Genomic DNA, 57671 nt, shown 5'->3' on the forward strand with positions numbered 1-57671 from the left:
ACTACGTGGTACTAAGCGTGAAGACGTCCAACGTGGTCAAGTACTCGCTAAGCCAGGTTCAATCACCCCGCATACCAAGTTTGACGCTGAAGTATACGTGTTAAGCAAAGAAGAGGGTGGTCGTCACACACCATTCCTAAACGGCTATCGTCCACAGTTCTACTTCCGTACCACTGACGTAACTGGCGCAATCCAATTACAAGACGGAACAGAGATGGTTATGCCTGGTGATAACGTTGAGATGGGCGTAGAGCTTATCCACCCAATCGCTATGGACAAAGGTCTTCGCTTCGCAATTCGTGAAGGCGGCCGTACGGTAGGCGCTGGTGTTGTTGCTAACGTATTGAACTAAGATTTAACCTATCAGAGTCATCTGAGACAGTTGATCAGTTCGTGAAAAGCCATCCTTGAGAAAGGGTGGCTTTTTTTTGGATTTATACGACTATTCTTTATAATGGTGATAGCGTTTAAAATTAGATACGGCATCAGTTCTATCTTCTATTGTAATATGGCGCTTGCCTTGTTATATTAACGCAGCTTTGTACGAAGTCTCTTGGATGAAAGGCACACTTCTTCATCAAATAAAACTGACTAAAATGTACAATTTTACCGCTAAAGGCTTGCATTCTATGCTGAATATTGTATAATGCTGTCCTTTACACCCATAGGCGATTGGCTCAATTGGTAGAGCATCGGTCTCCAAAACCGAGGGTTGTAGGTTCGAGTCCTACATCGCCTGCCATCTTCTTATCACATCTTTGTTGTCTCCCACCATCTCCGAAGCGAGTTCTTTATGAGCAATAATCAAGATAACCTCGAGACTAAGTTATCTGATGCCAAGGCGGGTACTGGTGGAATGCTGTCTAAAGGTCAGCACATCTCAGCAGGTAATCAAACAACTGCTGTTGAAGTGGCCAAGACTGGCTCAGCAAAAGATGTGGTTTTGTGGCTAGTTGCCGCAGTAGTATTAATTGGCGCGACGTTAGTTAACCAATATTTACCTGGCTATTGGCAGCCTGCCAATGATGTCTGGGTACGTATCGGTCTTATTGTCGCCCTTATCGTATTGGCATTAGTATGCTTGGCATTAACGCATCAAGGCCGCGCTTTTAAAATATTATTAAAAGACGCCGCCGTTGAGCTACGCCGAGTGACGTGGCCGGGCAAAGACGAAACCTTTCAATACACATGGCAAACCATTGTCATGATTGCGATTGTTGGGTTTTTTGTTTGGTTGCTAGATAACTTCTTTAATTGGTTCGTTGGGATATTTATTGGTTAAATAGTCTAGGATTTGGCGCATATCGTGCATTACGAATAGCGAGTATCTTGATTGTTTAACTCAAATTTTATTTATAACGACTTACTTACAATGATCAGGAGCGTGATATGCGTTGGTATATTGTCCAAGCGTTTTCAGGATATGAAAAACAAGTACAACGTTCATTAACTGATCGTATCAATCGTAGTGACTTTGCTGAGTCATTCGGTGATGTATTGGTGCCTACGGAAGAAGTCGTCGAAATGAAAGACGGCAAAAAGCGTAAGAGCGAGCGTAAGTTTTTTCCAGGATATGTATTGATCCAAATGGAGATGAACGACAATACTTGGCACATCGTAAAAGACTGTCCACGTATTATGGGTTTCATTGGTGGTACACCTGAGACGCCAGCGCCTATTACGCAAGTAGAAGCCGATCGCATTCTAAACCGTTTGAATCAGACTGAAACTGACCCACGTCCTAAGACGCTATTTGAGCCGGGCGAAGAGTTGTTGGTTATCGATGGTCCATTTACTGACTTTAAAGGGTTGGTTGAAAAGGTGGATTATGAGAAGTCTAAATTGCATTTAACAGTAAACGTATTTAATCGACCGACTCAGGTTGAGCTTGAGTTTAGTAAAGTTGAAAAATTAGACTAAACCTGCAAAAAATTTATCAACCGGGGAGCTGTTAGTCAATAAGGGTTATACCGTATTGATTTGGCGCTATTACCCATAAAGGAGAGTATCTCATGGCTAAGAAGATTGATGGTTACATCAAACTGCAAGTGCCTGCAGGCAAAGCAAACCCTTCACCACCGATTGGTCCAGCATTGGGTCAAAAAGGCGTGAACATCATGGCGTTCTGTAAAGAATTTAACGCTGCGACCTCAAATCAAGAGCCGGGTCTACCGATTCCTACTGAGATCACTGTATACAGCGATAAGTCTTTTACCTTCATCATGAAGTCACCACCAGCGGCATACTTACTACGTAAGGCTGCTGGTATCGCTAAAGGTTCTGGTACACCAAACACCGCTAAAGTCGGTAAAGTGGACCGTGCTCAGTTAGAAGACATCGTTAAGACTAAAGACGCAGATTTAACGGCTGCTGATCTTGATGCTGCTGTTCGTACCATCGCTGGTACTGCACGTTCAATGGGTATTACCGTGGAGGGTGTGTAAATGAGTAAACTTACTAAGCGTCAAAAATTAATCGCTGAGCGTGTAGAAAACGAAAAGTTATACACTCTTGAAGAAGCGGTTCAAATCCTAAACGATTTGCCAGCTCTTAAATTCAAAGAGTCTATCGACATCGCAGTAAACTTGGGCGTTGACCCACGTAAATCTGACCAAGTCGTTCGTGGCGCTACCAACCTACCTGCTGGTACTGGTAAAACCAAACGCGTTGCGGTATTTGCTCAAGGTGCTGCTGCTGAAGCCGCTAAAGAAGCGGGTGCTGACATCGTTGGTATGGATGATTTAGCGGATCAAATCAAAGCCGGTAACATGGACTTTGACGTGGTCATCGCGGCTCCTGATGCGATGCGTGTCGTCGGTCAGTTAGGTACTATCCTAGGCCCACGTGGTCTAATGCCTAACCCAAAAGTTGGTACGGTAACGCCTAACGTTGCTGAAGCTGTGGCTAATGCGAAAGCGGGTCAAGCACAGTATCGTGTTGATAAAGCGGGTATTATCCATACCACTATCGGTCAAGTTGGCTTTACTGCTGAGCAAGTTATAGAAAACGCTCAAGCATTGCTATCTGATCTAAAACGCGCTAAGCCTGCTACGTCTAAAGGTACTTTCATTAAGAAAATCACCTTGTCTAGCACCATGGGCCCAGGTATCACGATTGATCCTGTTCCATATCGTGTTGCTAAATAATTTTACTGCATAAAAAATTACTCATGATTCAACAGTTTTGAAGCATGAACACACTATTTTAAAGAATTAGGTCAGCGTAGCAAACGCTATGCTGTCTAAGACCGTAGGTAGAAAGCGGTTTCGCGTTATTAGTTTTAATCTTCGGATTATTAATAATAGCAACGAGCTGCTTTTGTTAATCGACGACAGATGAAAATCTCAGTTGTCCTACGCAGACGGTGACCCACCCAGTTGTTGATAAGAGCCGATAGGGCAACCTATCACTTGATGTCATTCTGATAACGGTGCCGTAATCAGTCGTTATGAGTGAATTCTTTATAGAATTTATAAATAACGTGTCGTATCAAGTCAATCTTAGTATGAATTAGATTGATAAGATTAAAGGAGTCAACTTATGGCATTAACGCTAGAGCAAAAACAACAAGTTGTGGCTGAAGTGTCTGAAGTTGCTGCTAATGCTTACTCAGCAGTAGCTGCCGAGTATCACGGAATTGGCGTTGCTAAGCTTACTAAGCTGCGCGAACAAGCTCGTGATAAAGGTGTTGTTTTGAAAGTGGTAAAAAATACCCTTGCAAAACGCGCTTTTGAAGGCACTAAGTTTGAGAGCATGTCAGACCGTATGACTGGTCCACTACTTTTGGCTTTCTCTATGGAAGATTTGGGATCTGCAGCACGAGTCGTTTTCGACTTTAGCAAAGATAACAAAGCTTTAGAGACCAAATTAGTATCAGTCGGTGGTGAAGTTTATGGTCCAGAAGAGCTAGAGCGCGTATCGAAGCTACCAACTCGCGACGAAGCAATCTCTATCTTGATGGCTACTATGAATGCACCAGTGACCAAGCTTGTCCAGACTATGAACGCTGTTCCTGGCAAGTTCGTTCGCACTGTAGCGGCAATCAAAGACGCAAAAGAAGCTGCTTAATTGCTTGTTTTAACGTAACTTTAACATCGCTAATTTTGGTTGAATTTTATTGCTACATTCGGCAATCAATCAAAGCGATATTAGAATCAATTAATTTTTATCAGATAACGGAGAGTTCTCATGGCACTATCTAAAGATGACGTGTTAAATGCAATCGCTGAAATGTCAGTAATGGATATCGTTGAATTAATCAGCGACATGGAAGAAAAATTCGGCGTAACAGCTGCTGTTGCTGCTGCACCTGCTGCTGCTGGCCCTGCTGCTGCTGCTGCTGAAGAAAAAGACGAATTTGACGTAGTTCTTGCTAGCTTTGGCGAGAAGAAAGTTGGCGTAATTAAAGCCGTACGTGAAGCAACTGGTCTTGGCCTAAAAGAAGCGAAAGATTTGGTTGAAAGCGCTCCAGCTCCAATCAAAGAAGGCGCATCTAAAGCTGAAGCTGAAGAGTTGAAAAAGAAACTTGAAGAAGCTGGTGCAACTGTTGAACTAAAATAAGCTGAGCTTATCTTAGTGTTGTACAAAAAAAGCTGGTAATGCCTTGCATTGCCAGCTTTTTTTTATTATAATTCGTAGCTTGACCTTTTGTGTCTGCCAACAGTCGTATGCAACATCACGGTGGATACCCATCAAAAGGACAGACGATAGCTATGCAAATAAACACAGTGCAAGCACACATACCAGTTTTTGAAATCAGTTAATATCAGCTAAACGTCCATAGATGTTTGGCATTTTTTTGTGTCTGCATGCTTTCCCATTAACACTATAGTTTATACTGATTCTAAAAGTTATAGCTACCCCAATTATTAATCCTGAAAAGCTGTTGATCTTAGGTTGTCCATTTAGCATGGTTTTACTGTCAGTAGGTAGGCTCATAGACGGTAGATATTAGCGACGATATTGATTTTGATAGCAAGTGGTTTAGCATGACTCGAATAGAAGTTATTTCTTCTCAAGAATATTGGTAAATTTGGCCTTTTAGGCAATTGAATATAGATTGGCTGATATTGAAATTGTCGGTCTAAGCCATCATATAGAGTGGCTTAGATACCGATTATAAGATTAGAGCAACTTGTGAGATTAAAGGCAGTTATAAGATTGAATACAGTGTCATAGTGACGCACATACCACTGTATCACCTGTACCAATGGATAAACAGTCACTAGCTGAGTATTAACACCCGTTTTATATTATCGTTTACGTTGTCAAGTTTGCATAATATTAATATTAAATAGTATTGATGCACGCTGGCCACGCTTTCAATTTGTTTCCACGTTTACTGTAAGGACTCTCGATGGCATATTCTTATACTGAAAAAAAGCGTATTCGCAAAAGTTTTGCTGAATTGCCCACTGTGATGGACATTCCCTATTTGCTGTCTATTCAAGTAGATTCCTACGAGCAATTTTTGCAAGAGCATAAAAAGCCAAAAGCTCGTGAGAATAGTGGCTTGCAAGCTGCGTATTCCTCTATTTTCCCAATTGAGAGTCACTCTGGTAACGCAGAGCTACAATTCGTTGAATATTACTTAGGTACACCTGAGTTTGACGAGCGTGAGTGTATCCTGCGTGGCTCAACGTTTGCAGCGCCTATGCGTGTCAAAATCCGTCTGATTATTAAAGATAAAGACAGCAAAGACAAAGACAGCAAAGCGGCAATCAAAGATATCCGTGAGCAAAGCGTCTATATGGGCGAGATGCCTTTGATGACCCAAAATGGTACCTTTATTATTAATGGTACTGAGCGAGTTATCGTGTCTCAGCTGCATCGCTCTCCTGGCGTTTTCTTTGATCATGATAAAGGTAAGTCACATTCAAGCGGTAAAGTGCTATATAACGCCCGTATTATCCCTTACCGTGGTTCATGGCTTGACTTTGAATTCGATGCCAAAGATCTAGTCTTTGCTCGTATTGACCGTCGTCGTAAGCTATTAGCGTCTATTATTCTTCGTGCATTGGGTTTGAGTACCTCTGAAATCTTAGATTTGTTCTTTGATAAAGTAGCCGTTTATAAGGGCGAAGAGCAGTTTGAGATTGATCTGGTTGCTGACCGCTTACGTGGTGAGATGGCACAGTTCGACATCGTATCACCTGAAGGTGAGGTTATTGTAGAGCAAGGCAAGCGTATCAACGCCCGCCGTATCCGTCAGCTTGAAGAAGCGGGTATGACTAAAATCTCTATCCCTGATGAGTACTTATATGAGCGTATCTTGGCCGAAGACATCGTCGTTAACGATGAAGTTATTGCCAAAGCCAATACGTTAATTGACCATGAATTATTGGTTAAATTAAGCGCGTTTGAAGCCAGTGAGTCTATCAAAGAGTTCAGCATTCTGTTCACCAATGATATCGATCAAGGCAGTTATATTGCCGATACGCTACGTGCAGATAGCACCTCAAGCCGTGAAGAAGCATTGATTGAGATTTATAAAGTCATGCGTCCAGGTGAGCCACCAACGGTTGAGACCGCTGAGAAGCTATTTGATAGTATGTTCTTTAACGCTGATCGTTATGATTTATCTAATGTCGGTCGTATGAAGTTCAACCGCCGTCTTGGTCTTGATTTTGTAGATACCGATGATGCTGATATTCAGCGTGAACGTAGCGTATTAACCAATGCCGATATCGTTAACGTCCTAAAAGAATTGATTGAAATTCGTAATGGTCGCGGCGAAGTCGATGATATTGACCATCTAGGTAACCGCCGTATTCGTTCAGTAGGCGAAATGGCAGAAAACCAATTCCGTGTTGGTTTAGTACGTGTTGAGCGTGCGGTCAAAGAGCGTTTAAGCTCGGCGGAATCTGATAACTTGTCGCCACAAGATTTGATTAACTCAAAGCCAGTAGCGGCTGCGGTAAAAGAATTCTTTGGTTCAAGTCAGTTGTCACAGTTTATGGATCAGAATAACCCGTTGTCAGAAGTGACCCATAAACGTCGCGTATCTGCATTAGGGCCCGGTGGTCTGACCCGTGAACGTGCAGGCTTTGAAGTACGTGACGTACATGATACCCATTATGGCCGTGTATGTCCGATTGAGACTCCTGAAGGTCCAAACATTGGTTTGATTAACTCATTAGCGACCTTTGCAAAGACCAACAGCTTTGGCTTCTTAGAAACGCCTTATCGCCGTGTGGTTGATGGTAAAGTAACGGACGTTATTGAGTATCTATCAGCGATTGAAGAAGTAGGTACGGTCATTGCACAGGCTGATTCACCAGTAACCGCAGAAGGCGCATTATCTGATGAAATGGTCAGTGTGCGTAGCTACGGTGAATTCGTCCGCATGCCGCCAGAAAAAGTGACGCATATGGATGTGTCGCCAAGTCAGGTCGTATCGGTCGCAGCAGGTTTGATTCCGTTCCTAGAGCATGATGATGCTAACCGTGCCTTGATGGGTTCGAACATGCAGCGTCAGGCTGTTCCTACGCTACGTGCTGATAAACCGCTAGTGGGTACTGGTATGGAGCGTCACGTTGCTCGTGACTCAGGTGTTTGTGTCATCGCTAAGCGTGGCGGTGTGATCGAAGACGTTGATGCCTCACGTGTCGTTGTTCGTGTGAATGAAGATGAGATGATCGCTGGCGAAGCCGGTATTGATATCTATAACCTCGTTAAATACACGCGCTCAAACCAAAACACGTGTATCAACCAACGCGTCATCGTCAACCAAGGTGATGCTATTGCTGTAGGTGATATCTTAGCTGATGGTCCTTCTACGGATCTTGGTGAGCTTGCATTGGGTCAGAACATTCGCATCGCATTTATGCCGTGGAATGGTTACAACTTCGAAGATTCGATCTTGTTATCTGAAAAAGTGGTAAAAGAAGATCGTTTCACCACGATTCATATTCAAGAATTGACGTGTGTGGCACGTGATACCAAGCTTGGCACAGAAGAGATCACTGCGGATATTCCAAACGTCGGTGAAGCGGCGCTATCAAGTCTTGATGAAGCTGGTATCGTTTATATCGGTGCTGAAGTGGACGCTGGTGATATTTTAGTTGGTAAAGTCACGCCAAAAGGTGAGACGCAACTGACGCCAGAAGAGAAATTACTACGGGCTATCTTTGGTGAAAAAGCGGCTGATGTGAAAGACACCTCATTGCGTGTTCCAACATCAAGCAAAGGTACGGTCATCGACGTACAGGTCTTTACCCGTGATGGCGTCGAAAAAGATGCGCGCGCAAGAGCGATTGAAAAATCGCAGCTTGATAGCTATCGTAAAGATTTAAAAGAAGAGCTACGCATTTTTGAAGAAGCAGCACGTGGTCGTATTGGTAATCTATTAGATGGCCAAAAAGTCAGTGGTGGTTCGGGTCTAAAAGCCGGTACGGTTATGGCATTGGCTGATATGAAAGATATGAGCCTTGAGACCTTGCTTGATATCCAGCCGGTTGAAGAAGAAATCTCTGAGCGTCTCACGCAGATTGCCGATTACTTAGTCGATAAGCAAAAAGATATCGATGTTAAATTTGCTGAGAAAAAACGCAAATTGACCGCTGGTGACGACTTGCAACATGGCGTACAAAAAATCGTTAAGGTATATCTAGCGGTTAAGCGTCGTATTCAGCCTGGTGATAAGATGGCTGGTCGTCATGGTAACAAAGGTGTTGTATCGCGCATTATGCCGGTTGAAGACATGCCTTATGACGAGCATGGCAACACAGTTGACATCGTACTGAACCCACTTGGTGTTCCATCGCGTATGAACATCGGTCAGGTGCTAGAGACGCATTTGGGTATGGCGGCGAAAGGTTTGGGTGAGAAGATTGATGGCATGCTGAAAGCACAAGCTGCGATGAAAGACTTACGTGAATTCTTAGACCAAATTTATAACAAAGTGGGCGGCGAGCAAGTCGATCTTGATAGCTTGTCTGACGACGATATCATGGCATTGGCAGACAACTTGCGTGGCGGTGTACCGATGGGCACAGCAGTATTTGATGGTGCGCATGAGCATCAAGTCAAAGACTTGCTAGAGCTTGCTGGTCTAGCTAGAAACGGTCAGCAGACATTGTATGATGGTCGTACCGGTCAGAAGTTTGATCGTCAAGTAACGGTCGGTTATATGTATATGCTGAAACTTAACCATTTGGTTGATGACAAAATGCATGCACGTTCTACCGGTTCTTACTCACTAGTAACGCAGCAGCCACTCGGTGGTAAAGCACAGTTTGGTGGTCAGCGCTTCGGTGAGATGGAAGTTTGGGCACTAGAAGCATATGGCGCGACTTATACCTTGCAAGAAATGCTAACGGTGAAGTCGGATGACGTTGAAGGCCGTACCCGTATGTACAAAAACATCGTCGATGGTGAGCAATATATGGATCCAGGTATGCCTGAATCGTTTAACGTCTTGACCAAAGAAATCAAATCACTGGGTATCAATATTGAGTTAAAGCAAACCCATTAAGCACGGCTGACTGAAGCTACCTTTAACATAGCTTTAGTTAATTATTATTCTTAGTGGTCAATCTAGAAGCAGTACGCGGATAGCTGCTGCTTTTAGTGATTTGTCTCAACCCTATTCATTGCCTTCATTCATCTTATTTGCGTCAATAGCACGCCATCAGATGATTATAAAGATAACGGAGAAGCAACTTGAAAGATTTACTCGATATCATGCAAAGCCCTACCGGCAACGGTAATCAAGAGTTTGATAGCATCCAAATTACGTTGGCCTCACCTGATGTGATCAAGTCATGGTCGCATGGTGAAGTGAAAAAGCCTGAAACCATTAACTATCGTACATTTAAACCTGAGCGTGATGGTCTTTTTTGTGCCAAAATCTTTGGCCCAGTAAAAGACTTTGAATGTCTATGTGGTAAGTACAAACGCCGTAAATTCCAAGGCGTTATCTGTGAAAAATGTGGCGTTGAAGTCACGACCGCCAAAGTTCGTCGCGATCGCATGGGTCATATCGACCTAGCCAGTCCTGTGGCGCATATTTGGTTCTTAAAATCATTACCAAGCCGCATCGGTCTATTGTTAGACATGACGCTGCGTGACATTGAGCGTGTGCTTTATTTTGAAAGCTATATTGTCACAGAACCTGGTCTGACTTCTCTAGAGAAGTATCAATTGCTTGATGATGAAGATTATTACAGAGCACTTGAAGAGTTTGGTGATGAGTTCACAGCCAAAATGGGTGCAGAAGCCGTTCAAGACCTATTAAAAGACATCGATTTAGATTTAGAAATCGATGAGCTGCGTGAAGCGATTCCGCAAACAGGTTCTGAAACTAAGCTTAAAAAGATGTCTAAGCGTCTTAAGCTATTAGAAGCATTCCGTGATTCTAATAACAAGCCTGAGTGGATGGTAATGAATATCTTACCAGTCTTACCACCAGACTTGCGCCCGCTAGTACCACTAGAAGGCGGCCGTTTTGCGACATCAGATCTAAACGATTTATATCGCCGCGTCATCAACCGTAATAACCGTCTTAAGCGTCTATTAGAGCTAAGCGCCCCTGATATCATCGTGCGTAACGAAAAACGTATGTTGCAAGAATCAGTCGATGCGCTACTCGATAATGGTCGTCGCGGTCGTGCGATTACCGGTAGTAATAAGCGTCCATTGAAATCTTTGGCAGATATGATCAAAGGTAAGCAAGGTCGTTTCCGTCAAAACTTATTGGGTAAGCGTGTCGATTATTCTGGCCGTTCGGTCATCGTTGTCGGCCCTACGCTACGTCTACATCAGTGTGGTCTACCGAAGAAGATGGCACTTGAGCTATTCAAGCCATTTACTTATAACAAGCTATTGTCTCATGGTTTGGCAACGACGATTAAAGCTGCTAAAAAGATGGTTGAGCGTGAAGAACCGCAAGTGTGGGATATGTTGGCCATGGTTATCCGTGAGCATCCAGTGCTCTTGAACCGTGCACCAACGCTTCACCGTTTGGGTCTACAAGCGTTCGAGCCAGTACTAATCGAAGGTAAAGCCATCCAGCTGCATCCACTCGTTTGTACCGCATTCAACGCCGATTTCGATGGTGACCAAATGGCAGTTCACGTGCCATTGACGCTAGAAGCTCAGCTTGAGTCACGTGCTTTGATGATGTCGACCAACAACATCTTGTCGCCTGCGAACGGTGATCCAATCATCGTACCGTCACAGGATGTGGTACTTGGTTTGTATTATATTAGCCGTTCATCAGTAAATGCCAAAGGCGAAGGCATGATTTTTGCCACTGTCAATGAAGCATTGCGCGCGATTGGCTCAAACGATTTACATGTGAACGCCAAAATTAAAGTTCGTGTGACTGAAACGCATTTTGATGAAGAAGGCAACGAGACCAAAGAGATCAGTATCAAAGACACGGTTGCTGGCCGTTTGCTTATCTGGAACATCATGCCTAAAGGTATGACGTTTGATGAGTGTAACCAAGAGATGACGAAGAAAAACATCTCTAAATTGATCAACTCTTGCTATCGTAAAGTAGGTGTTAAAGACAGTGTTATGTTTGCTGACCAATTGATGTATCTAGGTTTTGCGCAAGCAACGCTATCTGGTGTGTCTATCGGTTTGGATGACATGGTTATTCCGCCAAGCAAAAAGCAAATTATCGAAGTTGCTGAAGGCGAAGTGCGCGAGATTGAAGATCAGTTCGAGCAAGGTTTTGTGACCGCTGGTGAGCGTTATAACAAAGTGGTCGACATCTGGTCACGTACCAATGACAAAGTCGCGAAAGCGATGATGGATAACTTGGCAACGGATAAAGTGATCAACGCCCAAGGTGAAGAAGAAGAGCAGAAGTCATTTAACTCTATCTTTATCATGTCAGATTCTGGTGCTCGTGGTAGTGCGGCGCAGATTCGTCAGTTGGCTGGTATGCGTGGTCTGATGGCAAAACCAGATGGCTCAATTATTGAGACCCCGATTAAAGCCAACTTCCGTGAAGGTTTGACCGTACTTCAGTACTTTATCTCTACGCATGGTGCGCGTAAAGGTCTAGCAGATACCGCATTGAAAACCGCTAACTCGGGTTACCTGACTCGTCGTTTGGTTGATGTGGCACAAGATTTGGTCATTACCAGTGATGACTGTGGTACTGAGCAAGGCTTGCTCATGAAGCCACATATTCAAGGTGGTGAGATCATCGAGAAACTCGGTGAGCTAGTACTTGGTCGTGTGACGGCTCGTGATGTGACGTATAACGATGATGCCGATAAGGTATTAATTCCAGCGGGTACGTTGATCGATGAGCATTGGGTCAATGTGCTTGACGAAAACGCAATCGATGATATCTGGGTACGCTCAGTTATTACCTGTGATATCGAACATGGCGTTTGTTCACAGTGTTATGGTCGTGACCTTGCCCGTGGTCATAAAGTCAATATCGGCGAGTCTGTCGGTGTTATGGCGGCGCAGTCTATCGGTGAGCCTGGTACTCAGTTAACCATGCGTACGTTCCACGTGGGCGGGGCAGCAAGCTCAGCATCAGTGGACAACAGCATCTCTGTACGTAATGCTGGTCAAGCGCATTTCGAAAACATGAAAACGGTTCAGCATACAGACGGTCACCTAGTTATCGTATCGCGTTCTGCTGAAATTGCGTTGACCGATGAACTTGGTCGTGAGCGTGAGCGTTATAAAGTTCCTTATGGTTCAAGCGTTCTTGTCAAACACGAAGATCAGGTCGAAGGTGGTCAAACCATCGCTAAATGGGATCCGCACACGCATCCAATTATCACTGAATTCGCAGGTACTGCACGCTTCAGCGATATCACTGATGGTATGACGGCGACTGTGAAGGTTGATGATGCGACGGGTATGAGCTCATTTGAGATTCTAGCCACTCGTGACCGTTCAAGCTCAGCCAAAGACTTACGTCCAGCGATTATCTTGAACACTGACGAAGGTAAAGAAGTGGTTTACTTCTTACCTGCTGAAACCATCATTCGCGTGAGCGACGGTGAAAAAGTAGCAGCGGGATCGATTCTAGGCCGTGTACCGCAAGCGTCTTCAGGTACTAAAGACATTACCGGTGGTCTACCACGTGTTGCTGACTTGTTCGAAGCACGGCGTCCAAAAGACCATGCGATTATGGCTGAAATGAGTGGTGTGGTTAGCTTCGGTAAAGAAACCAAAGGTAAAAACCGCTTCATTATCACCAATGAAGATGGTGAGGTTCATGAAGAGCTGATCCCGAAATGGCGTCAAATTAACGTCTTCGAAAACGAAACAGTTGCTCGTGGTGAAGTTATCGCTGATGGTCCACAAAACCCGCACGATATCTTACGTCTGAAAGGTCAAACGGCGCTTGCTGATTATATCGTAAACGAAGTACAGGACGTTTATCGCTTGCAGGGTGTAAAAATTAACGATAAGCACATCGAAGTTATTATTCGTCAGATGCTACGTAAAGTTGAAATTACTGATGGCGGCGACTCAAGTCACTTCAAAGGTGATCAGGTCGAGTACGCTGATATCAAAGCATTGAATGCTAAACTAGAAGCGGAAGATAAATTCCCAGTACAGTTTGAGCGTCAATTACTGGGTATCACTAAAGCCAGCTTGGCAACGGAAAGCTTTATCTCAGCAGCATCATTCCAGGAGACTACTCGTGTCCTAACAGCTGCTGCCGTCACTGGTAAAGTCGATGAGTTACGTGGTCTGAAAGAAAACGTTGTTGTTGGTCGTTTGATACCTGCTGGTACCGGTCTTGCTTATCATAAAGCACGCAAAGAGAAAGCAGATCAGAAGCTACAAGACAAAGACTTAAATGCAGCGTTTGACATGACAGCAAGCACTGATAGTAAAGACTTTGCTAGCTTTGACGAAGCCTTTGCTCAAGAGCTAAATCAAGACAACTAAGGGTCTGCCGTTAACTTTTGAATAAAAATAAAAAAGCCAGCCCAGTCGCTGGCTTTTTTATGCGTTGAAATATAGAAACATCAGAGAAAAGCAAATACTTGAAAGTCATATAATGAAAATAAATTTTTTCAGAAATATGTCTTAGAAAATAGTAAACTGGAAAAATAGCGTATTCTTTGTAAATACTGACCCTCTAACACAAGGATAATTAAAGCATGGCAGGTAAAACGCGCGTTGCCAAATATCAAGCAGATCGAACCAACCAAAAGCTGTATTTTTGTCGTCTATCTTGCCAAGCGGCAGGAAGTACCAACGATAAGCAGTTATACCAAGCACACTGTGAGACTGCTATTTTTCATTTATACGGCAGTTTTTTAGCCTTTATCCAAGAGCTTGGTCATTTTTATAGCCTAAATATGACTGCCCCAACCTTGGCAGATATCGAGCAAGCGCTGAGCGAACGTACCCAAGTGTCGCCTGAAATTCAACGCTTGCAGCAGTTACAACAACATGGCTTTTTGGCCAATGTAGAGCGGGCTTACCAACGTTGCCTGTATGCCGTATTACCCGATAATTCGACAGCTGAAAATGTTAATACGGTTGAGATAGAACCAAAAGATCTTATCGTCAATGTCGTTACTTTATCGAACCAATGGTTACCAGATGAGGCAACCATACGTGAATGGCGCCAACAGTTTCTTGAGCTGATTGAGCAGTTGCGTGCTGGTATGGTTGAGTTTTAGCAAGGTAGGACTTAACTGATTTTATAAGCAAAGTTTTAAAAGAACAGCTTTGAGAGCATGGTTTTAAAATAAAAAAAGACTGGCTCAGTGATTGCTGAACCAGCCTTTTAACGTTAAATAGCCATTATCATGACAAAGGTTTTACTCTGGCATGGGCGGCATACGCTCCACAGGAGTGACCGACAGCGGGTTTTGTGGCACGCTATCATTGTTACTATTATTTGGTTTTGCCACGGGCGCACGCTCTGCTTCTTCAACCGGCTCAGGTTCTGGTGCCTTACGTTGCTGCGCTTTGGTCTTGACAGGTTTGTTGGCTGAAGTACTGACATCAGTATCCTCGTCTTCGCTAGCAATAGTGCCATCATCCGTCATTTCTATAATTTGTTGTTTTTGCTTTTTAGATTTGGCACGGTTATTAACGGAGACCCATTGATTGGGTACACCTTTAAGCTGGGCTCTCATAAAGTCCATCCACACAGGTAATGCTGCCACACCACCATACTCACGGCGACCAAGGGTCGATGGTTGATCAAAACCCATCCATACGACGGTCGCGTTGGTCGGATGGAATCCGGCAAACCAAGCATCTTTCGCATCGTTAGTCGTACCGGTCTTACCACCGATATCGTTGCGTCCTAAGGCTTTTGCCCGAACGGCTGTACCGCGTTGTACCACATCACGTAAGATATCAGCCATATCATAAGCCACTCTTGGCTTTAAAATACGTGGTGCTTGCGTTGCCATAACGTACTGCACAACAGGCGCTTTTAAGCGATCTGAAGCTGGACTTGCATCATAAACATTTAAATCAAGCGCCTTTTCATCTTTTACCGTATTGTCACTATTTTCTGCATTTAGCTCAGCAGCTGATCCATTCTCTGATGCTTTGTCTTTAGTGTTAGCCTTTTCCTGTTTTTTAGCAGCAAGCGCTTCATTCTCTTTTTCTATTTTTGCCTGATAATCTTCAAGCAGCTTTTTATTAGCATCTTCCAGTTGTTCGTTAAAGCATAAAGCACAAGCTTGCTGCGGATTGGCTTGGAATAATAGCTTGTTGTCATAATTATAGATTTGTTCGATAAAGTAAGGCTGAATGCGATGACCGCCATTAGCGAAGGTAGAGTAGGCGGTTGCCATTTGTAATGGTGTTGCTTGTCCTGCACCCAATGCCAGCGATAAGGTCGTCGGTAGCTTTTCTTTATCAAGACCAAATTCATCTAATAGGTTACGGGCGTCAGAGATACCAATCGCCTGTAATAAGCGAATGGATACCAAGTTGCGTGATAGATATAAGCCACGGCGTAAGGTGATGTCACCTAAGAAACGTTGATCGGAGTTTTTAGGTTTCCAATCGCCTACTTGAATGGGTCGATCCGAGACAATGCTGTCTGGACGGTAGCCTTTTTCTAAAGCAGTGGTATAGACCAGCGGCTTAATCGTTGAGCCCGGTTGACGCCACCCTTGCAGAGCGCGGTTGAATTTACTGTGGTTAAAGTCAAAACCACCGACCAAGGCATTAACTGCACCCGTTTCAGGATTTAACGAAACCAAACTGCCTTGCACCTTAGGTACTTGCGCCAGTTGCCAATTACCATTAGTTGTCGGTATCAGACGAACGATGTCATTTTTATTAACAATTTGTCCGGCGTTACTCGGATAATAACCAATACGATTGGCTGAAAAATATTTGCGTGCCCAGCTCATGCCTGACCAGTTAACGGTCACGCTTTCACCTGATGGCATGGTTGCCTCGAAACTACGCGAATTAACCTTGGTAACTTTGGCAGGGGACATGTTGCTGTAACGACGGAAATTCTCAAGTGGCTCATCATTGGCTTCCGCACCGCGCCAGCCATGACGATGATCATAAGCTACTAGACCTGTCAGCACGGCAGCTTCTGCATCGGTCTGGGCTTTGCTATCAACAGTAAGACGCACACGCCAGCCACCATTCATGACTTGCTCACCATAACGCTCAACCAAGGTAGAGCGAGTCATTTCTGCCAGATACGGCATATTAACGTCTAGCTTTTCTTGGTATAAATTGATAGCTACCGGTGAGCTTACCGCTTCATCGTGTTGCGCTTTGCTGATATAGCCAAGCTCAAGCATACGACCAATGATCCAATTACGGCGAGTAAGAGCGCGGCTAGGATTAGCAACTGGATTGTATTTAGAGGGGGCTTTTGGCAGACCTGCTAACATGGCCATCTCAGCGATAGAGAGATGCTCTAAAGATTTACTGTAATATTTTTTGGCAGCGGCGCGGATACCATAAGCACCTTCGCCGAGATAAATTTTATTGACATAAAGAGTCAAAATATCGTTTTTGCTGAGCTCGTCTTCAATTTTGCGAGCTAAAAACAGTTCCGTCAGTTTGCGATTTAAGGTACGCTCTGGGCTCAGAAAGTAGTTTTTGGCAACCTGCATAGTAATGGTAGAGCCACCAGTTTGGCTGTCATCATCAGTCACCACTTCGGTGACCGCGCGACCAAGACCTTTAATACTAATACCACTGTGCTGAAAGAATGCCGCGTCTTCTGCTGCTAAAAAAGCATGAGTAAGATCTTCAGGGATTTCATCAAAAGTAACCGGTAGCGAGAGACGGTTACCATACTGACCGATTAATTTGTCATCACTACTATAGATCTGTAAGGGCATCTCTAAATTGGCAGTTTTGATTTCTTGAATACTAGGTAGGGTGGGCGATAAATACATCGCCATACCATAGAAGCCAATAGGCACGGCCAGCGCTAAAATAAGCGCTAACGCTAAGCAGGCAATGAAAAGCCCCACCAAAAAGTGAATGAGACGAACGGTAGCATTTTTTTTGGTCATAATCAGACTTATCAATTAAAATTCGCAACAGATAGACTATTATACCTTGAACAAAATAGGTAGGTCATAATAAATGTGTAAGCTACCCTTAATAACTTATTTAAATGCTTGAATCTATCTGGTAAGTAAAGTATTGTACTAAATTATTACAAATAACTATCAGATTGTACATTTAATATAAGGTATAGAGTTTGTGAGGCTATTTACTTCCAAAAGTCGACATTTGATTGGCATAGATATCTGTGCCACTTCAGTCAAATTGGTCGACATACAGCGCCAACAAGGGATATTTCATCTGAAATCCTATGGTATTGAAAGACTACCGGAAGGCGTAGTCGTCGACAAACTCATTGTAGATACTGAGGCAGTGGGTAACATTATAGCTGGTTTGGCGAGACGCTGTCAGGTAGCTGGCAGCGACGCCGCTGCCGCCGTCTCAGGCTCAGCAGTAATTACCAAAATCATTGATATGGATATGGTGCTAAACGATGTCGAGCGCGAAGCACAAATTCGTTTGGATGCGGATCAATATGTGCCTTATCCATTAGAAGATGTCAATTTGGACTTTGAAGTCTTGGGCCCGTCTTTGATCAATGATGAGATGGTGCAAGTACTGCTTGCGGCCTCACGCTCGGAAAATGTTGACCAAAGAGTAGATGCTTTGACCTTTGGTGGCCTGCAAACCAAGGTAATGGATATTGAAACCCATGCTATCGAACGCGCTTTTGGCCTAATGGCGGATAACCTACCAAACATGCCAGAATTGGTCGCTTTGGTCGACATCGGTCATAATCAAACCACTTTATATATTGCTAAGAATGGTGAGTTTATCTATAGTCGCGAGCAATTGTTTGGGGGCTCTCAACTCACAGAGGCGATACAAAATCGCTATGGACTATCAGCTGAAGAAGCAAATATCAGCAAACGTGAACGTACCTTGCCAGATGACTATTATCCTGATGTGTTGACTCCTTTTATAGAAAATACCATCCAACAAATCACCCGCTCCCTACAGTTTTACTTTTCCTCGAGCCAATACAGCAGTATTGATCATATCGTGCTCGCCGGTGGTAGTAGCTCTATTGCCGGTCTTGCTGGTATGGCGCAACAAAAACTGGGTGTGACGGTCAGTATCGCCAATCCATTTACCAATATGACCATTGCGCCGCACATTGATAATGAGCAGTTGGTCATTGATGCACCGAGTTTAATGGCCGCGTGCGGTCTTGCGTTAAGGAGCTTCGACTAATGGCTCGTATTAATCTATTGCCCTGGCGGCAAGAAGAGCGCGAACGTCGTAACAAAGAATTTCTTACCCTAGTAGTGGCGGTAACTTTACTCGCCTTGTTAGCAGCGTTCGCTTCGTGGAGCTATTTTAATAATGAGCTTGATGAACAACGCAATGCCAATGCCCTGATTGAGCAAGAGAACGCCCGCTTAGACAAAGCGTTGACTGAAATTGATAGCCTAGAGCAACGCCGCGAAGATATCATATCGCGTATGCAGGTGATTCAAGATTTGCAAGGTAGACGTCCCGTCCCTGTACGCCTGTGGGATGATTTGGCCAAAGCCATTCCTCCTGCGCTTTATCTAAATAATCTAAAACGTGAAGGTGACACCCTTACCTTGACAGGTCTTGCGGACAATCCAAATGTCGTATCAAGTTTGATTCGTAATCTTGATAGCAGCAAATGGATGGGCAATTCAGCGGTCAGTAATATTCAGCAAAATATCAGCGCTTATGCACCAGCACCTGCGCTCAATGAAACGGTTACGACTGGTGAACAGCCACGCCCTGTTTATCCTGAAGACAGTTATGTGCAGTTTGTCGTAACGACCAAGGTACAATCAGAGACGGCGGTACCTGCAGATGCTAATGCAACTACTGGGCTTGGAGGTGAGTTATGAAACTTAGCCGTAAAAAAAGCCTAATTAAAACCAAAAAGACGGCTGTCAATCCTAAAAAACAGTTTGACTTGAATGAGTTTCGCCGCAGTTTTGAGTCTTTAGATTCTGAAAACTATGGCAGTTGGCCCCTTCCAGTAAAAATAACAGTCATTGGGTTTATTGTTGCGTTGATAGCAGCGCTAGCATGGGCGCTACCGATTAGCAGTAAAATTGATGAGATTACTGCGGCTGAAAGTCAGCAGCAAACCTTGCTTGATAGCTACCGTGAAAAAGAATCACGGGCACGTCATTTAAAGGCTTATCAAGCCCAGGTTATCCAGATGGAAACGGAGTTCAATACCTTACTTGACCAATTACCAAAAGATACTCGCGTGTCAGAGCTGGTAGAGGGTATCAATATGACGGGTGTTGGCAGTAATATACGCTTCCAAGATATTTCTGTAGAGCCTGAGATTGAAAATGAGTTCTTTATTGAGCAGCCTATTCGTATTGCAGCGTTAGGGGACTATCATCAGTTTGGTAGCTTTCTGAGTGGACTTGCTGCTTTACCACGCATTATTACTATGCACGATTTTGAAGTCAGTAATCCACAACCTACTTTGGATGTGTTACCAGAGCTGAATTTGGTATTACAAACCAAAACGTATCGCTCAAAAGAAGCAGCACCTGAAGGTGAAGAAGCCGTCGCTACTGATGCTGCAGGAGGCAACTAATGACTATTCAAAAACTGCCCATGCTACTGATTTTAAGCACTGCTATTTTATCAATGACAGGTTGTACTGATCGTATTGGTATGGCAGAGCAGGCGATGAACGATATTCGCAATCAGCCCGCTCAGCCTATTGAGCCACCACCAAAAGCTGAACTGGTAGAAGATTTTGTCTATAGCGCTGGTACGCAGCGTAGCCCGTTTTTGCCGCCAAGCTTAGTCAATGTACAAGGTCCTAGTACCTCTATCGATGGCGTACGTCCTGATATCACTAGAGTTAAAGAACCGCTTGAGCAATATGAGCTATCACAGCTGACTTTTCGTGGCGTCGTAATTTCACCTGAAGGTCAGCAATATGCACTCGTGCAACGTCCTGATGGTTCAGTGGCTAGTGTGAGAGTAGGTGATTATCTTGGATTAAATGACGGCCGTATTGTTGAAATCACGCCGACCCAGATTAATTTGATTGAAATTGTGCCAGACAGTCGCGCCGGGTTTATTGAAAAGCCCCAATCGTTGGTCTCCCCTATAAGTTAAGTCGGCAGATTTTTTGAGGAATAAATAATGACAGTACGCAATAACAAGATAATGATGATGAGCAACCGCGTTTCTTCTGCTTTTGCCATCCCTGCATTGGTAATCAGCATGGTAGCAATTAATAGTAGCGCCCATGCCGCCCAGCGCATCAACAATGTCTCTGTAGTACAGACGGCACCAGCAGTGACACAAATGCGTTTAGGATTTGTAGGCTTGCCAGTATTACCTGCTGCTTATCAGCTTGATGATCCTAGCCGCTTGGTATTAGATTTTGAGCAAGTGCAAAACGGGCTAGCCAGTCGCTTTAACGAATATAATATTGGCATGGTTAATGATGTTACTACGTTAAGCAGCGACAGTACCACGCGTCTGATTGTTGGGCTTAAACAAGCAGGAAACTATACAACGGCGATTGACGGCAATGATCTACTATTGACTCTTACCGATCCCAGTCGTCCAGTCATAACTAATGACCCGATCCAAGATGTGCTTAATGACAACAATGCCATTACTACGACTGCAATAGTCACACCAATTGTAGAAACCAATAGCGTAGCTGTTGCCCCAGTTAGAACAATTGCAACCAGTACGGCCGTTATCCATAAGCAAGCGCCGACAGATACGATGGTCGTGCGAGTTAATCCACTATTGAATCCACAGCTTGCTGCTTCCCAAGTGAGCAAGCAATATAGCTATGACGGCTTAACGGCTGTGAATTTTTCGGCAGGAAATAACGGCGGTGGTAATGTCAGTATTGCGCTTGCCAATGAAGCGATTCCGGTTGATGTACAGCGCCAAGGTAACAAGTTGGTCATACGCTTGACTGGCAGCACGGTGCCTAGAAATTTATTACGTCGCTTGAATATTAATAGTGGTCTCGTCAGTAGCATTGACACCAAAAATCAAGGTCAAAATGGCGTTATTACCATTAATATGACTGAGGACTATGAGTATCAGGCTTATCAGTCGGGTAACCAGTTAAACGTTAGCATTAGCAAACCTGAGCTGCTAAGAGAACCAACCCTAGAAGAGAGAGTCTATAGTGGCGAAGCATTATCTATGGAATTCCAAGACGTGGAAATTCGTAGCGTCTTAGATATTTTAGCGCAGTTTACCGATATGAATATCGTCGCTAGTGATTCAGTGGCAGGCAATATCACTTTGCGCCTAATCAACGTACCTTGGGATCAAGCGCTTGATATTATTCTAAAAAGTAAAAATCTGGGCAAACGTGAGAATGGTAGGGTGATCTTAGTCGCGCCTGCTACGGAACTTGCTGAACAAGAAGCGCGTGAGCTTGAAGCGCAGCAAGCGGTTGAATCTTATGCACCACTCCGCACCGAATATATTCGCTTAAGCTACGCAAAAGCGCAAGATGTGTTAACCCTTATCTCGAAAGGTCGTGGCTCATCTGGTGGCAGCAATACTGGCAACGCCAATTCCAGTGCCAATAATACCTTATTATCTAATCGTGGAACGGTCACGGTTGACGAACGTACTAATACTCTGATTATCAAAGATGTGGCGGATAGTATCGAAAATATCCATAAGCTTATCAGCAAAATTGATATACCGGTTCGTCAAGTGATGATTGAAGCGCGTATCGTTAGTGCGACTGATAGCTTTAGTAAAGAGATTGGTGTTCGTTGGGGCATCCTATCGAATGGCGCGGCGAATAACCGTAGCCTACTGGTCGGTGGTAGTAATCAGACTTTGGCAGATTTGAAGGATTTTGATATTGAAACGACGACAGTTAACGGTCAAACGGTTTCCTATCCTTCTTACGATATCAGCCGTCCTGATAACTTAAACGTTGACTTAGGCGTTGCCAATCCAGCGGGTAGTATCGCTTTTGGTTTGCTGAGTATGTCCGATGTGATGCTAGATCTTGAGTTGTCAGCCTTGCAAGCCGACAACCGTGGTGAGGTCATTTCAACACCGAAGATTTTGACAGCGGACAAGCAAACGGCCAAGGTATCATCGGGTACGCAGATTCCTTATCAAGAAGCATCGGCCAGTGGCGCAACCACGACCAGCTTTAAAGAAGCGGCACTAAGCTTAGAAGCGACACCGAACATTACGCCCGATGGTAAAATTGGTTTGCAACTGGTCATTACCAATGGCACGCCAACGATTATTAATAATCAGGTAGCGATCGCTGAAGATTCAATCTCGACTAACGTTATCGTTGAAGATGGTCAAACCATCGTACTAGGCGGTGTCTTTAAAAATCGTACTAGTAATGAGGTGTCTAAAGTGCCTTTCTTAGGAGACTTGCCTTATGTTGGCCGAGCTTTCCGTAAGGATGTACGTAATAACTCTAAAGAAGAGCTACTGATATTTGTCACGCCAAAGCTGATCAACGATGGTGTAAGCCGTTTAAATTAATAATCTTACTATCAATTATCAATCGAAAAAAGCAAGCCTTGGTGCTTGCTTTTTTTATGGATAAATTTAGGTTGATTTGACCATAGCAAGACACTGTCAATCGTATTTTTTGAATTTGGTACAACAATAATCATGGCTCATTACTAGCCAGAATATCAATGACGTTGTATCATACCTAATTTAGCTGAGTGAGTACTATGATGGAGGAATTACCGTCGGTGTTTTTAGTGGGACCGATGGGAGCGGGGAAGACCACCATTGGTCGATTGCTTGCCAAACAATTGGGGCGGACGTTTGTAGATAGTGATTGGTATATCGAGTCGCAAACCGGCGCTGATATTGCTTGGATATTCGCTAAAGAAGGCGAAGCGGGCTTTCGTGAGCGTGAGACACGTGCCATCGATGAGCTGAGCCAACAACAGCAGATAGTATTGGCAACGGGTGGTGGTGCCGTTATGTCTGCTGAAAACCGCGAGTTTTTAAAGCAGCGCGGTATCGTGGTTTATCTTAATGCGCCAGTCGATGTACAAATGGCACGCACCGCGAAAGATAAGTCGCGACCTTTACTACAACAGCCCAACCCTAGAAAAATCTTGCAAGATTTATACAGCACCCGCGACCCATTATATCGGCAAGTGGCTCATATCATCATGCCTACCGGTCATACTTATCCTCGTCATATGGTCAGTCAATTATTACAGCAACTCGAATCGTTCTATTGCACGCCTTCTATAACGCCAGAATCTAAAGAAGATTGATGGCAAAAAATAATAGAACATAAATATAATGATACTCAGTCAACTAACGTTCCCTCATTAAAAATGCTCAAGGAGACTTTCATGGCAACGCCACTGTTTCATGATGGCTTAACCGTACACACGCACAGTCATGATTATCCTATTGTCATTACTGAACAAAGTAGCACTGAGCAAAACAGCACTGAGCAAAGCGCTATGGCTCAGCAAATCATGCCCTATATTACTGGTCGGCAAGTATTAATTGTCACCAACGAGACGATTGCACCGCTTTACTTGGCAGCGCTAGAGGCACCATTGGCAAAGCAGTTCATCGTGAAGGTATGTATACTCCCAGATGGCGAACAATATAAGAATCAGACGAGCATTAACCAGATTTATGATGCGCTCATGGCCGAGCATTTCAATCGGGATGTGACATTGATTGCTCTCGGCGGCGGTGTCATTGGTGATATGACTGGGTTTGCAGCAGCCAGTTTTATGCGCGGTGTCAACTTTATCCAAATTCCAACCACACTATTATCACAAGTGGATTCAAGCGTTGGCGGCAAAACAGGCATCAATCACGCACAAGGCAAAAACATGATCGGGGCTTTTTGGCAGCCGCAAATGGTGCTTGCTGAGATGAGTACATTAAAAACCTTGCCAGCGCGTGAGCTATCAGCAGGTCTTGCAGAGGTCATTAAATACGCACTTATTATGGATGCGGAATTTTTAACGTGGCTTGAGCACAATTTACCAGCGATGATGGCGTTAGATTTGGCAGTACTTGGCGAGGCGGTCAAACGCTGCTGTCAATACAAAGCCGATGTCGTGGCGCAAGATGAAAGAGAGTCGGGTGTACGGGCGCTATTAAATTTCGGTCATACTTTTGGTCATGTGATCGAAACCCACGAAGGCTATGGTAATTGGCTGCATGGTGAGGCGGTTGCCGTTGGTATGGTACAAGCAGCCGAGCTGTCTCAAAAAATTGGCTGGTTAACGAGCGAAGACGTGGCTCGTATTAAACGCGTTTTGACATTGGCCAATTTACCTATCACTCCACCTGCTATTGATGTTCAGACGGCTTTAGACTTGATGGGGCATGATAAAAAAGTGAAACACGGACAAATCCGCCTTATTTTGTTAAAATCACTGGGTGACGCGGTATTAACCAATGATTTCGATGCTGAGCTTCTTACTGACGTATTGTCACAGCACAGCTCATCAGAACGTCAAATTTAGTGATATCACTAAACCCTTGCAAGCGAACCATTGCAATGGAGCTGTTAGTCACTACTGTATTGGCATGAGCACAGGTTTAAAGCGTTTAACTCTATTTCACCAAGGACATCCTCATGGCAGCATCTAGCTCGTCGACTCGTAACGCTGGCCAATCATATCGCCGTCAAGCACTGATTTGGTTGTTGGTGACCCTGTTGCTAGGCGTCGTCACCGCTTTGGTTTGGATGTTTAGTCAAACGCCAGCGATGGGTGCCAAGATTGAAAATGCGCCGATATCTGCGCCGCAAACAACGAGCACCGAACTTGAGCAGCCATTGGCCATTGAATCATTGCATGAGCTGGATACGGACGTGCAGCCGATCAATTTTGATGCGACCGTTCGTGATTTGCGCAGTTATCCTGATGAGTTTAAAGACAAGCGTTATCTGCTGGCTAACAAAGGCAAATGGACTGTACAGGTCATGAATGTTGCGGAAAACGAGGTGATCGTCAGTTATTTAGAAGGTCGGGAAGACCGTGCGAAATTTTCCTACTTTCGCTACCTTGATGACAACAATCAAGTCCGTTATATGCTGACTTATGGTTTGATGAGCAGCCCGCAAGAGGCCGTTGGTGCTGCCAAATTGATTGACTTTAGGCTGCCGGCCAATGTGCGTGTCTTACCTGAAGAGATCAATCGCTACGTCAGTATCATCGACAATTATGAGCGCCCTGATCCGGTGAAAGACTTGAGTGCGAGACGCACGCGCTCTGTAAATTTGCGCCCGACCAAACGTGAAGTGCCAGTCCGTCAGAAAGTGCAAGCTAATGATAGTGATGGTGCTAATGAGCAAGCAGCAAGCAATAATACCAGTCGTAGTGGTCAAGAAGCGGCTAACAATAGTAATGATGAAAGCATTCGTCAATCGGTCGATACCTCTGCGACCCTATCGGTCAATGAAGAGCGTACCGTCGGCAATGAAGAGCAAACACTGACCGCTCCGAGCGCTAAAAACGATGATACTCGTAAGCCTGAGCAAGCTGCCAAAAAACCTACAATTGATAATAGCACGCTAAAAAAACCGCCGGTTGTACCAACGCCTAAGCCGCCAAGTTCGACTAATAGTACAAATAATGGCTCGAATGCCGCTAATAAAAACAGCAATAGTAGTGCGCCTAAAGCCAATAATGACAGTATAAAAGAGCTGATCGAAGAAAAAAGCAATTAATTTTTGGTTAGTGCTATGCCCTAAAAAAACCTCACTAAAACGTTTGTTTAGTGAGGTTTTTTTATGTTTGTCTATCTGCTCATTTACATACTTGCCTATTTTGTTAGACAACTAACCAAGATAGAGGTTAAAAGAACTTCGTCAAAGCAGCTTTAAAAACCCTCGTATCCTATAGCTGTAAAAGCCATTGCAGTGAGTTATTGACTGTTTATTAGCAACTCATAATATAAGCTCTTACAAAATCTGGCTGATGAATCGACAGAAAAGACTAGATTTTTTGTCCGTCATTAACTAAGATGACTATGGGCAACGCTCTGTATAGTTATCGTAAATAACGATTTAACGCACAGTCATTTAGTTACGTACTATTAGTGATAACATAGTTGCGTACTAAGCGATTGTTGTCTCAAGCGCAGCGATTTGCCATCGACAGTAAGCTTATTGCAAATCGCAAAATCCCTCTTATTGTCACTGCTATTAGGGTCATTAAGGCGCTTGAATATAGAGCGTCTGATATTCAAAATTAGTCAAATGTCATATTTTCGCATGCTCAACTAGCCGTCGACTAAGCCGCGCTAGTAGGATATAACGCCAAACGTTAAGGCACGTGCTGACGAGTGAGTAACTGGTATACGGGATATTATTTTATCCAGTTGCCATGGGCGGTTACTGACTATTTATTGGTGCATTTTGTTATAACACCGTTTGTCTGTTATCAGACTATCAAGCGACTGTGAGAGTCAGGGGGTTATCTCACGCTCACAACATAACTATCTACTGAGCTGCACGTCATTTATTAATTCGGATATACGAATATTTACCTACCAGCCCGTTCTGCCTGCGGTCACCAGTTTATGTTCCGCATTGGATATATAAGCTGCCCGTTTACTTAAAAGGACAAGCTATGTCAATGATTTCTTCCCATACGCATTTGGCCACGCCGGATGACTTTTCTGATAACTGTGGCTTTGGTTTGATTGCTCATATTGAGGGACAAGCCAGTCATGATTTGGTAAAAACGGCTATTCATAGTCTCAGCTGTATGACCCATCGCGGTGGTGTTGCTGCTGACGGCAAGACGGGTGATGGTTGTGGCTTGCTACTGGCAACGCCGACCGCTTTTTTTAAAGACATTGCTAGCGAGCAACAGTTAACAGTGACGGATAACTTTGCTGTGGGTATGGTGTTCGTCAATTTAGATGAGACCAAAGCACAGCACAGCCAGCAGGTACTCGCCGAAGAGATTATCGCTGAAGGCTTAGAGGTTGCTGGCTGGCGTGATGTGCCACTTGATTTGAGTATCGTTGGTGAGATTGGTCGTGAAACCTTGCCAGACTTTAAGCAAGTGTTTGTCAATGCGCCTGATAATTTAGATGCGGATGATTTTAACCGTAAGCTGTTTGTCGCGCGTAAAAAAGCAGAGCAACGTCTGGTCGATGACGAGCTGTTTTATGTTTGTTCGCTGAACTGTCAGACTATTATTTATAAAGGTCTGGTGATGCCATCAGATCTACCAGCGTTTTTTCTAGATCTCCAAGATCAACGTTTGGCATCCCATATTGTGGTATTTCATCAACGTTTTTCAACCAATACGCTACCACGCTGGCCATTGGCACAGCCGTTTCGCTATCTTGCGCACAATGGCGAATTAAACACCATTACCGGTAACCGTAACTGGTCTGAGGCACGCACACCAAAATTAAAATCTGCTAAATTACCCAATCTGAATGAGCTAACACCGCTGGTTAATAGCACGGGCTCTGATTCGTCAAGCTTAGACAACATGCTTGAAGTGCTTATGTCTGGTGGCATGAATCTGTTCCATGCGATGTCTATTCTAGTGCCACCAGCATGGCAAAATGTCGATAGCATGGATATGGACTTGCGGGCGTTTTACGAGTTTTACTCGCAGCATATGGAAGCATGGGATGGCCCAGCAGGTCTTGTGATTCAAGATGGACGCTATGCTGTCTGTATGCTTGACCGTAATGGTCTACGCCCCTCACGTTGGGTGACGACTAAAAATGGCTATATCACTGTGGCGTCAGAAGTAGGCGTTTGGGACTATGCGCCAAAGGATGTACTGGCAAAAGGTCGGGTAGGACCAGGTCAGATGCTAGTCATTGATACTTTAACTGGTCAAATCTTAGATACCAAAGCGATTGCGACCTTATTGAAAAAAGCCCATCCCTATCGTAAATGGTTACGCGAAGAAGCCACTCGTATCCGCGATGATGAGCGCTTAGAAGAAGAGTTGGCAGCACAAGCTTGCCGCGGTGATAAGCTAAAAGCGCTGCAAAAAATGTATCACATTACCAATGAAGAGCGCACAGAAATCATTCGGCCTAATGCCGAAAATGCGCAAGAGCCAGTCGGTTCGATGGGTGATGATACGCCCATGGCAGTACTGTCACAGCAGATTCGCCATGTCGGGGACTTTTTCCGTCAGCAGTTTGCTCAGGTGACCAATCCACCGATTGATCCACTGCGTGAGTCGATCGTCATGTCGCTACAGACTTGCTTGGGCGCTGAAACCAATGTGTTTGCGCCATCTGCGCGAGATGCACACCGTATTATCTTATCGTCGCCTGTATTGTCCGCTAGCAAAATGCAGCAGCTTGAAACTTTGGATGATCCAGCGTTTAAGGTTGCCCGTATTGACCTAAACTATGATCGCACCCTAGAGCTATCAGCGGCCATCACTGCTATCTGTGAGCAAGTGGCCAGCAGCATTCGGGCAGGGCAGACGTTGATTGTGTTGTCTGATAAAGACATCGATGCGGAAAAAGTACCGGCCAATGCCATTATGGTAACGGGTGCGGTGCATCATTACCTCATTGGTCAAGGTATTCGTACTGATGCCAATTTAATCATTGAGACGGGTCTCGCGCGCGATTCGCATCAAATAGCAGTATTGATTGGCTTTGGCGCGACCTGTGTTTATCCATATTTGGCTTATGATGTCATTGATGATTTGGTTGCAACCGGTGAGCTATTGGGCGATCCGATTCAAGCGCGGGTTAATTTCCGTAAGGGCTTAGATAAAGGTTTGCTAAAAATCTTATCAAAAATGGGTATTTCTACCATTGTCTCTTATCGCGGTGCACAGTTATTTGAAGCCGTTGGTCTCTCTGAAGAAGTCGTGAGCTTGTGTTTTAAAGGCGTACAAAGCCGTATTAAAGGCGCTACCTTTGCAGACTTGGCTGCTGATCAAGCACAGCTAGCCGCCAATGCCTTTAAACGTCGTGCGCCACTGGATCAAGGTGGTTTATTGAAGTTTGTCTTTAATAAAGAATATCATGCCTTTAATCCAGATGTGATTAATAGCCTGCATACCGCTGTACGTACGGGTGATTATGACAATTATCGTCATTATGCCGATTTGGTCAATAGTCGTCCGGTTGCCACCTTGCGTGACTTATTGCAGTTGAAGACGGACAACCCGATCGATGTTAATGAAGTCGAAGATATCTCCAAAATTTTAACCCGTTTTGATTCGGCTGGTATGTCGTTAGGGGCGTTGTCTCCTGAAGCTCATGAAGCCATCGCGATGGCAATGAACACCATTGGTGGGCGCTCAAATTCTGGTGAGGGCGGCGAAGATCCTGTACGTTATGGTACCTTACGTAACTCAAAAATTAAGCAAGTCGCCTCGGGTCGTTTTGGTGTGACCCCAGCGTATTTACGCTCAGCAGAAGTCATGCAGATTAAAGTCGCGCAGGGCGCCAAGCCGGGTGAAGGTGGTCAGTTGCCGGGCGGTAAGGTCAATGCTTTGATTGCTCGTCTGCGCTATTCTGTGCCGGGGGTAACGCTCATATCACCGCCGCCGCATCATGATATTTATTCTATCGAAGATTTGGCACAGCTCATTTTTGACTTAAAACAAGTCAATCCAGACGCCTTGGTTTCGGTCAAGTTGGTCTCACGTCCGGGCGTTGGTACTATTGCTACTGGTGTGGCAAAAGCTTATGCCGACTTGATCACGATCTCAGGTTATGATGGCGGTACGGCAGCGTCACCGTTGTCCTCTATTCACCATGCTGGCTCGCCGTGGGAGTTGGGTCTTGCGGAGACGCATCAGTCATTACGCGTCAATGGCTTGCGAGACAAAGTACGTATCCAAACCGATGGTGGTCTAAAAACTGGTCTTGATGTGGTTAAAGCCGCTATCCTTGGTGCCGAAAGCTTTGGCTTTGGTACGACGCCGATGATTGCCGTTGGTTGTAAATATTTACGTATTTGCCATCTCAATAACTGTCCGACGGGCGTTGCCACCCAAAAAGCCCAACTGCGTGATGAGCATTTCATTGGCGAAGCAGAAATGCTGATTAACTTCTTTAAGTTTGTCGCCACCGAAACGCGCGAATGGCTCGCTGCATTGGGTGTGCGTAGCATGGAGGAGTTGGTCGGACGTACAGACTTGCTTGATGTGCTAGAGGGTAATACCGATAAGCAGCGTCATTTAGATTTGTCGCCGCTGTTATTTAGCCATCCAGCCAGCAGTGGCAAAGCGCAGACTTGTCAGGTAGAACGTAATGAGCCGTTTGATAAAGGCTTGCTTGCGGAGCAAATGATTAGCGATATGCTGCTCAATATTCGTCAAGGTAATGGCGGCGATTATAGCTATTACGTCGGTAATTGTGATCGTTCCATTGGCGCACGTATCTCAGGTGAGATTGCGCAAGTATGGGGCAATCTGGGCATGAATGAGAAGCCAATCAAACTGCATCTGACGGGTACTGCTGGGCAGAGTTTGGGCGTCTGGAATGCTGGTGGCTTACATATTGAGCTAGAAGGCGATGCCAATGACTATGTGGGCAAAGGCATGGCAGGTGGCGAGATTGTCATTTATCCACCCAAAGACTCTAGCTTTACCGCGCAAGATACTGCCATTATCGGCAATACCTGTCTATATGGCGCAACCGGTGGTAAGTTGTACGCAGCGGGCACAGCAGGCGAGCGCTTCGGGGTGCGCAACTCTGGCGCGCATGCGGTCATCGAAGGCACGGGTGATCATTGCTGTGAGTATATGACGGGCGGCATCATGACTATTCTTGGTCGTACTGGTCTTAACTTCGGCGCGGGTATGACGGGCGGCTTCGCTTATGTGCTCGATATGGAAGGGGACTTCTTTGATCGTTGTAATCATGAATTGATTGACTTAAACCGTATCTCAAGCGAGCAGACGGAAGGTCATCGTATTCACTTACAACAAGTGCTTGAGACTCATGTGGATAAAACTGGTAGCGCGTGGGGTCAGACTATTTTGGCTGACTTTGAGCATTACGTGCGCAAGTTTTACTTGGTGAAGCCAAAAGCGGCGAACATTGCAAGTTTGCTTAAGACCACGATGGCTGACCCACAGTAGCTCAGTCAGTAATAGGTTTACGAGCATCTTAACTCATAGGTTTTGAGCAGGTAAATGACAGCCCTTATCCGTAAATTTGCCTCATTGAGGCTGCAGATATTGGCTGTTATCACCCACTATAAAAGAGATAACACCATGGCAAAACGCTTAGAAAATAGTTTTCAGTTTTTAGATGTGCCTCGGCTTGAGCCGACTAAAAAAGACATCGCGACGCGCTCAACGGAGTTTGTCGAGATTTATAAACCATTCGAGAGTGAGCCAGTGGCACAGCAGTCACATCGCTGTCTTGAGTGTGGTAATCCGTACTGCGAGTGGAAGTGTCCTGTACACAACTACATTCCTAACTGGCTCAAATTGGCCGCCGAAGGGCAGATATTCCAAGCTGCTGAGTTGTGCCACCGTACCAATACTTTGCCTGAGGTTTGCGGCCGTGTCTGTCCCCAAGATCGCCTATGTGAAGGGGCCTGTACCCTGAACGATGGCTTTGGCGCGGTCACTATTGGTAATGTTGAGAAGTATATTAACGATACCGCCTTTGCGCTTGGCTGGCGACCTGATATGTCTGACGTGGTTTGGACGGACAAAAAAGTCGCTATCATTGGCGCAGGACCTGCAGGTTTGGGCTGTGCAGATATCTTGGTGAGAAATGGCGTTAAACCAGTTGTCTTTGACAAACGTCCTGAAATCGGCGGCTTATTAACCTTTGGTATTCCAGAGTTTAAGATGGAAAAAGACGTCATGCGCAATCGCCGGGTCATCTTTGAAGACATGGGTATCGAGTTTCGTCTAGAGACAGAAATCGGTACCGACGTTAGTATCGATGAGCTATTAGGCGAGTACGATGCGGTGTTTATGGGTATGGGCACTTACACTTATATGCGTGGCGGCTTCGCTGGCGAGGAGTTAGACGGTGTCTATGATGCGCTAGATTACCTGATTGCCAACGTGAACCGTTGTAACGATTGGGAAAAAAATCCCGAAGAGTATATCGATTTTAAAGGCAAAAGAGTGGTGGTGCTCGGTGGCGGTGATACAGCAATGGATTGCAATCGCACCAGTATCCGCCAAGGCGCTGAGCAAGTCGTCTGCGCTTATCGCCGTGATGAAGAAAATATGCCAGGCTCGCGCCGCGAAGTAGTCAATGCCCGCGAGGAAGGTGTTGAGTTCTTATTTAACCGTCAGCCAACCGAAATCATTGGCTTAAATGGTAAGGTCAAAGGCGTAAAAGTCGTGACGACCCATTTAGGTGCGCCTGATAATCGTGGTCGTCAGCGTCCAGAGCCAATTGTAAATTCTGAAGAGATTATCCCTTGTGATGCAGTGATTATGGCCTTTGGCTTCCGTCCTAGTCCTGCCGATTGGTTCGAGTCACAGCAAGTGGCGATGGACAGCTCTGGTCGTGTTTTGGCTCTCGAAAAGCAAACCTTTAAATTCCAAACCAAAAACCCCAAAATCTTCGCTGGTGGCGATATGGTACGTGGTTCTGATTTGGTCGTAACCGCCATTTGGGAAGGGCGTGAAGCCGCTGAAGGTATTTTGGACTTCTTAGAGGTTTAATGGGTTTGATTTACATCCAGTGACTGATTGCCTTGCTTTGTTCTCAAACGTCTTTTACCTTTTAACAGGCAAAAGACGTTTTTTTTGATAGCTGGTTATGCTGCTAATGTCTAAGTAACGCTTAGTCTTTTACGTCTAATGCCATTCACGAAAATTAGAGTAGCAAGAAAAATCGATATCAGCAGTACATGATGGTTCGATATTATTTCTCACTGACTACATATTCTTCAATTAATAAGAGTACCTGTGCGTGAAACCAAAAATCTGGCAACGATTTACTGCACCATTTATTGAACCTTATGCGCGCTATCAGCACGCTGATATCTTGCATGCCATACGTATAGGTGCAGCCATCGTACTTGCGCTGTTAGCCAATCAAATAAGCCGTTTTCCACACGGAGAATGGACGACGATCACCGTCTTTATTATTTTAGGATTGCTACAGTATCAAGGCGCTATTTATACCAAGGCCAAAGAGCGAGTACTGGGCACAGTTTTAGGTATTGTCGTGGCATTTGCGATCTTATGGTTCAATAAAGGGACGGGTGCTTGGTTAGGGGTAGAATACTTGCTGATTGGAATCAGCAGTGGGGTTATTGGTTATTTTTCGGTCAGGCGGCTAGGCTATACCGGATTACTGACTGGCATTACTATGCTAATGATCGTCTCTAATTTAAATCAAATTAACATAGCGCAAGATGGCGTCTATCGCGCACTCAATATTTTAATTGGTACGGGTATTGCGGTCATAGTGACAGTGGTCTTGCCCCTTAAATCTACCTTGATGTGGCGCTTTTTATTGGCAAATAACTTGGAGGCCTGTAGCACTATTTATGCTGGTGTCGGGCATCATATCGATGCTGAAATAGTGGCTCCTAAATCGATTGTTTATACTAAGATGATAAGCTCAGCTAGCCCAAATGATCCCAAGAATAGTGCTACTACAGATATGCCTGTCAATAAAACGTTGATAAGATCGCTGCAGCAAATAAACAAGCGATTACTCGCAGTACGGCCCCATATAGCAGCGACTGCCAGTGAGTCTGGCATTGATAAAGAAACCATAGAAACGATTCAGCGTACCCACCGCAATATCATCGGTACCATCGATTTATTGCTCAGTGCGGCGCCGCGCTTGGCGAATATCGATATCGATGATGAAAACCATACGCTACTGATTCACTATCAGCACGAGTTGACACAAGCCATGCAGCATATCGCAGCAGTACTACGCAGTCCAAGCGATCAAACCTTTCGACCGATTACGCGTATTGCGCTATCAGAATATCCTAGCGTACAGACTGCAACGTTTGAGTGGCAGGGCTATTTTTGGCTGACGCAAACGTTGCAAACCCAACTGCGACAGCTAAGTGATCTGCTACAAGTGACCAAACCGCAGTGGTATGCTGCTTCTGGTCTGCGCTATCAAAGGCGCGAGCAGCGTAGAATGAAAGAGCAGGGTGGCGAGTCAGACTTACACTTGTAAGTAACAGAGATACTGACACCCACTTGCAACTACTGGTCAGCGCCTCTTAGTGTTATCAATAGCCAAATGCTATCTTCTTCGGATGTTTTTTTGTCGTTATGTGCTAGCATGTTTTGACCTTTGACGTCTTTTATCTTTTAATAGGTAAAAGGCGTTATTTTTTGACCATCGCTTTATTCGTGGTTAAGCCAGTAGCTAGGATTTAACCACCTTTTTATTCCTTTATTATAAGAGATACCCTGCGTGAAACCGACTTTTTGGCAACGATTTACGGCACCGTTTGTAGAGCCTTATGCCCGCTACCAGCATGCGGATATTTTGCATGCCATACGTTTGGGTGTGGCCGTACTTATTGCACTGTTGTTAAATGAGTTTACGCACTTGCCACATGGCGAGTGGACGACCATTACCGTGTTTGTAATTTTGGGTTTGTTGCAATATCAGGGCGCGATTTATACCAAGGCTAAAGAGCGGATATTGGGTACTTTGCTTGGAGTGTTGGTCGGGCTTAGCTTCTTATGGTTGATTAAAGATATCGGTGGTTGGCTGTGGTTGTATTATGGGCTGATTGGCATTATCAGTGGCATCATCGGTTATGTGGCAGTCAAGCAATTGGGTTATATTGGGCTGCTAACAGGCATTACCATGCTGATGATTGTATCGAGTCCTGACCACAGCAGTATTGCCCAAGATGGCTTATATCGCGCGTTTAATATTTTGCTTGGCGCAGGGGTGGCGGTCGCAGCAACATTAATTTTACCGCTGAAGTCGACGTTGATGTGGCGGTTTTTGTTGGCCAGCAATCTCGAGACGTGCAGCAATTTGTATGCAGGGGTGGGCAATCATATTGATGCCGATGTGCTGGTACCCAAGCCGTTTAAATATAGTAAGGCGACCAGTTCAGCCAGTATTATTTATCCATCGAGCAGTTCTATACCGGATACGCCTGTCAATAAAGCCTTGGTGAAAGCGCTACAAAAGATTAATAAGCGCTTGCTTGCCGTGCGTCCCCATATCGCAGCGACTGCCAGTGAATCGGGCATTGAAAAGGAAACGTTAGAAACCATTCAGCGTACCCATCGTAATATTATCGGTACCATTGATTTGCTGTTAAGTGCCGCACCGCGCTTGGCAAATATCGAGATTGACGATGAAAATCATATTTTGCTTATCCATTATCAGCACGAATTGACGCAGGCGATGCAGCATATGGCTGCGGTATTACGTAGCCCAAACGATGAGGTATTTCGCCCCATTACTCGCATTTCCGTATCAGATTATCCAAGTGTGCAAAACTTAGGGTTTGAGTGGCAGGGCTATTTCTGGCTGACCCAAACTTTACAAGTGCAATTACAGCGATTGAGTGATTTATTACAAAAGACCAAGCCGCAGTGGTTTGCTGCCTCAGGTCTGCGTTATCAGCGCCGTGAACAGCGCCGTATTGAGCATAAAGGCAGCGAGACAGATTTACATTTATGAAGAAAACAAATAAAAACGCTGACTCTCACAAGTCAGCGTTTTTATTTAAACAATATTTTAGGGTGTGTTTTTCTATTCTTCTATATTAACGACCCGTTTTTAGCTTATCCCAATACTGTTGGTACACTTGCAGGGCTTCATCACCGACGTCTTCTTGGAATTCAGCTTTGGCCAATACCTCTTTGCTAGGATAAATCGTTGGGTTATTACGCACGCTTTCCTCCATCAGCTCACGCGCTGCCAAGTTCGGCGAGGCATAACCAATCTCTTCACTGACAATCTTGGCGTTCTCAGGACGCAGTAGGTAGTCGATAAATTTGTGCGCGGCATCCACCTGTTTGGCGTTCTTCGGAATGACAAAGTTGTCCATCCAGAGTATCGCGCCCTCGCTTGGGTACTTATAGACCAAGCTGGTCAAGCCTTCGTCATTGGCCATGACGGCTTCGCCATTCCACGTCATACCGAGTGACGTTTCGCCTTCGATATAAGGCATGCGTGTCGCATCTGAGTTAAAGGTTTTGACGTTTGGCATCAAGGTAGTGAGCTTGTCATAAGCGGCTTTGATCTCGTCAGGATTGCTGCTGTTACCCGAATAGCCAAGGGTGAGGAGCGCCATACCAAACACTTCGCGTACATCATTGGTCAGCATCACTTGACCTTTATACTCAGGTTTCCACAGATCGTTCCAGCTATTGACCGTCGCAGGATCGACCGAATCGCCATTGATGGCCAAACCAGTGCTGCCCCACATATAAGGAATTGAGTATTTGTTCTCAGGGTCAACCTTGGTATTGGTAAATGAGGTATCGAGGTTTTTAAAGTTACTCAGTTTAGATTTATCAAGCTCTTGCAATAGCCCTTCTTTGGCCATTTTTTCGACATAATACGTCGATGGAATCGCTAAGTCATACTGACTAGAATCATCGAGTAGTTTGAGCTTGGCGTACATGGCTTCGTTAGAGTCAAAGGTGGTGTAATTGACCGAAATGCCCGTCTCTTCTTCAAAGCCATCCAAAATCTCTTGCGGCATGTACTCTGACCAGTTATACAGATTTAGCGTCTCATTGCTAGCAGTAGCGTTGCCATCAGCGGCATTGTCAGCGTTGCTACAGCTGGCCAGTGCTAGGCCGACTGCCATGGCTAATAAGGCTTTTGGTACTAAACGACCGTTACGCGCCGCTGTGTTGGCAGTGGCATGGGGCGATGATAAATGAGTCAAAATATCTCTCCTAGATAAAGGTAAGGCAAATCGATAAAAATAAATAAAGGCGGCTAATGATTACAGGCTCAGCACCGATAGTTGCCCTGTTATGGTTATTATACCCAGTAATTTAAAGGGCAATCGCGAATAGATATTACGATAGGCAATGCCTTACAAGTCGAAGGCAGTGTCAGAATAGCCCAGCCTAGGTAAAGCAATCAAAGGAAGCAATCATGCTATGATGAGCTGGTTTATTTTTATACCGTATTTTCAATAACGTGAATAGACCAACCATACCATAATAATAAAGGATGCAACATCATGACCCAGAATAACACTGTTATACCGGCGTTATTGCCTGAGAAAGTCGGCATCGTCACTGGTGCCAGTCGTGGACTAGGCGCACAAATTGCCCAGCAAATGGCAGCGGCAGGGGCAAGCATTTGTGTCAATTATCTCAATAGTAAAGAGGCTGCTGAGGCAGTCGTTGCCGACATCGTCGCTGCTGGCGGGCAAGCATTTGCTTATCAAGCTGATGTTACTGAACTTGAGCAAGTACAAGCGCTGGCAAAGGCGGTCGTTGCGCGCTACGGGCGCATTGACATAGTGGTCAATAACGCCTTGCCAAGCTACCAATTTAATCCTAGTGCCGACTATACCAGTATTGAAACCGTTAAATGGGCGCACTTCTCCCAGCAAATGGATGGCATCGTCAAAGGCGCAGTTAATACCGTACAAGCAGTACTACCACAAATGAAAACGCAAAAAATGGGCAAGATTATCAATATCTCAACCAACCTTGTTTATAATCCTGTGGTCACTTATTACGACTATACGACTGCCAAATCGGCGTTGATTGGACTGACGCGTAATTTAGCCGCTGAGCTTGGTCAACATGGTATCCGCGTGAATTTGTTGGCAGGTGGCTTGCTTAAAACCACGGACGCAAGCCGCTCAACCACCGAAGAAGTATTTGATTATATCGCCAGCACCACACCGTTACGTCAAGCAACCTCAGTGGATGACTTTGCCAATGCTGTATTGCTCATGGCGTCGGATTTGAGTGCGGCTATTACTGGTCAATCCATTGCTGTGGATGGTGGTTTGACGATGCCTTAACGAGGCCTCAACGATGAATCAACAATGCTTTAAGCGGTTAGTGGCATAGATTAAGACACTAAAAAATGTATAGGTTTTCAAAATTAAAAGATGAATCACTTGATAAGCAACTTGATTGAATTAAGAAGAGGAATGAGATGAATAATCGTAAACGTGCTGGAATAATCACGGCTGTGCTTGGTATCGTCGCCTTTATGACGCTGTTTAACGCTGGCTCACCGACCGCTATTATTAATTGGCCAGTTGAGACTTATATGGGTTTGGCATTTACGATTGGTTGGTTGAGTAGTGTGCCCAACTGGCTGGCTTATATATTGGCGGCAGTGGTACTTGTTTTGATTATGGTCGGGTTTTATAAAATTGGTAGTTGGGTTTATGGATTGATTGCAGGCAAGAATTGAGTTGATTTATTTTAATCGACTTTTGTATCACTGAATTATATAATCGCTGTTCATAGGGTGAATCAAAACGTTACGCGCTTTCCAAAGCCATAATGTGCAAACGCCCTGTCTATAACTTAATAATAGCGTACATATATCATGAACGAACCAATAGATCAATTTGCCAAATCTAAAAGTATGACAAGAATTGGTGGCATATTTATTATGTTAGTTTCTGCAGCTACTTTATATTATATTTTTACTAGCAGTGAGCAATCCGTGCCACGAATTTACGTGGTACTGCCTTTTATGTTTATGTTGGGATTTGGCTTAATGCTCTTTCCTATTAGCAAAGCTGAAACGCTTCACCTTTATGGCACGACTCAAATACCGTTCAAGCATATGCCACTTGGAATGAAAATTTGCTTTGGAATTGGAATTGTCTTGACGCTGATGTTATTAATACTTCAGATACTATAGTTTAGTCGAGTAGGGCGCGCCCGACAAAGACATCTAGGTTTTAGTACTTTAGCTACTATGCTGGGTTAAAAGCCCAGCCCATAAAAGCAAACAAGTTTAGCACTCTACTAAGAAGCAATATCCAAACGTTCAAGCACCGACTGAATACCGCGCTCTTCAATCGTACCTGTGACAAAGTCCGCACGTTCTATTAATGCAGGTTGCGCATCGCCCATTGCTACGGCAAAGCCTACCAAATCAAACATCTCCAAATCATTCATGCCATCACCAAACGCCATGCAGTCGCTAGCGTCGATGCCATAATATTCACAAACATCGAGAATGCCACGCGCTTTTGAGGCGTCACTCGGTAGAATATCCGCGCCAATGTGATGCCAATGTACTAATTTCAATCCATCCGAGGCAAAATCGATATCTTGCATTTTATCGACCTGATTATTAAAAAATACCGAGCACTGATAGACTTCATTACTTTGGTAATAACAGGGATCAACGATTGAGTTCGGCGTCCGCGCATTAAACTCGCGCAGACGATCGTTTTCATCTGACCATGCGATATGGGTCGCAGAGTCGAATTTATGAATGAGTTTGCTCTCCTGACACAGCTGCACAATTTTAGCCGTTTGCATATCTGATAATGGATAGTGACTGATTCTGCTATGGTTATCAAAGCTATATTGACCATTCATACAGATGATAGCGTCGAGGACATCGGCTTCAAGTAACGCTAAAATGTCAGGCGGTAATATGGCTTTTGAGCGACCTGTGGAGATGACTAATTTAACATCGCTGTCGGCTAAGGCTTCTAAAGTGGCTTGATTGTGTTCTGCGATAATTCCTGCACGACTTAGCGTATCATCAATATCAAAAAAGATGATCTTTGGCGTTGGAATTTTATTGGTACTTGAGGCGCCGCTGGCTTTGAATTCGGTAAACATAAATATCCTTTATAGTTTTATACTTTTTTTTTATTGCAAGTGTTATTTTATAGATACTAGCTTAAGTTTCTTTATCAAGTTTTTTTAAGAAATCATTAGCATTTTTTAGATGCTCTTTTTGTTGAGCTTTATCCATCTTATCCCACATCGATAGTAGCATACCAATACGCGGATTCTTTTCAAAAAAGTCACGATGGACATGCATAAAGCGCCAAAACAAGCCATCCCATATCGCCGCCCATTCTAATGTCTCGCCTTTGGATTTGACGGGATAATCACTCATTTTATTAATATAATTACTACCACTGATATACGGCTTAGTCGCCATAAGACCACCATCGGCAAACTGACTCATGCCATAGATATTGGGCACCATGACCCAGTCATAGGAATCAATAAATAGCTCCATAAACCATTGATAAACCTCATCAGGATCAAACTCACACAGCAGCATAAAGTTGCCAAAGATCATTAGACGCTCGATATGATGCGCGTAACCTGTCTTAAGCAGCTTTTTAATCGTGGTATCAATCGGCTCAATGCCGGTATCACCGGTATAAAAGCTTGGCGGTATCTTACGTTTAAAACCCCAAAAATTACTCGTGCGCTGCTTACGTCCAATAGACTCATAGAGCCCATACATAAACTCGCGCCAGCCGATAATTTGGCGTATAAAGCCTTCTAAGGAATTAATAGGAATGTCATATGCTTCGCTAATCTCAAGCGTGCGCGTGATGACTTGTTCAGGCGTTAACAGTCCCGTATTCAGCATTGGGGTTAAAATACTATGATGCAAAACGTGCTCGTCGGCAACGATAGCGTCCTCGTATTTACCAAAGTCTTTGAAGCGTTTCGATAAAAAATTCTCTAGCCAAGCTTCGGCCTCAATATGACTAGTCGGATAGCGAAAGTCAGGATTGGCCTCACCGTAGTGCGTGCTAAAGTTGTCCTCAACATACGCTATTGCTTCTTCGTAATATACGGTTAATTCAGGGAATTCGACCGCAGGCGGCGTCTGTTTACGTGGATACTTTTTGCGATTGTTTTCATCGAATGACCATTGCCCACCGATAGGTTTTTGCTCGTCATCGATAAGGATGTTTTCACGTTTTCGCGCTTGGATATAGAAGTCATGATGAAACAGTCGATTGTTTTTAAAGAAGTCACAATAGATAGGTAGCGGGTTCAAAAACATTGGCGTTGGCGAAACATCAAACTCAATATCAGCTTTTACTATGGCTTCTTGAATGTGTATCCGTAACCAGTCATCGACGACATCAATGCAGTATATTTTTGCAATGGCATCGCTATTATTAATGTCAGTATCAGGCTCATGCTTAATACTGACAAAGCTAGCAATGAGCTGGCGGCAGTCACTATGCTCATGTGATGAGTCAATATAATGTACGGTTTTGCCAGCATCTATTAGCGTTTGCTCATAAGCTTTCATACTCGCGCGATGCAGGACTAGCTTTTGCTTGTGAAAAGGAAACTGGGTAAAGTATAAATCTTCCTCAATCAGATAGCATTCCTCTTGCCAAAGCGAGGTATCAGCAAACAGTTGATGCGGGAAAATTAGGCTGATACGTTTACTCATGGCGTAAGCTTATATTCACTAAGACAAGCCATTATAAATGAGCGGTTATGAGGTTGTAATGGTGGGTTATGTTACTGGGTTCGCGCCAAAACAACGTCCTTAATACTATTGTTGCGAAGATTAGAAAAGTGTTTTGCTTGGTTGCCACTATAAATCAGATAGCAAAACCACCATATATACATGCATCAATAATAAAAATTAGGACTACCAAATGACCATAGCTGCCAACGACAAAAGCCAAAAAGCATTAGACAATGATTTGTTTAGCTTGTCACCGCGTCATCCTGACAGTCGGCTTGAGGCAGATTGGTTGTTCTTATTTAACAAATTACCACCTGATCAATGGTTTAGCGCAGATTATGCTTACAAAACATCAGGCTGGCTAAAAATACATACTAACATACGCAAGCGTCAGCGTATCTTGACACAGATTAGTGACGGTTATCAATCTGGCGAGTACGACTGGTCAGAGTATCGCTCGCAGCTACTCAAACGTATCAATATGCATGTGCTCAAACTACATCAACATCATGGGGTAGAGGACGAGGGATTTTTCCCTGAGTTTATTAGGATGTATCCGCAGCTACAGGCAGGGTTTGAGATATTGGGTCGCGACCATGAGTATCTCAATGCGCTACTGGATAAATTGCAAATTCAAAACGATGCGCTGGCGAAAAGTGAGGGTGAGGATAAGGCGCTCGCCGAACAATTGCATGAAACGCTGGTAAAAGTGACGGATTTGCTACAGCAGCATCTGACTGATGAAGAGGATTTGGTGATTCCGATTTTGGGGTTGCGGCAGAGTTAGGGATTGGGTTGCGAATATTATTAATATTTTGAGTAGCTACTCCCGCCTTCCGCTTGTATCTGCTATCTGCGTGAGGTGAGGGCTACGGTTTGTGGTGTCTCCTGCTCTGCGAACCACCCCAAAACCTAGCCCTCACAACTCGCTCAGCCAAGCAGGATACCGCTACAGTCGAGGCTAGCGGTGAGCTTATGATTTTTTCATTATTGGTCGTGGTTTGGGTTTTTACATTGATTAGGAAATGGAGCGTAGTAAAATGTATGGTACGCGCATTTCAAAAGTACTACTCTTGTTTTTTGATAAAAAGCACTGCAAAGTAAACGCTATATATTAATCTTCAAATCAAGTTCGCTTTTCGGTATTTCTAAATAACTTACTGCTGTTAGAACGTGAGGAGTAACGCTCATAAAATTTATTGTAAAATACTCATCATCCCAGTGGAAATCAATATTATCTTCATCGATCGAATCAACATAATCTAGTAGGAAATCCTGATCTTCTTTTGCATATTTATTAACTTTATCCGTTAACCATTTTGTTAGATGATCATATCTAATAAAATCTTCAAATCGTAAGGTTCTTTCAGGATTTAAAGCAAAATGCTTGTGACTTAAATAATGATTTGGATGAGCACCACCTGAATACTCACTTATGCCAGTTGATACCGACAAAATTTCTGGCGAATGTATGATTATCGAATTACCAATTTCAATGTAAGCATGTTCCATTTGAGGTGATAAATTCAAACCATATTTTTTTTCATCATTCCGAAAGGTATCAATGAGATCGTAGATCTCTCTTTCAATAAAAGAGTTGCTATAGTTTGCATCAAAAAATGTATTATCTCTACATAGGTAATAGTCGATATGGCAATCATATGGGGTATTAATTTTAAGCTTATAACCGTCTGATTTTTTGACACAGTCTTCAAGTAAGATGTCATGTTTATCGACTGAAGCTAAATATTTCTCTCTTTGAAAATTTAATGAGTCTATCAGATTTTTATTAAAGTCTGTTTGAATGGTTTTCATATAATGATATTTAGATAGGTTTTTTGGGACTTCACAGTCGTCAATTAGTATGGGTAAGATATAAATGTCATCTGAAAGCTTTTCCTCAGAATATCTATCCATACGCTTAATTTCTCTTTGAATGTATCCTCTTTTATTAGTTGCTACTTTTGATAAAATGATAATAACAAAATCTGACTCTCTTAGAGCTTCTTCAATTTCGTAATCCCATTGCATGCCTACTTTCAACGCTTTAAAATCCAGCCAAGGCTCATAGTGATTAGATTTTAGGAGTTCATAGATAAATTCAGCGTCATCTGTATCTTCGGAAGCATGACTGATGAATACTTTACGATACATTTTAATTTCCTTCTCTTATCTTAGAATTAGATTTTATCACTCTCAATATTACTCATAGGTATCGTTAATCAAAAGGGTTTATAACAGGACCAAATTGCATACTGTATCTTATATTAGTCAACTTTATTGTATTGATACATTTTACTTGTAATTTTTCTTCTTTTATTGGATATCCAAACAATGCTATGTTCTCAACTATCTTATTTTGCTCAAAATCTCGATGCTGTGATAATTTTCGATTAGAGATACCTAAAGTCGTATCAAAAGGCATTCCACCTGTACGTAACAGACTAAAATAAGAAGGATAAATAATCCCATCAAATCCAGCTTCTTTTGTCTTTTTGCTAATCTCCCGAATAGTTCCGTAGGAATGTTTTGCTGCTAAGAAAAGCATGTAAATGGCTAAATCCACACTTTCAAACTCAGTTAAATCTTCATCTATAATTTTACTTAAATCTAATAATTTTAAATCAGTGCTTGGTGTTAACGTCGCCATGTATATATCATCTAATGCAGTTACTCTGCACTCGTGTAAGCATACCTCAATATCTTTAGAAGCATATAAAATGGGATGATTTTTATCATCAAGTCTGCCACTACCTAAAAACTCTAAGGGTGGACTATCATATTGCAGATCTTCGTTAGGATTATTTGGATTAATTCTAAGTCTATATATGTTCTCATTCGGACTTAATGTTTTTATAGGATACAAAGACAATATATTATCAATAACCTCAGAACGAGCTATTGGATTTTGTAACTGGATTAATGGTTCGTTTTCTCCTACCATCCACAGTCTTGGTCCATAATAGAAAAAGCCCACCTTCAAAGCAGACTCAAAAACATGCATGTCTTTTAAAAGTTGAGGAGAGGCATCAATATCAGTTTCTTGATATTCATTGAACTCAATTATTGGAGAAAACCCATAATCACATCTGAACAAAGAACCCCATACAAAAAAACTATGAGCTAACTTGATGAGCAAAGCTTTATCTAATTTAGCACCCGAAATGCTTGCACAGTTTGGGCAGCTATCAGTATTTTTTTCTCCCAGCATGAAGGCTTTTAGTTTCAAACCTTCATCTTCGAAACAATTTGAGCAGTAGATCATAATTAACTCAATATATATTAAATTTCAAAAACCTAACTACCCAACCTCAACACTCGTCACATTCTGAAAACCTCTTGGCAACTGTCCACCACGATTACCACGACTGCCCGTATAATTGGCTAAATCATTTGGTTTTAGCGTCACATGACGTTTACCAGCAGTAATAATTAGGCTGTCTTGCTGACTGAGTGGCGTGATGGCAAGCACTTCTTCACCGTCTTTTAATTTAATCAGCTTATTACCTTTACCACGAGCTTGTTCAGGCAAATCATCAAGGGCAAATATCAATAGATATCCCGCATTGGTCACGACAGCGAGATGGTCAGGCGCTACATTTGCATTGGTTTCTGAACCGTCAGCATTAGCAATCGTTTCCACTGTTGCATCGATACGCGCAATAGGGAGTAAACGGCTACCAGCTGCTAGATTGATGATATTTTTGCCCGCTTTTTGATTGCTATCGAGATTGCCAATGGTATTGATAAAACCATAACCTGCTGAGCTAGCAAGGATGATACGTTGATCGTCAGCACCCGTTAATAACTGCTCAAAGCTGGCACCTGCTGGCGGTTTGAGTACGCTGGTTAGCGGATCGCCTTGACCACGGGCCGAGGCGAGGCTATGCGCATCGATACTATAGCTGCGTCCGGTACTATCGAGCACGTAGATTCTCTCATTGGATTTACCGCGCACGTGGTCTTGATAGCTATCACCTGAGCGATAGGTCATGCCAGCAGCATCGACGTCATGTCCTTTAGCGGCGCGTATCCAGCCTGCTTTCGATAGGATGGCGGTCACAGGCTCACTCGGTACGAGGTCGGACTCTTTTAACGCTTGCGCTTCCTCGCGTTCCGCCAATTGTGATACGCGCTCGTTGCCGTGTTCTTTCATATCGGCGGTAAGCTCATCAATCATCAGATTGGTCAGGCTGTCTGGATTGTCCAAGTACTCTTGAATGATAGCGCGTTCGGCTGCCAGCTCATCTTGCTCGCGGCGTAGCTCAATCTCTTCGAGTTTGGCCAGTTGACGCAGACGAATGTCCAAGATGGCATTGGCTTGGATCTCAGTCAGATCATAGCCTTGCATTAATGATAATTTTGGATCGTCTTCTTCACGAATAATACGAATGACCTCATCGATATTCAGATAAGCAATCAGCAAACCTGCAAGGATATGCAAGCGCTTATCAATTTTATCGAGGCGATATTGCAAACGGCGCGTGACCACTGAGCGGCGACAGACGAGCCATTCTTCAAGGATTTCTTTGAGATTTTTGACTTGTGGCTTACCATTTAGGCCAATCATGTTCATATTGACGCGGTAATTGCTTTCGAGATCCGTACTGGCAAACAAATGACTCATCACGCGATCGACATCGACTCGGCTAGATTTCAGTTCAAGCACGATACGGCAAGCGTTTTCATGGTCTGATTCATCATGAATATCAGTAATCCAAGGCAGCTTTTTATCCGTCATCAGCTTCGCAATTTGCTCTTGAATCTTATTGCCTGAGACTTGATAAGGAAGCGCATCGATGATGACGAGATTTTTTTCTTTTGGGTCAATATGAAAGGTGGCGCGCATTTTATAGCTGCCGCGACCAGTCTCATACATCGCCTGCAAGTCTTTTTTACTGGTAATAATTTCAGCGGGCGTTGGCAAATCAGGCGCTGGTATTGATTGGGTTAATTGCTTAACCGATAGCTCAGGATTTTTTAGCAAACGAATAGCCGCGCGTACCACTTCATTTAGGTTATGCGGCGGGATATCGGTTGCCATACCGACGGCAATACCAGTCGTGCCGTTTAATAAAATATTCGGCAGGCGGGCAGGCAGAGTGGTTGGCTCTTGCATGGTGCCATCGAAGTTATCTTGCCAATCGACCGTGCCTTGTCCGAGTTCTGCAAGCAAGGTATTGGCATAAGCAGACATTTTAGCTTCGGTATAACGCATCGCGGCAAAGGACTTGGGATCATCAGGGCTACCCCAGTTACCTTGACCAGTGATCAGCGGATAGCGATAACTAAACGGCTGTGCCATCAGTACCATGGCTTCATAACAGGCACTATCACCATGCGGATGATATTTACCCAGCACGTCACCGACCGTACGCGCAGATTTTTTCGCCTTCGCCGTTGATTTTAGCCCCAGCTCGCTCATGGCATAGACGATACGGCGCTGGACAGGTTTTAGACCGTCAGCGATATTGGGCAACGCCCGATCCATGATGACGTACATGGCATAATTGAGATAGGCTTGTTCGGTGAATTCCGCCACGGAGCGGGTATCCATCACATCATCAGATAGAATCGCAGGACTGTTATCAATAATATCAGGCATAAAATAGGGTTCACTTATCAGTTTTAATAGATATAAATAATTGGTGCAAGTGTGCAAATAGGATAGTGCTATCGTAAAGGATATTGGCAAAATTAAAAAGGTATAAGTCAGAATAGACGACAGGTCATGACGTGCCAGATAGATGTACTGATGGCACTTTGGCTGATAGCTTTTACAAAATAAGATAAGTATAGTGAATTAGACGCACATGGTTTGCCTTTTTACTAAGCGCCTGTTTCATAAGGCACTATGCAATAGTGCTCAGCAATAATTATTATAAAGGCTGTAACACGGAACCGTTATCATCGAACTGTCTATCCAAGCCGTCTATCATATGGAGTAGCTATTATGTCATCGTCATCTATATCACCTGCCTATTTATCACGAACGCATGCTCATTCTTTAACCAAAAATGCGCTATTAGTCAGTGCTGTCGCCAGTATGATGGGACTGACGGCGTGTAGCTCATCACAGGTAAGTAAACCGATGACGGAGACATCGAGCAGTACCGTCACGCAAGATGCAACAGCGTCAAACCAAAATATTACGTCACCTGTCATAGTGGTAGAAACATCAGCACAATCAGAGATGATAGCGCCAAGTAGTTTCTATACGAAAAGCGCCAATACTAGAATGATAAACGCTGCACCGCAGTTGAGTGTACGACCATTATCAGGAATCATTGTACAGCCAAAAGACCGTGATAATTATCAAAAAAACGACGCCAATCCGGTACACCGCACTACTGAGATGGCGGTTGCCACTCTATCCATCGATACCGATACTGGCAGCTACGCCAATGTGCGCCGCTATCTTAATGACGGGCAGCTGCCACCTGTCGATGCCGTGCGCGTAGAGGAGTTGATTAACTATTTTAATTATCAATTTGATGATGGCAAACGTATCGCCAATGCACCTTTTGTGGTCGCAACAGAAGTGGTTGATTCGCCGTGGGACAAGGCCGATCAGGATAATAAAATTGTCAAAGTTGGGATTAAAGCAGTTGATAATAGCTGGTCTAATAAAAGCACCAATCAAGTTATGCCGCCCGCCAACTTAGTGTTTTTGGTCGATGTGTCAGGCTCCATGTCATCACGCGATAAACTGCCATTAGCACAGTCGTCATTGAAGTTGCTCACCGAGCAGATGCGCGCGCAAGACAGTATTAGCATTGTCACGTATTCGGGCAGTACAAGTGTGGCATTGCCTGCGACCAAGGGCAATCAAAAAGCCAAAATACTTACTGCCATAGAGAGCTTAAATGCTGCTGGCTCGACCAATGGCGAAGACGCCTTAAAACTGGCCTATAGACAAGCGCAACAAGCGCTGAAAAAAGACGGTATCAATCGTATTATCATGCTCACCGATGGCGATTTCAATGTCGGTATTAGTGACGTCGACGAGATGTTGGACTTGGTCAAAGCCAATCGTGATCGTGGTATCTCTCTATCGACTGTCGGTTTTGGTCGTGGCAATCTCAACGATTATATGATGGAGCAGATGGCGGACAACGGTAATGGTAATTACAGCTATATCGACAGTTTGACTGAAGCCAAAAAAGTCTTTGGCGATGAGCTGGCAGCGACCTTTAACACTGTTGCCAAAGACGTCAAGGTACAAGTGGAGTTCAATCCAAATGTGGTTAGCGAGTGGCGTTTAATCGGTTATGAAAACCGTGTACTGAACGAGCAGGATTTTAATAATGATAAAATCGATGCCGGCGAGTTGGGAGCAGGTAAGGCAGTCATTGCATTGTTTGAAGTGACATCAACTGGTGCAAAAGGATTGTTTAGCGACCGCCGTTATAGTGATAGCGATAGCAAATCTAGCGTCAAAAACAGTCAGGCACTAAATGAGCTTGGCTATCTAAAAATTCGCTATAAAGCGCCAAAAGGTGGCAGCTCTAAGCTCATTAATCAACCGATTAATAAGCGTAGCCAGTCTTTAGACAGTGCCAATGTAGATACCCAGTTTGCCATCGCCGTTGCAGGATTTGGTCAACGCTTAAGTCAGAGTGACTATATCAATGATTGGCAATATAGTGACAGCTCTAAACTGGCGACAAATACCTTTACCGAGCAACCAAATAGCGATAAAGAGGGCACGCGCCGTAACTTTGTGACCTTAACAGAACTTGCTAGTGCGCTCGACAGCAAACGCTAATGAAACGGCTATTAGGCTACGATGGCTGATATAAATGGATAAATGTTCAGTAATTAGATATGGTAATAGTTGCTGTTAACTGCTATCAATTATCAGGTAAGCTATTGATATAAAAAATAATATAGTGCGTCAAGGTACTTTGCGAACTCAGGTAGCAATCTTTTGTATTGAGTAGTTTGTATAAAGTGTGTATGTTAAAGAACAAAGGGCTATTTAACGCTATATTGTTTACTCATCGCCATACGCCCACTTCGTCAGCCTCGCCATCCTGAAGAGGATTTGCTTGCGCTCCGAGTTTTCGTATGTTTATCACCCTGTGATTGATATGGGTGAACGATAGCGCACTATTTACTAGGAGAGATAAGATTATGGAAAATCAAGGCAACCTCATTCGTCGTAATGACAAAGTATGGGTCAAAACTTACGAAAAACTTGGTATTCAGTATAATATTGAGATGCCACCTGCCAACACTTCTTTAATCGACATACTTGAGCAAAACTTCATCAACCATGCGGGTAGAACTGCATTTGTCTGCATGAATGTCGAGCTCTCTTACGAAGATTTAGACCGTTATAGCAAACAAATTGCCGCTTATTTGCAGTCACTTGGGCTGAAAAAAGGCGATAAAGTCGCGGTTATGATGCCAAACATCTTGCAGCTACCCGTTGCTGTATTGGGTGTATTGCGCGCTGGTATGACCTTAGTGAATGTCAATCCGCTTTATACGACAAAGGAGCTTGAACATCAGTTAGAAGACTCTGATACCAAAGCTTTGATTCTGTTAGAGAACTTTGCCAAAACCTATGAAGACATTGGCAAAAACTTGGTTGATCATGTAGTCGTGACCTCTATGGGTGATTTGATGAGTCCACTAAAAGGCCTCATTGTGAACACAGTGGTGCGTCATGTCAAAAAAATGGTACCTGCATTCCATATCAAAGGTAGCGTAAAATTCAAAAAAGCGCTAAACCGCTTCCCAGCCAAGAGCTATAAACGCCCTAATAATATTGGTCTTGACGATGTTGCGGTACTTCAGTATACCGGTGGTACTACTGGTGTTGCCAAAGGCGCGATGCTGACCCATGGCAACTTAGTCGCTAACCTGATTCAGTGTGATACTTACCTTGGCGATGCTTTTGATAAGTTTGACAAAATGAATGAGCAGCCGGTTATCATGACGGCCTTGCCGCTGTATCATATTTTTTCGTTTACCGTTTGTGGTATGTATGGGTTATATCGTGGTTGTATCGGCTCGCTGGTACCAAACCCGCGCGATGGTGCGAGCTTGATTAAGGCTTATAAAGATTATCCACCAGCATTTTTCCCTGCGGTCAACACCTTATTCAATGCCCTTGCTAGCAGCGAAGCTTTCCAAGCGTTAGACCATAGCAAGCTTGAGATGTCTATGGGCGGCGGCATGGCAGTGTTGAAGGACACGGCGGACAAATGGCAGAAGATTACTGGTAATGTGATCGTACAAGGTTATGGCTTATCAGAGACCTCTCCCGTTGCCTCAGCGAATCCGCAAGGGACAGGCGAGTTCTCAGGCAACATCGGTTTACCAATGCCAGCGACGGATATGGCCATCTTGGATGAAGAAGGCAATGAAGTGGCCCTTGGTGAGCGCGGTGAAATTTGTGTTCGTGGTCCGCAGGTTATGAAAGGCTACTGGAAACGTGATGATGCGACTGCTGAAGTCATGACATCTGACGGTTATTTCCGTACCGGTGATATTGGTGTTATGGACGAAGAAGGCTACTTTAAGATCGTCGATCGCAAAAAAGACATGATCTTGGTGTCAGGCTTTAACGTGTATCCAAACGAAGTGGAAGATGCTATGTCAGGTCATCCAAAAATTTTGGAATGTGGCGTCATCGGCATCGATGATGAAAAGAGTGGAGAAGTGCCGAAGATTTATGTGGTGCGTAGTGATGAGAGCCTTACCGCTGAAGACGTCATCGCCTATGGCAAAGAGAATTTAACGGGCTATAAACGTCCTCGCTATGTTGAGTTTATCGATGAGCTACCAAAATCTAACGTCGGTAAAATCCTACGTAAAGATCTGCGTGCGCTTGAAGAAAAAAATCATGCTAAAGGATAAAAAGGTAGACGGTAAACAATCTATTTTAGATAGATTGTTATCAGTGACTTTCGCAGTTGTTTGCTAAGTGACTTTTTACGAGCACTGGTAACCATTGTCGCACTATGAGACATTGTGATGACCAAAAATGATAAGGCCGTTTGGATACAGTCTTATCATTTTTTTTGTTTCTAGCAGCGTGTTTTGCCAGTATTCATAGAGAATTATGAGTAAAACTGCTATAGTGCCTGCCGATATATTTTCTTATTTAGCGATAGAATAGCATGGGTTTGGCGCTATAGAGCTGGCATAATTATCGTCGTAAAAACGTATTAGCGGCTTAACTTTTTTGCTCGATTTGTAGTAGGCTTAGTAATGAGCGTCAGGATTGTTTGTCTATTTGAAGGCATAAATAAGTCTCTGACGACCAAGGTATTTCATCAGATTATTCTATCTTTTTAACGGTAATATTTAGGGAAAGTTATGACGGACAATATCAATAAAGAGACAACCAACGACAATGTGGCGAAAGATACTCAGTCAGCAACTGAGACAAACACCTTTCCTACGATGCCGACGATAGCCAGCGACAGTCCTTGGCTGAATGCTTATGAGCGTTATGGTATCGATGCGACTATCGACATGCCAGATGACAGTACCTCTTTACTTGAAGTGTTCGAGCGTAACTTTAGCCGTTATGGACAAAAACCTGCCTATATCTGCATGGGTTCGTCTATTAGCTTTAAGCAATTAGACCTATACAGTCGCCAAATTGCTAGTTATTTACAGTCGTTAGGACTGGTCAAAGGCGACAAAGTGGCAGTAATGATGCCCAATGTCCTGCAATATCCGATTGTGATGCTAGGTATCATTCGGGCAGGTATGGTATTGGTCAATGTCAACCCGTTGTATACCAGCCGCGAGCTGTCGCATCAGTTGCACGACAGCGGTGCCAAAGCGTTATTCATCGTCGAAAACTTTGCCAAGACTTATGAAGAGGCGCAAGATAAAGGTCAGGTCAAGCACGTCATCGTCTGTAAGCTTGGTGATATGCTTGGCACGGTAAAAGGCACTGTGATTAATCTCGTCGCTCGCCATGTCAAAAAGATGATTCCTTCTTATAGTCTGCCAGAGAGCACCAGCTTTAAGCATGCGCTAAATGCGGTCTCAGCCAGCAAATATAAGCGCCCTGATATGAATCTAAGCGATGTGGCGTTGTTGCAATATACTGGCGGTACCACTGGGGTGGCCAAGGGTGCGATGTTGTCGCACGGCAACTTAGTCGCCAATATGCTACAGATCAGCGCCTTGATGAACAGCGCCTTTGAAGACGATGCTGAAGCGAATGATGTCATCCTGACTGCGCTACCGCTATATCATGTGTTCTCATTTATGGTGTGCGGTATGTATGGTATGTATCAAGGTTATGCGGGACTACTGATTCCTAATCCTCGCGACCTTGACGGCCTGATCAAAGAGATGGCCAAATATAAGCCGTCTTTTATTCCTGCAGTCAATACCTTGTTTAATGGCTTAGTACATAAAGAAAGCTTTGCAGACTTAGATTTCTCTAACCTAAAAGCAGCTATCGGTGGCGGTATGTCTGTCCTGCCAAGCGTGGCAAAAGAGTGGCATAAAATCACTGGTTTGCCTATCGTTGAAGGTTATGGCTTATCTGAGACCTCGCCTGTGGTGGCCTTTAACCCCATGACCATCGCTGAATTCACGGGTAAAATTGGTATTCCGGCCTCTAGCACCGATGTGATTCTTATCGATGATGACGAAAAAGAAGTGTCTATTGGTGATCGTGGTGAGATTTGTGTCAAAGGTCCACAGGTAATGATTGGTTATCAAAATCGCCCAGAAGAAACCGCTGAGAGCTTTACAGCCAATGGTTACCTAAAAACAGGTGACATCGGTATCATGGACGAAAAAGGCTTTATCAAAATCGTTGATCGCAAAAAAGACATGATTTTGGTCTCTGGCTTTAACGTCTATCCGAACGAAATCGAAGAAGCCATGAGTGAGCATCCAGCAGTTGTAGAGTGCGGTGCTATTGGGGTGCCAAGTGACAAGCGCGGCGAAGAACCAAAAATATTCGTGGTCAAAAAAGGCGACGTGACCGAGCAAGAGCTGCTTGATTTTGGCAAAAAGCAATTAACTGGTTACAAGCGTCCGCGTCATGTTCAGTTCGTCGATGAATTACCAAAATCAAACGTGGGCAAAATCCTGCGTAAAGAATTGCGTAAGATGGAAGGGTTAGAATAAATGTAGCATTACAACTGACCAACGCAGCGGCGTAATGGCTTGAGCGAATCTTGCTATTGCGCCGCTGCCACGTTAGGATATCTTAAGATTTGGGTTCGCTAAGGCGTTCAGTTAGCTTCTATTCGATCATAGAATTCTATTTGACGATATAAACACAGTGCTAGATAAAGTTTGGCTAGTCAGTTGACCCTCTATTTATTATTTTTATGACATTGCTTTTATAACACCGTACTAGGGATTTTTATGCGTATTGACAATCGTGAGCTTGACCAACTTCGCTCGATCAGCTTTGAGCGCCATTATACTAAGCATGCTGAAGGGTCTGTATTAGTCAGCTTTGGCGATACTAAAGTACTGTGTACGGCTAGTGTCGAATCAGGCGTACCGCGTTGGCTCAAAGGTAAAGGTAAAGGCTGGATCACCGCAGAATATGGTATGTTGCCACGCGCGACCAATACCCGTAACCAACGTGAAGCGGCACGCGGCAAACAGTCAGGTCGTACCCAAGAAATCCAGCGTTTGATTGGTCGTAGCTTACGGGCGATGATTGACTTGAGCAAGCTGGGTGAAAATACCATTTATCTTGATTGTGACGTGCTACAAGCTGATGGCGGTACTCGTACTGCAAGTGTGACCGGTGCAGCGATTGCACTTATTGATGCGTTAGAAAGTATCCAAAAAACTAAAAAGCTAAAAGCGGATCCCCTGATTGGTTTGGTCGCGGCGGTGTCAGTTGGTATGAAAGATGGTAAAGCGTATCTAGATTTGAACTACGAAGAAGATGCTAGCTGTGATACCGATTTGAATGTGGTTATGACCCAAAAAGGCGAGTTTATCGAGTTGCAAGGAACGGCGGAAGAAAAGCCATTTACTCGTGCGCAAGCCGACGATATGCTGATTCTCGCTGAAAAAGGCATCGCTGAGCTTATTGCCATGCAAAAAACAGCCTTAGGTTGGTAACTTGCTATTAATGCTTAAGAGACTTTGATAGTCTATTTTGATTTTATCGTTATCCTATAATAGGTAGTACTGCATGCTTAAGCTGACTGATGATGGCGCCAAAATTACCTTACAGGATCAGCCACCAATGGCTGATAATGGCCTGTTTTGGTTTGGGGCCGCGTTATTGGTTGGTGCGGTTGCAGTTGCGATGGCGATGAGTCTACTCTCTGAGCGTTTGGCTATTGGTGCGCTGGCGTTGCTTATTATCGGCAGTTTTATTTTTAATAAGCAACGCCAGCAGCGTAAAAAATCCATGAGTGGCGTTATCAATAGCGGCATCTTGTGGGTGCGTGTAGGCGAATTGGTTCATGACAATCACGGTAAGCGTGCGCATATTCAACTGCTTGATGGCGATAAAGTGAATCTCATCGGCGCACAGCTACAAATTGTCGATAGTGACAATGCACGTAAGTACCATATTAGCGGCTTCGATACTGCCCAAGAAGCAACTGCTGCCAAAGCTATTTTGCAAGGTCAAGCATTGGGCAAGCGCCATGTGAATATCAAGATGGATGATGATACGCCCTAGCATTAAAAATCTAGCATGGTATTTAGACATCATAATATGTAATGACGTAACGCAATCACTTAAACCTCACCGAATATCTGAAATACTCAGCGAGTTACTTTATTTTTTGGCTTTAATTTATTAAGGTAGCTTCTCTATAAGAATAGATTCTTTCGTTTTTTTATTGAAAATGAATGTTTGCTTATCGCCTACAAAGTGTAATTCATCCTTATAGCCGTAATCGAGCGGCTCGTCTTCAAAGTCTATAGGAATGATGATTTCTCCTTTAGCGTCAATTAATCCCCATTTTTCTTCTGACTGAACGACAATGCTGTCATTATTTAATGCTGTGATTTTAGAGAACCGCTTATCAGGATGAAGGCGCTTGCCTTGAGCATCATATAGGCGCCAGTCTCCTGGGTCAGAAAACCCTACCATTGTGGTCGTCATACTATCTGTCGTTGCACTATCAAATATACTAAACTCTTTTATATCATGGTATTTGATAGGCACTATGGTCTTATTGGTGGAACTTATCATACCCCATGCGTTTGGTTTTGCCGCAAAGTAGGTCTGCGTCCCAATTTGCATCAGTCTATTGTACATGGGCGGTATAAGCACGTTGCCTTTCACATCTATCATGCCAGTCTTACCGTTTTTACTGACCCTATAGCGGTTAGGATTATTATAAGTAATCCTGTCAAAGGGTAGCAGTAAAACCTTACGACCTTGTTTATCAATAAACCAGTTTTTATTGTCTATTTTGACAACCGCAATACCGTCATGAAATGCTTGTGCACGCTTATAAATGTTTTTAATGACCAGCGTTCCAGCAGTATTTATATATCCCAATTTGCCGTCTTTTTGAACTGCTGATAGGCCATCACTAAATGGAGATATATCTTCATATACGATAGGAGTCATGAGCTGTTCTTCTTTATTAGCCAAACCTTGTAGATCATCACGTGCCACTAAAAATAGCCCATTGAGTGAGACGCCTTCATAATCATAGTCATCGGACAAATATATCTTCCCAGACGAATCAATGACTCCTTGATTATGGCCTTTTGCGATAGAGCCATAGCCATTTGCATAACAGCAAATTAGCATATCATATTCAGGGGGTATCAGGATGCTGCCGTGACGATCGATAAGCCCGTACTTGTCCTCTTTCCTGATCGTTCGAACACCTGATTCATCATCTGGATATCCCAATTTATCGTATTCTACTGCTAAAATGATTTCGCCAGCACCATTAATGAGACCGTATTTTTTGTTTTTTTCAACCACTCTCAAATCTTGTTCATCGGCGGTACTAATATCAGCGTATTCAACTGGAGCGATAAGTTGACCCGCGGAGTTGGCAAGGCCGTAAAGATTGTCGTTTTTTAATTCGTATTTTTTATCGTCAAAAACGGAGATGTTATCGTAGTTGGCTGACGATACAATCTTACCTTCGTTATTAATAAAGCCAACCTTGCCATCCTTTTTGAATGTTTCTATTCCAACCTCATCGGGATAGAAGCTAGGCAGTTGGTCAAACTCAAAGGGATGTAGAATATTGCCTTTTAAATCTAGGAGCCCCCATTTGTCCTCCTTCTTTGCTTTTAGCATCATAGGACGATGCGAAAACGTTTTAATCTCTTGATACTCAATTGGGCTCAGTAGATTTCCTAGTTCGTTGGTTAGACCATATCGGTTACCTATAGCAACTTTGCCGTAATAAGGCTCTCTACAACAAAATAAGCGGTCGTATTTTGCAGGTAAGACAATATGACCTTTTTCGTCAATTAACCCTTTTTTCTCCTGTTTTGAAATCAAGGCTCGATTGTGATTGTGATCATTATCTAGACTGTCAACCCAATCATACTCCAAGGGCAATACGATGTTTCCAAGAGGATCAGCCACTCCATACTTTCCGTCTTGATTTAGACGAAAGTAGTGATTGTCATAGAGCGTAATGCCATCATAAACGGTCGGTAAAATCTGTTTTCCTTGTTTGTTGATGATACCTTTTTTACTGCCACTAGCCACCCCTAATAGCGTGTCATTAATATCAATAAAGTTGTCGAACGTATAATCTGTTAACAGCGCCCCTTTTTCATTGACTAAAGCCCATAAGGTGTTATCAAGCGTTGCCACCGTTAATTTATCTTCGCGTAAACAGCCTACGTAGGTAGCACCATTCACTGACGGTTTGACGCACTCTTCATTGGCATGAACCATAGAA

Annotated in this window: 38 protein-coding genes, 1 tRNA gene and 1 pseudogene (1 of these 40 running past the window's edge); 32 read left to right on the forward strand and 8 right to left on the reverse strand. The window is 43.9% G+C overall.

The window, feature by feature from the left end; all coding sequences use genetic code 11:
- The 11 genes and pseudogenes from tuf to CXF65_RS11960 form a co-directional block, all read left to right on the forward strand.
- Positions 1 to 352, forward strand: a pseudogene (tuf, locus tag CXF65_RS11910) (elongation factor Tu); the annotation flags it as partial.
- Positions 353 to 666: 314 nt separating this feature from the next.
- A tRNA-Trp gene (locus CXF65_RS11915) sits at positions 667 to 742 on the forward strand.
- 51 nt (positions 743 to 793) lie between these two features.
- Entirely contained in the window at positions 794 to 1282 is a 489-nt protein-coding gene (gene secE, locus CXF65_RS11920) for a preprotein translocase subunit SecE (protein WP_101212189.1), read from the forward strand.
- A 107-nt stretch (positions 1283 to 1389) separates the two neighbouring features.
- Entirely contained in the window at positions 1390 to 1920 is a 531-nt protein-coding gene (nusG, locus tag CXF65_RS11925; protein ID WP_010201718.1) for a transcription termination/antitermination protein NusG, read from the forward strand.
- Between the two features lie 92 nt (positions 1921 to 2012).
- Complete coding sequence (gene rplK / locus CXF65_RS11930) at positions 2013 to 2444, forward strand: 50S ribosomal protein L11 (RefSeq protein WP_010201717.1); 432 nt, start codon at positions 2013 to 2015, stop codon at positions 2442 to 2444.
- Positions 2445 to 3146 carry a 50S ribosomal protein L1 gene (rplA, locus tag CXF65_RS11935; protein WP_025652243.1) on the forward strand — a complete coding sequence of 234 codons (702 nt, stop codon included), beginning with the start codon at positions 2445 to 2447 and terminating at the stop codon, positions 3144 to 3146.
- 394 nt (positions 3147 to 3540) lie between these two features.
- Positions 3541 to 4068, forward strand: coding sequence for a 50S ribosomal protein L10 (gene rplJ, locus CXF65_RS11940; RefSeq protein WP_101212190.1), 528 nt, complete (start codon positions 3541 to 3543; stop codon positions 4066 to 4068).
- Positions 4069 to 4188: 120 nt separating this feature from the next.
- On the forward strand, positions 4189 to 4560 hold the full coding sequence (gene rplL, locus CXF65_RS11945; RefSeq protein WP_057761722.1) for a 50S ribosomal protein L7/L12: 372 nt from the start codon (positions 4189 to 4191) through the stop codon (positions 4558 to 4560).
- A gap of 796 nt (positions 4561 to 5356) precedes the next feature.
- Positions 5357 to 9475 carry a DNA-directed RNA polymerase subunit beta gene (rpoB, locus tag CXF65_RS11950; protein ID WP_025652246.1) on the forward strand — a complete coding sequence of 1373 codons (4119 nt, stop codon included), beginning with the start codon at positions 5357 to 5359 and terminating at the stop codon, positions 9473 to 9475.
- Between the two features lie 188 nt (positions 9476 to 9663).
- Positions 9664 to 13881, forward strand: a complete 4218-nt coding sequence (rpoC, locus tag CXF65_RS11955; protein WP_025652247.1) for a DNA-directed RNA polymerase subunit beta' — start codon at positions 9664 to 9666, stop codon at positions 13879 to 13881.
- 215 nt (positions 13882 to 14096) lie between these two features.
- A complete protein-coding gene (locus CXF65_RS11960; RefSeq protein WP_025652248.1) occupies positions 14097 to 14624 on the forward strand; it encodes a DUF6586 family protein in 528 nt (175 codons plus the stop codon).
- A 141-nt stretch (positions 14625 to 14765) separates the two neighbouring features.
- Here CXF65_RS11960 and CXF65_RS11965 read toward each other — a convergent pair whose 3' ends face one another.
- Positions 14766 to 17459: a penicillin-binding protein 1A gene (locus tag CXF65_RS11965; RefSeq protein ID WP_025652249.1), complete on the reverse strand. Its 2694-nt coding sequence runs from the start codon at positions 17457 to 17459 to the stop codon at positions 14766 to 14768.
- A 193-nt stretch (positions 17460 to 17652) separates the two neighbouring features.
- Between CXF65_RS11965 and pilM the strand changes: the two genes are divergently transcribed.
- The 12 genes from pilM to CXF65_RS12025 all read left to right on the forward strand — a co-directional run bounded on the left by pilM (position 17653) and on the right by CXF65_RS12025 (position 36078).
- Positions 17653 to 18708 (forward strand): type IV pilus assembly protein PilM, encoded by a 1056-nt coding sequence (gene pilM / locus CXF65_RS11970; RefSeq protein WP_101212191.1) that lies wholly within the window; start codon positions 17653 to 17655, stop codon positions 18706 to 18708.
- Entirely contained in the window at positions 18708 to 19367 is a 660-nt protein-coding gene (locus CXF65_RS11975) for a PilN domain-containing protein (protein WP_025652251.1), read from the forward strand. The genes pilM and CXF65_RS11975 overlap by 1 nt, the downstream gene beginning before the upstream one ends.
- Positions 19364 to 20080: a type 4a pilus biogenesis protein PilO gene (locus CXF65_RS11980; RefSeq protein ID WP_101212192.1), complete on the forward strand. Its 717-nt coding sequence runs from the start codon at positions 19364 to 19366 to the stop codon at positions 20078 to 20080. Before CXF65_RS11975 ends, CXF65_RS11980 begins: the two co-directional genes overlap by 4 nt.
- Positions 20080 to 20613, forward strand: a complete 534-nt coding sequence (locus tag CXF65_RS11985; RefSeq protein WP_101212193.1) for a pilus assembly protein PilP — start codon at positions 20080 to 20082, stop codon at positions 20611 to 20613. The genes CXF65_RS11980 and CXF65_RS11985 overlap by 1 nt, the downstream gene beginning before the upstream one ends.
- A gap of 27 nt (positions 20614 to 20640) precedes the next feature.
- On the forward strand, positions 20641 to 23001 hold the full coding sequence (pilQ, locus tag CXF65_RS11990; protein ID WP_101212194.1) for a type IV pilus secretin PilQ: 2361 nt from the start codon (positions 20641 to 20643) through the stop codon (positions 22999 to 23001).
- 197 nt (positions 23002 to 23198) lie between these two features.
- A complete protein-coding gene (aroK, locus tag CXF65_RS11995; RefSeq protein WP_101212195.1) occupies positions 23199 to 23759 on the forward strand; it encodes a shikimate kinase AroK in 561 nt (186 codons plus the stop codon).
- Positions 23760 to 23840: 81 nt separating this feature from the next.
- Positions 23841 to 24980, forward strand: a complete 1140-nt coding sequence (gene aroB, locus CXF65_RS12000) for a 3-dehydroquinate synthase (protein ID WP_101212196.1) — start codon at positions 23841 to 23843, stop codon at positions 24978 to 24980.
- Between the two features lie 113 nt (positions 24981 to 25093).
- Positions 25094 to 26188: a hypothetical protein gene (locus CXF65_RS12005; protein ID WP_025652257.1), complete on the forward strand. Its 1095-nt coding sequence runs from the start codon at positions 25094 to 25096 to the stop codon at positions 26186 to 26188.
- 904 nt (positions 26189 to 27092) lie between these two features.
- Positions 27093 to 31556 (forward strand): glutamate synthase large subunit, encoded by a 4464-nt coding sequence (gltB, locus tag CXF65_RS12010; protein ID WP_101212197.1) that lies wholly within the window; start codon positions 27093 to 27095, stop codon positions 31554 to 31556.
- Between the two features lie 135 nt (positions 31557 to 31691).
- The gene (locus tag CXF65_RS12015) at positions 31692 to 33113 is read left to right on the forward strand and encodes a glutamate synthase subunit beta (RefSeq protein WP_025652259.1); all 1422 of its coding nucleotides are present in this window, start codon (positions 31692 to 31694) and stop codon (positions 33111 to 33113) included.
- A gap of 250 nt (positions 33114 to 33363) precedes the next feature.
- On the forward strand, positions 33364 to 34599 hold the full coding sequence (locus CXF65_RS12020; protein ID WP_101212198.1) for an FUSC family protein: 1236 nt from the start codon (positions 33364 to 33366) through the stop codon (positions 34597 to 34599).
- A gap of 243 nt (positions 34600 to 34842) precedes the next feature.
- The gene (locus tag CXF65_RS12025; RefSeq protein WP_101212199.1) at positions 34843 to 36078 is read left to right on the forward strand and encodes an FUSC family protein; all 1236 of its coding nucleotides are present in this window, start codon (positions 34843 to 34845) and stop codon (positions 36076 to 36078) included.
- Positions 36079 to 36163: 85 nt separating this feature from the next.
- On the opposite strand, the gene CXF65_RS12030 is transcribed toward CXF65_RS12025, so the two are convergent.
- On the reverse strand, positions 36164 to 37297 hold the full coding sequence (locus CXF65_RS12030) for an ABC transporter substrate-binding protein (RefSeq protein ID WP_025652262.1): 1134 nt from the start codon (positions 37295 to 37297) through the stop codon (positions 36164 to 36166).
- Between the two features lie 303 nt (positions 37298 to 37600).
- On the opposite strand from CXF65_RS12030, the gene CXF65_RS12035 reads away from it, so the two are divergent.
- From CXF65_RS12035 to CXF65_RS12045, 3 genes are all read left to right on the forward strand, one after another.
- Positions 37601 to 38398, forward strand: coding sequence for a 3-oxoacyl-ACP reductase (locus CXF65_RS12035; protein WP_101212200.1), 798 nt, complete (start codon positions 37601 to 37603; stop codon positions 38396 to 38398).
- A gap of 137 nt (positions 38399 to 38535) precedes the next feature.
- Positions 38536 to 38799, forward strand: coding sequence for a hypothetical protein (locus CXF65_RS12040; protein ID WP_101212201.1), 264 nt, complete (start codon positions 38536 to 38538; stop codon positions 38797 to 38799).
- Between the two features lie 138 nt (positions 38800 to 38937).
- On the forward strand, positions 38938 to 39258 hold the full coding sequence (locus CXF65_RS12045; RefSeq protein ID WP_101212202.1) for a hypothetical protein: 321 nt from the start codon (positions 38938 to 38940) through the stop codon (positions 39256 to 39258).
- Positions 39259 to 39365: 107 nt separating this feature from the next.
- Here CXF65_RS12045 and CXF65_RS12050 read toward each other — a convergent pair whose 3' ends face one another.
- Positions 39366 to 40196: a Cof-type HAD-IIB family hydrolase gene (locus CXF65_RS12050; RefSeq protein WP_101212203.1), complete on the reverse strand. Its 831-nt coding sequence runs from the start codon at positions 40194 to 40196 to the stop codon at positions 39366 to 39368.
- Between the two features lie 61 nt (positions 40197 to 40257).
- The gene (locus CXF65_RS12055) at positions 40258 to 41793 is read right to left on the reverse strand and encodes a cryptochrome/photolyase family protein (protein WP_101212204.1); all 1536 of its coding nucleotides are present in this window, start codon (positions 41791 to 41793) and stop codon (positions 40258 to 40260) included.
- Between the two features lie 211 nt (positions 41794 to 42004).
- Between CXF65_RS12055 and CXF65_RS12060 the strand changes: the two genes are divergently transcribed.
- Entirely contained in the window at positions 42005 to 42601 is a 597-nt protein-coding gene (locus tag CXF65_RS12060) for a hemerythrin domain-containing protein (protein WP_101212205.1), read from the forward strand.
- 320 nt (positions 42602 to 42921) lie between these two features.
- Here the strand turns inward: CXF65_RS12060 and CXF65_RS12065 are convergent, their stop codons facing one another.
- From CXF65_RS12065 to parC, 3 genes are all read right to left on the reverse strand, one after another.
- On the reverse strand, positions 42922 to 43968 hold the full coding sequence (locus CXF65_RS12065) for a TIR domain-containing protein (RefSeq protein WP_101212206.1): 1047 nt from the start codon (positions 43966 to 43968) through the stop codon (positions 42922 to 42924).
- 64 nt (positions 43969 to 44032) lie between these two features.
- The gene (locus tag CXF65_RS12070) at positions 44033 to 45043 is read right to left on the reverse strand and encodes an RES family NAD+ phosphorylase (RefSeq protein ID WP_227523264.1); all 1011 of its coding nucleotides are present in this window, start codon (positions 45041 to 45043) and stop codon (positions 44033 to 44035) included.
- Positions 45044 to 45115: 72 nt separating this feature from the next.
- Positions 45116 to 47419 carry a DNA topoisomerase IV subunit A gene (gene parC / locus CXF65_RS12075; RefSeq protein ID WP_101212208.1) on the reverse strand — a complete coding sequence of 768 codons (2304 nt, stop codon included), beginning with the start codon at positions 47417 to 47419 and terminating at the stop codon, positions 45116 to 45118.
- Positions 47420 to 47767: 348 nt separating this feature from the next.
- Here parC and CXF65_RS12080 point away from each other — a divergent pair, with 348 nt between their 5' ends.
- The 5 genes from CXF65_RS12080 (at position 47768) to CXF65_RS12100 (ending at position 55462) form a co-directional block, all read left to right on the forward strand.
- On the forward strand, positions 47768 to 49582 hold the full coding sequence (locus CXF65_RS12080) for a vWA domain-containing protein (RefSeq protein ID WP_101212209.1): 1815 nt from the start codon (positions 47768 to 47770) through the stop codon (positions 49580 to 49582).
- A gap of 368 nt (positions 49583 to 49950) precedes the next feature.
- Positions 49951 to 51684, forward strand: coding sequence for an AMP-binding protein (locus CXF65_RS12085; RefSeq protein ID WP_101212210.1), 1734 nt, complete (start codon positions 49951 to 49953; stop codon positions 51682 to 51684).
- A gap of 462 nt (positions 51685 to 52146) precedes the next feature.
- Positions 52147 to 53931: an AMP-binding protein gene (locus CXF65_RS12090; protein WP_025652275.1), complete on the forward strand. Its 1785-nt coding sequence runs from the start codon at positions 52147 to 52149 to the stop codon at positions 53929 to 53931.
- 243 nt (positions 53932 to 54174) lie between these two features.
- Positions 54175 to 54891: a ribonuclease PH gene (gene rph / locus CXF65_RS12095; RefSeq protein WP_025652276.1), complete on the forward strand. Its 717-nt coding sequence runs from the start codon at positions 54175 to 54177 to the stop codon at positions 54889 to 54891.
- Between the two features lie 73 nt (positions 54892 to 54964).
- On the forward strand, positions 54965 to 55462 hold the full coding sequence (locus tag CXF65_RS12100) for a hypothetical protein (RefSeq protein ID WP_025652277.1): 498 nt from the start codon (positions 54965 to 54967) through the stop codon (positions 55460 to 55462).
- Positions 55463 to 55582: 120 nt separating this feature from the next.
- On the opposite strand, the gene CXF65_RS12105 is transcribed toward CXF65_RS12100, so the two are convergent.
- Positions 55583 to 57671: the 3' portion of a WG repeat-containing protein gene (locus tag CXF65_RS12105; protein WP_198552007.1), read on the reverse strand. 47 nt of this gene lie beyond the right edge of the window; the window shows 2089 of its 2136 coding nt (coding positions 48-2136); its start codon lies off the right edge, out of view; the stop codon is at positions 55583 to 55585.

Origin of the sequence: Psychrobacter sp. Sarcosine-3u-12 (assembly GCF_002836005.1) — a bacterium.
Lineage (GTDB): Bacteria > Pseudomonadota > Gammaproteobacteria > Pseudomonadales > Moraxellaceae > Psychrobacter > Psychrobacter okhotskensis.

What these genes read in the sequence shown, in the direction of transcription:
- secE (WP_101212189.1), top strand. Translation starts at nt 794, where the DNA reads ATGAGCAATAATCAAGATAACCTCGAGACTAAGTTATCTGATGCCAAG.
- nusG (WP_010201718.1), top strand. Translation starts at nt 1,390, where the DNA reads ATGCGTTGGTATATTGTCCAAGCGTTTTCAGGATATGAAAAACAAGTA.
- rplK (WP_010201717.1), top strand. Translation starts at nt 2,013, where the DNA reads ATGGCTAAGAAGATTGATGGTTACATCAAACTGCAAGTGCCTGCAGGC.
- rplA (WP_025652243.1), top strand. Translation starts at nt 2,445, where the DNA reads ATGAGTAAACTTACTAAGCGTCAAAAATTAATCGCTGAGCGTGTAGAA.
- rplJ (WP_101212190.1), top strand. Translation starts at nt 3,541, where the DNA reads ATGGCATTAACGCTAGAGCAAAAACAACAAGTTGTGGCTGAAGTGTCT.
- rplL (WP_057761722.1), top strand. Translation starts at nt 4,189, where the DNA reads ATGGCACTATCTAAAGATGACGTGTTAAATGCAATCGCTGAAATGTCA.
- rpoB (WP_025652246.1), top strand. Translation starts at nt 5,357, where the DNA reads ATGGCATATTCTTATACTGAAAAAAAGCGTATTCGCAAAAGTTTTGCT.
- CXF65_RS11960 (WP_025652248.1), top strand. Translation starts at nt 14,097, where the DNA reads ATGGCAGGTAAAACGCGCGTTGCCAAATATCAAGCAGATCGAACCAAC.
- CXF65_RS11965 (WP_025652249.1), bottom strand. Translation starts at nt 17,459, where the DNA reads ATGACCAAAAAAAATGCTACCGTTCGTCTCATTCACTTTTTGGTGGGG.
- CXF65_RS11975 (WP_025652251.1), top strand. Translation starts at nt 18,708, where the DNA reads ATGGCTCGTATTAATCTATTGCCCTGGCGGCAAGAAGAGCGCGAACGT.
- CXF65_RS11980 (WP_101212192.1), top strand. Translation starts at nt 19,364, where the DNA reads ATGAAACTTAGCCGTAAAAAAAGCCTAATTAAAACCAAAAAGACGGCT.
- CXF65_RS11985 (WP_101212193.1), top strand. Translation starts at nt 20,080, where the DNA reads ATGACTATTCAAAAACTGCCCATGCTACTGATTTTAAGCACTGCTATT.
- pilQ (WP_101212194.1), top strand. Translation starts at nt 20,641, where the DNA reads ATGACAGTACGCAATAACAAGATAATGATGATGAGCAACCGCGTTTCT.
- aroK (WP_101212195.1), top strand. Translation starts at nt 23,199, where the DNA reads ATGATGGAGGAATTACCGTCGGTGTTTTTAGTGGGACCGATGGGAGCG.
- aroB (WP_101212196.1), top strand. Translation starts at nt 23,841, where the DNA reads ATGGCAACGCCACTGTTTCATGATGGCTTAACCGTACACACGCACAGT.
- CXF65_RS12005 (WP_025652257.1), top strand. Translation starts at nt 25,094, where the DNA reads ATGGCAGCATCTAGCTCGTCGACTCGTAACGCTGGCCAATCATATCGC.
- gltB (WP_101212197.1), top strand. Translation starts at nt 27,093, where the DNA reads ATGTCAATGATTTCTTCCCATACGCATTTGGCCACGCCGGATGACTTT.
- CXF65_RS12015 (WP_025652259.1), top strand. Translation starts at nt 31,692, where the DNA reads ATGGCAAAACGCTTAGAAAATAGTTTTCAGTTTTTAGATGTGCCTCGG.
- CXF65_RS12035 (WP_101212200.1), top strand. Translation starts at nt 37,601, where the DNA reads ATGACCCAGAATAACACTGTTATACCGGCGTTATTGCCTGAGAAAGTC.
- CXF65_RS12040 (WP_101212201.1), top strand. Translation starts at nt 38,536, where the DNA reads ATGAATAATCGTAAACGTGCTGGAATAATCACGGCTGTGCTTGGTATC.
- CXF65_RS12045 (WP_101212202.1), top strand. Translation starts at nt 38,938, where the DNA reads ATGAACGAACCAATAGATCAATTTGCCAAATCTAAAAGTATGACAAGA.
- CXF65_RS12050 (WP_101212203.1), bottom strand. Translation starts at nt 40,196, where the DNA reads ATGTTTACCGAATTCAAAGCCAGCGGCGCCTCAAGTACCAATAAAATT.
- CXF65_RS12055 (WP_101212204.1), bottom strand. Translation starts at nt 41,793, where the DNA reads ATGAGTAAACGTATCAGCCTAATTTTCCCGCATCAACTGTTTGCTGAT.
- CXF65_RS12060 (WP_101212205.1), top strand. Translation starts at nt 42,005, where the DNA reads ATGACCATAGCTGCCAACGACAAAAGCCAAAAAGCATTAGACAATGAT.
- CXF65_RS12065 (WP_101212206.1), bottom strand. Translation starts at nt 43,968, where the DNA reads ATGTATCGTAAAGTATTCATCAGTCATGCTTCCGAAGATACAGATGAC.
- parC (WP_101212208.1), bottom strand. Translation starts at nt 47,419, where the DNA reads ATGCCTGATATTATTGATAACAGTCCTGCGATTCTATCTGATGATGTG.
- CXF65_RS12080 (WP_101212209.1), top strand. Translation starts at nt 47,768, where the DNA reads ATGTCATCGTCATCTATATCACCTGCCTATTTATCACGAACGCATGCT.
- CXF65_RS12085 (WP_101212210.1), top strand. Translation starts at nt 49,951, where the DNA reads ATGGAAAATCAAGGCAACCTCATTCGTCGTAATGACAAAGTATGGGTC.
- CXF65_RS12090 (WP_025652275.1), top strand. Translation starts at nt 52,147, where the DNA reads ATGACGGACAATATCAATAAAGAGACAACCAACGACAATGTGGCGAAA.
- rph (WP_025652276.1), top strand. Translation starts at nt 54,175, where the DNA reads ATGCGTATTGACAATCGTGAGCTTGACCAACTTCGCTCGATCAGCTTT.
- CXF65_RS12100 (WP_025652277.1), top strand. Translation starts at nt 54,965, where the DNA reads ATGCTTAAGCTGACTGATGATGGCGCCAAAATTACCTTACAGGATCAG.